Source organism: Gemmatimonadaceae bacterium (genome assembly GCA_016720905.1).
GTDB lineage: Bacteria > Gemmatimonadota > Gemmatimonadetes > Gemmatimonadales > Gemmatimonadaceae > Gemmatimonas.
The window spans coordinates 57,672-115,342 of record JADKJT010000017.1 but is presented as its reverse complement, the minus strand read 5'-3'; the positions used below and the strand labels follow the sequence as shown (position 1 = coordinate 115,342).

General features: G+C 64.8%; 41 protein-coding genes and 3 pseudogenes (2 of these 44 cut by a window edge). 16 read left to right on the top strand and 28 right to left on the bottom strand.

Going from position 1 to position 57,671, the window contains the following annotated elements:
* The 6 genes from IPP90_14395 to tilS all read right to left on the bottom strand — a co-directional run.
* Window positions 1–280 carry the 5' portion of a YggS family pyridoxal phosphate-dependent enzyme gene (locus tag IPP90_14395; GenBank protein ID MBL0171881.1) on the bottom strand. The gene continues 437 nt to the left of window position 1, outside the view, so only the first 280 of its 717 coding nucleotides appear in the window; it begins with the start codon at window positions 278–280; the stop codon falls past the left edge of the window.
* 11 nt (window positions 281–291) lie between these two features.
* Window positions 292–1,407, bottom strand: coding sequence for a hypothetical protein (locus IPP90_14390; GenBank protein ID MBL0171880.1), 1,116 nt, complete (start codon window positions 1,405–1,407; stop codon window positions 292–294).
* Entirely contained in the window at window positions 1,319–2,086 is a 768-nt protein-coding gene (locus tag IPP90_14385; protein ID MBL0171879.1) for a DUF2723 domain-containing protein, read from the bottom strand. The genes IPP90_14390 and IPP90_14385 overlap by 89 nt, the downstream gene beginning before the upstream one ends.
* A 77-nt stretch (window positions 2,087–2,163) precedes the next feature.
* Entirely contained in the window at window positions 2,164–4,140 is a 1,977-nt protein-coding gene (ftsH, locus tag IPP90_14380; GenBank protein ID MBL0171878.1) for an ATP-dependent zinc metalloprotease FtsH, read from the bottom strand.
* Window positions 4,141–4,188: 48 nt separating this feature from the next.
* A complete protein-coding gene (gene hpt / locus IPP90_14375) occupies window positions 4,189–4,668 on the bottom strand; it encodes a hypoxanthine phosphoribosyltransferase (GenBank protein MBL0171877.1) in 480 nt (159 codons plus the stop codon).
* An 82-nt stretch (window positions 4,669–4,750) separates the two neighbouring features.
* Window positions 4,751–5,980, bottom strand: coding sequence for a tRNA lysidine(34) synthetase TilS (tilS, locus tag IPP90_14370; protein MBL0171876.1), 1,230 nt, complete (start codon window positions 5,978–5,980; stop codon window positions 4,751–4,753).
* 370 nt (window positions 5,981–6,350) lie between these two features.
* On the opposite strand from tilS, the gene IPP90_14365 reads away from it, so the two are divergent.
* The 3 genes from IPP90_14365 (at window position 6,351) to IPP90_14355 (ending at window position 8,050) form a co-directional block, all read left to right on the top strand.
* The gene (locus IPP90_14365) at window positions 6,351–6,509 is read left to right on the top strand and encodes a hypothetical protein (protein ID MBL0171875.1); all 159 of its coding nucleotides are present in this window, start codon (window positions 6,351–6,353) and stop codon (window positions 6,507–6,509) included.
* Window positions 6,510–6,896: 387 nt separating this feature from the next.
* Window positions 6,897–7,412 carry a type 1 glutamine amidotransferase gene (locus IPP90_14360; protein ID MBL0171874.1) on the top strand — a complete coding sequence of 172 codons (516 nt, stop codon included), beginning with the start codon at window positions 6,897–6,899 and terminating at the stop codon, window positions 7,410–7,412.
* A complete protein-coding gene (locus IPP90_14355) occupies window positions 7,409–8,050 on the top strand; it encodes a thioredoxin family protein (protein ID MBL0171873.1) in 642 nt (213 codons plus the stop codon). The genes IPP90_14360 and IPP90_14355 overlap by 4 nt, the downstream gene beginning before the upstream one ends.
* Here IPP90_14355 and IPP90_14350 read toward each other — a convergent pair.
* Window positions 8,047–8,493 carry an Rrf2 family transcriptional regulator gene (locus IPP90_14350; protein ID MBL0171872.1) on the bottom strand — a complete coding sequence of 149 codons (447 nt, stop codon included), beginning with the start codon at window positions 8,491–8,493 and terminating at the stop codon, window positions 8,047–8,049. The two genes, IPP90_14355 and IPP90_14350, sit on opposite strands and share 4 nt — an antisense overlap.
* 179 nt (window positions 8,494–8,672) lie before the next feature.
* On the opposite strand from IPP90_14350, the gene nosZ reads away from it, so the two are divergent.
* The 6 genes and pseudogenes from nosZ to IPP90_14320 all read left to right on the top strand — a co-directional run bounded on the left by nosZ (window position 8,673) and on the right by IPP90_14320 (window position 14,777).
* A complete protein-coding gene (gene nosZ / locus IPP90_14345; GenBank protein ID MBL0171871.1) occupies window positions 8,673–10,739 on the top strand; it encodes a Sec-dependent nitrous-oxide reductase in 2,067 nt (688 codons plus the stop codon).
* A pseudogene (locus IPP90_14340) lies at window positions 10,739–11,382 on the top strand (hypothetical protein). Before nosZ ends, IPP90_14340 begins: the two are co-directional and overlap by 1 nt.
* Window positions 11,379–11,906 (top strand): nitrous oxide reductase accessory protein NosL, encoded by a 528-nt coding sequence (locus IPP90_14335; GenBank protein ID MBL0171870.1) that lies wholly within the window; start codon window positions 11,379–11,381, stop codon window positions 11,904–11,906. Before IPP90_14340 ends, IPP90_14335 begins: the two are co-directional and overlap by 4 nt.
* Window positions 11,907–11,947: 41 nt before the next feature.
* Window positions 11,948–13,237: a nitrous oxide reductase family maturation protein NosD gene (locus IPP90_14330; GenBank protein MBL0171869.1), complete on the top strand. Its 1,290-nt coding sequence runs from the start codon at window positions 11,948–11,950 to the stop codon at window positions 13,235–13,237.
* Window positions 13,234–13,986 (top strand): ABC transporter ATP-binding protein, encoded by a 753-nt coding sequence (locus tag IPP90_14325; protein MBL0171868.1) that lies wholly within the window; start codon window positions 13,234–13,236, stop codon window positions 13,984–13,986. The genes IPP90_14330 and IPP90_14325 overlap by 4 nt, the downstream gene beginning before the upstream one ends.
* Window positions 13,983–14,777 carry an ABC transporter permease subunit gene (locus IPP90_14320; protein ID MBL0171867.1) on the top strand — a complete coding sequence of 265 codons (795 nt, stop codon included), beginning with the start codon at window positions 13,983–13,985 and terminating at the stop codon, window positions 14,775–14,777. Before IPP90_14325 ends, IPP90_14320 begins: the two co-directional genes overlap by 4 nt.
* Here IPP90_14320 and IPP90_14315 read toward each other — a convergent pair.
* Window positions 14,712–15,978 (bottom strand): annotated as a pseudogene (locus tag IPP90_14315) (glycosyltransferase). The gene IPP90_14320 and the pseudogene IPP90_14315 overlap by 66 nt on opposite strands.
* 230 nt (window positions 15,979–16,208) lie before the next feature.
* Between IPP90_14315 and IPP90_14310 the strand changes: the two are divergent.
* From IPP90_14310 to IPP90_14300, 3 genes are read left to right on the top strand one after another with little or no spacing between them, the layout of a single operon-like run.
* Window positions 16,209–17,177 carry a nitronate monooxygenase gene (locus IPP90_14310; GenBank protein ID MBL0171866.1) on the top strand — a complete coding sequence of 323 codons (969 nt, stop codon included), beginning with the start codon at window positions 16,209–16,211 and terminating at the stop codon, window positions 17,175–17,177.
* A complete protein-coding gene (locus IPP90_14305; GenBank protein MBL0171865.1) occupies window positions 17,174–20,353 on the top strand; it encodes a penicillin acylase family protein in 3,180 nt (1,059 codons plus the stop codon). Before IPP90_14310 ends, IPP90_14305 begins: the two co-directional genes overlap by 4 nt.
* 3 nt (window positions 20,354–20,356) lie before the next feature.
* Window positions 20,357–21,832, top strand: coding sequence for a HAMP domain-containing protein (locus IPP90_14300; protein MBL0171864.1), 1,476 nt, complete (start codon window positions 20,357–20,359; stop codon window positions 21,830–21,832).
* Here the strand turns inward: IPP90_14300 and IPP90_14295 are convergent.
* Both IPP90_14295 and IPP90_14290 read right to left on the bottom strand, forming a co-directional pair.
* Window positions 21,810–23,996 carry a TonB-dependent receptor gene (locus IPP90_14295; GenBank protein MBL0171863.1) on the bottom strand — a complete coding sequence of 729 codons (2,187 nt, stop codon included), beginning with the start codon at window positions 23,994–23,996 and terminating at the stop codon, window positions 21,810–21,812. The two genes, IPP90_14300 and IPP90_14295, sit on opposite strands and share 23 nt — an antisense overlap.
* Window positions 23,997–24,138: 142 nt before the next feature.
* The gene (locus IPP90_14290) at window positions 24,139–26,394 is read right to left on the bottom strand and encodes a S9 family peptidase (protein MBL0171862.1); all 2,256 of its coding nucleotides are present in this window, start codon (window positions 26,392–26,394) and stop codon (window positions 24,139–24,141) included.
* A gap of 418 nt (window positions 26,395–26,812) precedes the next feature.
* On the opposite strand from IPP90_14290, the gene IPP90_14285 reads away from it, so the two are divergent.
* Complete coding sequence (locus tag IPP90_14285; GenBank protein ID MBL0171861.1) at window positions 26,813–27,127, top strand: helix-hairpin-helix domain-containing protein; 315 nt, start codon at window positions 26,813–26,815, stop codon at window positions 27,125–27,127.
* Here IPP90_14285 and IPP90_14280 read toward each other — a convergent pair.
* The 5 genes from IPP90_14280 to IPP90_14260 are packed head-to-tail and all read right to left on the bottom strand — an operon-like array spanning window position 27,124 to window position 31,596.
* Window positions 27,124–27,546 (bottom strand): M28 family peptidase, encoded by a 423-nt coding sequence (locus tag IPP90_14280; GenBank protein ID MBL0171860.1) that lies wholly within the window; start codon window positions 27,544–27,546, stop codon window positions 27,124–27,126. The genes IPP90_14285 and IPP90_14280 overlap by 4 nt on opposite strands.
* Window positions 27,543–28,082 (bottom strand): M28 family peptidase, encoded by a 540-nt coding sequence (locus tag IPP90_14275; protein MBL0171859.1) that lies wholly within the window; start codon window positions 28,080–28,082, stop codon window positions 27,543–27,545. The genes IPP90_14280 and IPP90_14275 overlap by 4 nt, the downstream gene beginning before the upstream one ends.
* Before the next feature lie 39 nt (window positions 28,083–28,121).
* On the bottom strand, window positions 28,122–29,522 hold the full coding sequence (locus IPP90_14270; GenBank protein MBL0171858.1) for a DUF4403 family protein: 1,401 nt from the start codon (window positions 29,520–29,522) through the stop codon (window positions 28,122–28,124).
* On the bottom strand, window positions 29,519–30,253 hold the full coding sequence (locus IPP90_14265; GenBank protein ID MBL0171857.1) for an SDR family NAD(P)-dependent oxidoreductase: 735 nt from the start codon (window positions 30,251–30,253) through the stop codon (window positions 29,519–29,521). Before IPP90_14265 ends, IPP90_14270 begins: the two co-directional genes overlap by 4 nt.
* Window positions 30,253–31,596 (bottom strand): threonine synthase, encoded by a 1,344-nt coding sequence (locus IPP90_14260; protein ID MBL0171856.1) that lies wholly within the window; start codon window positions 31,594–31,596, stop codon window positions 30,253–30,255. Before IPP90_14260 ends, IPP90_14265 begins: the two co-directional genes overlap by 1 nt.
* Window positions 31,597–31,798: 202 nt before the next feature.
* On the opposite strand from IPP90_14260, the gene glgP reads away from it, so the two are divergent.
* Genes glgP through IPP90_14245 form a run of 3 tightly spaced genes read left to right on the top strand, consistent with a single transcriptional unit; the run spans window position 31,799 to window position 37,332 of the window.
* On the top strand, window positions 31,799–33,991 hold the full coding sequence (gene glgP / locus IPP90_14255; GenBank protein ID MBL0171855.1) for an alpha-glucan family phosphorylase: 2,193 nt from the start codon (window positions 31,799–31,801) through the stop codon (window positions 33,989–33,991).
* A 30-nt stretch (window positions 33,992–34,021) separates the two neighbouring features.
* The gene (locus IPP90_14250; protein MBL0171854.1) at window positions 34,022–35,539 is read left to right on the top strand and encodes a glycogen synthase; all 1,518 of its coding nucleotides are present in this window, start codon (window positions 34,022–34,024) and stop codon (window positions 35,537–35,539) included.
* 2 nt (window positions 35,540–35,541) lie between these two features.
* Entirely contained in the window at window positions 35,542–37,332 is a 1,791-nt protein-coding gene (locus IPP90_14245; protein ID MBL0171853.1) for a DUF3536 domain-containing protein, read from the top strand.
* Between the two features lie 55 nt (window positions 37,333–37,387).
* On the opposite strand, the gene IPP90_14240 is transcribed toward IPP90_14245, so the two are convergent.
* The 13 genes and pseudogenes from IPP90_14240 to IPP90_14180 all read right to left on the bottom strand — a co-directional run.
* The gene (locus IPP90_14240) at window positions 37,388–42,121 is read right to left on the bottom strand and encodes a 2-oxoacid:acceptor oxidoreductase family protein (protein MBL0171852.1); all 4,734 of its coding nucleotides are present in this window, start codon (window positions 42,119–42,121) and stop codon (window positions 37,388–37,390) included.
* 100 nt (window positions 42,122–42,221) lie between these two features.
* Entirely contained in the window at window positions 42,222–44,207 is a 1,986-nt protein-coding gene (locus tag IPP90_14235) for a carboxypeptidase regulatory-like domain-containing protein (GenBank protein ID MBL0171851.1), read from the bottom strand.
* The gene (locus IPP90_14230) at window positions 44,147–44,629 is read right to left on the bottom strand and encodes a carboxypeptidase regulatory-like domain-containing protein (GenBank protein ID MBL0171850.1); all 483 of its coding nucleotides are present in this window, start codon (window positions 44,627–44,629) and stop codon (window positions 44,147–44,149) included. Before IPP90_14230 ends, IPP90_14235 begins: the two co-directional genes overlap by 61 nt.
* A gap of 46 nt (window positions 44,630–44,675) precedes the next feature.
* Entirely contained in the window at window positions 44,676–46,871 is a 2,196-nt protein-coding gene (locus IPP90_14225) for a TonB-dependent receptor (GenBank protein ID MBL0171849.1), read from the bottom strand.
* Window positions 46,872–46,884: 13 nt separating this feature from the next.
* A complete protein-coding gene (locus IPP90_14220) occupies window positions 46,885–47,964 on the bottom strand; it encodes an HmuY family protein (GenBank protein MBL0171848.1) in 1,080 nt (359 codons plus the stop codon).
* Window positions 47,965–48,081: 117 nt separating this feature from the next.
* Window positions 48,082–48,855, bottom strand: coding sequence for an SDR family oxidoreductase (locus tag IPP90_14215; GenBank protein MBL0171847.1), 774 nt, complete (start codon window positions 48,853–48,855; stop codon window positions 48,082–48,084).
* Between the two features lie 88 nt (window positions 48,856–48,943).
* On the bottom strand, window positions 48,944–49,720 hold the full coding sequence (locus tag IPP90_14210; protein MBL0171846.1) for a DUF4397 domain-containing protein: 777 nt from the start codon (window positions 49,718–49,720) through the stop codon (window positions 48,944–48,946).
* Window positions 49,721–49,767: 47 nt separating this feature from the next.
* Window positions 49,768–51,141: a RagB/SusD family nutrient uptake outer membrane protein gene (locus IPP90_14205; GenBank protein MBL0171845.1), complete on the bottom strand. Its 1,374-nt coding sequence runs from the start codon at window positions 51,139–51,141 to the stop codon at window positions 49,768–49,770.
* A 16-nt stretch (window positions 51,142–51,157) separates the two neighbouring features.
* Window positions 51,158–54,187 (bottom strand): SusC/RagA family TonB-linked outer membrane protein, encoded by a 3,030-nt coding sequence (locus tag IPP90_14200; GenBank protein MBL0171844.1) that lies wholly within the window; start codon window positions 54,185–54,187, stop codon window positions 51,158–51,160.
* A gap of 138 nt (window positions 54,188–54,325) precedes the next feature.
* Window positions 54,326–55,009 carry a methyltransferase domain-containing protein gene (locus tag IPP90_14195; protein MBL0171843.1) on the bottom strand — a complete coding sequence of 228 codons (684 nt, stop codon included), beginning with the start codon at window positions 55,007–55,009 and terminating at the stop codon, window positions 54,326–54,328.
* A 138-nt stretch (window positions 55,010–55,147) separates the two neighbouring features.
* Window positions 55,148–56,257 (bottom strand): annotated as a pseudogene (locus tag IPP90_14190) (carboxylate-amine ligase).
* Window positions 56,258–56,272: 15 nt separating this feature from the next.
* Window positions 56,273–57,097: a gamma-glutamyl-gamma-aminobutyrate hydrolase family protein gene (locus IPP90_14185; GenBank protein MBL0171842.1), complete on the bottom strand. Its 825-nt coding sequence runs from the start codon at window positions 57,095–57,097 to the stop codon at window positions 56,273–56,275.
* Window positions 57,097–57,671, bottom strand: partial view of a circularly permuted type 2 ATP-grasp protein gene (locus IPP90_14180; GenBank protein MBL0171841.1) — the final stretch only. It continues 778 nt past the right edge of the window; 575 of the gene's 1,353 nt are visible here — the last part of the coding sequence; its start codon lies off the right edge, out of view; its stop codon occupies window positions 57,097–57,099. The genes IPP90_14185 and IPP90_14180 overlap by 1 nt, the downstream gene beginning before the upstream one ends.

Here is a 57,671-nt window from a genome sequence, read left to right as displayed (position 1 = left end):
TGCGTTGCAGATGACCGATCAAGTGCCAGCGCACCGGCACGTCGACCCGAGCCATTTTGTCTTCCGCTTCCTGCACGCGGTTCTCACCGACGTCATGCACACCGGCACGCCATGCCGCCAGGACCGCTTCGGGACCGTGCGTCTTCGTCACCGCCACCAAGGTCACCGCCTGTCCATGCCCGCCTCGCGCGGTCGCCGCCGCGATACGCTCGCGGACCTCGACCACCCGCGACGAAACCTCCGCGTCGAACCGAGAGACCGTGGAGTCCGAAATTGGCATAGCATAAGAACTTAGCTACCGTTACAGGTGGCCACAAGTAACGGGTCCGTCAGTGTCCGCACCTGTGTGCAACGCAGCATCCCCTGCACTTGCTCGGCCGCCGGGTCGGCGTCGGTCGGCAGCGCTCCCAGCGCCGACGGTGGCACCTGTTCACCCGCGCGAATGAGCGTTGGTAACGTGAGCCCCACGGTCCCCGATACCAACTGATAGCTGGGGGCATAGACAAGACCCTCCAGTGCCCAACCCGCGCTGGGTTCGATCAGGCGCCGATCACCGGCGGAGAGCAGCACACTGACCCGGATCGGTCGACCGGCCAGACCGGCGCGCAAAGACGTCGCATGCAGGACCGCACCCAGACCAGACCACTGATCAATGGCCTTGTCGGGCAGCAAAGCATCTCGTCGCACCAGTTGATCGCGATACCAACGGGCACCCAAGAGCGGAACCGTGATGACCGTAACATCGGGCCGCACATGCTCCACCTGCTGCAGATACCACAGCGGAAACGAATCGTTGTCGCCGGCTGTGTAGAGCACGCCACCTGATGGCACGGCGTCCAGGAGCAGACGCGCCAACGTACGCGGAAGGGTCGCGACCGGCTCGCGCGTGCGATCCATGACTGGTCGATTGGCCAGCAACGGCACCGCGGCCAGCGCAAAGGGCAGTACGGCCAGTGGTCGAGACCAGCGTCGTTCAAACTGCCTGGCGATGGCCGTCATCCCGGCACCGGCGCACAATCCCCAGCACCAGAATCCCAGCACGAAGAAGTAGTCGCGCTCGCGTGCTTCATGCACCGCGCCGGCTGGTAGTACCCCCACGCCATAGGAGGGCCCGGCGTGCATGTTGAGCCATACCGCCACACCAAAGGTGCCGCTGAGCAGCAGGAGCAGCATCGCGCGCCCGACGCGGAGTTCGTGCCGCCAGAATGTCCGGAGTCCAAGCATGCCCAGCCACGCCCACGCGACGGACAGCAGCGAGCGAGCCAGCGCCGGCGGTGGTTCGGGATGCAGTCCGTACGCCACTTGCCAGTCCGCCCACTCAAACACGTTGCCCAGTTGCAGCCAGAGCGGCGCCACGCGCGGCCACAATCCCGCGACGGCATACTGCGTGCGCTGCAACACGTCCATCAATGCACGGAGCGTGACGGGATGGCCGGAATCGAGTTGGGGCGCGCGCCGACAACATCGGCAGGATTGCGGTGGCCGACAGCCCCAACATCAGCAGCGCGACCCAGGCAACCAGATCACGCCACGTTGGTGCCTCGCCGCGCCAGGCCAACGCCACCGCTGCCGGGAGTGCCACCAGCACGCTCAGATGGAGCGGCACGGCCAGGGCCACCAGCAGCACCATGATGGCGCGCCAACGTGTACGAGATTCCGCCGGTGCGTCATGGCGGCCGGCGCATTCGCCGGCGGCCAACAGCATCAGCGAGAAGAGCAAGGCCACCGCATACACTTCCGTCTCGGTGGCGTTGGCCCACACACTCATCATGGTGCCGGCAGACACGGCGGCCGCAACGGCGCCGCGAGTGCCGAGCCATCGCGTGGCCAGTGCCGCCCCGACACCACCGGCCAGTGCACTGGCCAACACCGACAGCAATGTCACCGATCGCACCGGCCCGGCACTGCTGAACACCAGCGCCGCCACGCGGCCGATCATCACCCACAGGGGTGTGCCGGGTGGGTGCGGAATGCCAAGGGTATTTGCCGCCGTCGCAAACTCCGCCGCGTCCCAGAATGTGAGGTCGGGAGCGGCCGTGGAGAGATAGGTGGCGAACAACACGACACCGGCAACTCCGCCCGCCACGAGCGCGGACGGTAGTCGGACGCCGCGGCGCACGGGGGACCGCGCGCCGTCAGCTCCGTTCCGCCTGACCAGAGGCGTCAGGCGGGTGCGACCTCAGGACCACCCAGCAGCGGCGGAGCCGCCGGACGCGGCGTTGGCGTCATGGTCGGCAGCGCGCCATACGCCGAGGCAGGCGGGGCATCGGGTGGCAACCGGGGCGGCAGTTCCTTGCCCGCCTTGAGCACCAGGATGTCTTCACGCGTGAGCGTCTCGCGTTCAAGCAGCTGCGTGGCCACGATATCCAGCAGCGCCCGATTCTCCGTCAATACCGAGACCGCTCGCGCGTGGGCTTCGGTGACCACCCGCTTCACTTCCGCATCAACCAGCTGCGCCGTCTGCTCGGACACTTCGCGACGGGACTGCAGCTCACGACCGAGAAAGAGCTCCTGCTCGTTGTCGCCAACCAGGATCGGTCCGATGGCATCGGACAGTCCCCACTGCGTGACGTAGCGACGGGCAATGCCGGTGGCCTGCTGGATATCGCTGGCCGCGCCTGTGGTGACCCGATCGCGTCCGAATACGATTTCTTCCGCCGCGCGACCACCGTACGCCATCACCAACCGCGCTTCCAGCTGTTCGCGCGTGACGGACACGCGATCGTCCTCGGGCAAGGTGAACGCCAGACCCAGGGCACGCCCGCGTGGCACAATGGTGACCTTGTGCAACGGGTCATTGCCTTTCACCACCATGGCACAGACGGCGTGGCCCGCTTCATGGAAAGCGGTGAGCCGACGTTCGTCATCCTTCATGACCAGCGACTTGCGTTCGGCACCCAGCATGACGCGATCCTTCGCCTCTTCAAGATCACTCATGTAGATCTTGTCATGCCCCTTCCGGGCCGCCAGCAGCGCGCCTTCGTTGACGAGGTTGGCCAGATCAGCGCCTGCCATTCCCGGCGTGCCGCGCGCGAGCGCGGTCACACTCACGTCGTCCGCCTGCGGCTTGTTGCGCAGATGCACTTTCAAGATGCCGTCGCGGCCGCGCAAATCGGGCAGGTCGACTACGATCTGCCGGTCGAATCGACCGGGTCGCAGCAGCGCGGGATCGAGCACATCGGGACGATTGGTGGCGGCAATCAGGATCACGCCGTCGTTGGACTCGAAGCCATCCATCTCCACCAGCAACTGGTTGAGCGTTTGCTCGCGCTCGTCGTGGCCACCGCCGATACCGCCGCCACGGTGGCGACCGACGGCGTCGATTTCATCGATGAAGATGATGCACGGCGCCTGCGCCTTGCCCTGTTCGAACAGGTCGCGCACGCGAGACGCGCCGACGCCGACAAACATTTCGACGAAATCGGAACCCGACATGGAGAAGAACGGGCGTCCGGCTTCGCCGGCCACCGCGCGTGCCAGCAGCGTCTTGCCGGTACCCGGCGGGCCGACGAGCAGCGCGCCCTTGGGCAATCGTCCACCCAGCTTGGTGAACTTCTGCGGGTCCTTCAGGAACTCGATGATTTCCTGCAACTCGACTTTGGCCTCGTCGGCGCCGGCCACATCCGCAAACGTGATCTTGGGCGTATCGCCCGTGAGCAGCTTGGCTTTGCTCTTGCCGAACGAGAACGCCTTGTTGCCACCTGACTGCATCTGCCGGAACAGGAAGATCCAGAAACCGATCAGCAGGACATACGGCAGGATGGTGATGAGCAGGCTGCCGAAGTTGGCCCGCGCTTCCTGCGCCGACACCTGGGCCCCGCGCGCGTACAGGCGATCGGACTCGGCCGCCGCCAGCCCCTGCGGGATCCGCACGGTGAAGTTCCGCGAATCGCGCGGTCCAACCTTGACCGATTGATTGAACACGCCAAGCATGACGTTGTCCGGCTGGAACGTGACCGCTTTCACGTTGCCCAGCTCGAGTTGCTGGCGATACTGCGTGTAGGTGATCTCGGGCGACTGGACTTGCCGTCCTCCCGACCACGTCAGGAACGCCACCGGGATGAGGATCACGAGGATCCAGAAAGACAGCGTCTTGGAGTGTCGCGCCCAGTTGATGGGCTTCTTGGGATTCGGCGTCATGGGTGCTGGCATGTAGAGTAGCGCGTTCCTGCTATTGATGGATCGGGATTACTGCAGGCTGGCGACATACGGCAGATGCCGGAAGTTCTCGGCATGGTCCAATCCGTAGCCCACCAGAAACTCGTGCGGCGCGTCAAACCCGACGAACCGCGTGGGGTGCCTCAATTCGGTCGCGATGTGCTTGTGCAACAGGGCGCAGATTTCGAGCGAGCGCGGCTGCCGCTCTGTCAACAGGTCGACGAGTCGGTTCAGGGTCCGACCGGAATCGACGATGTCTTCCACCAACAGAATGTGTTTACCCTCCAATTGGGTTTCCGGATCGTAGAGCAGGCGCACGACCCCGCTGGACTCCATGGCTTCCCCGTAGGACGATGCGACCAGAAAATCGACTTGCAGCGGCCGGGCGACGTGCCGCACCAGATCGCTCAGAAAGATGAAACTGCCCTTGAGCAGGCCCAATACGAGCAGGTCGCCATCCGGGTAGGCGGCGGTGATGTCGGCGCCGAGCTCGCTGACCCGTCGCTCGATGGTGGCCGCGTCGAAGACGACGCGATTGACCGCGCGCCCATCGAGGCGAGGATCAGCCGGAAGGCTGCTGGCTGCATTTACGTCAGTCGGGCTCGCGCTCACACCGATACCAGATCGAGTCCGGCCATCCCGGCCGGTGCGGGGCCGCAAGGGAGCGGCAAAGTCCAGGAACGCACAAGAGCGCATCTCCCACGAGGACGACCGGCCAGCCCGACCGGTCAAGTGCGGGAACGTGTGCATCTGAAAAGTATCGTGTCACGCGCCGCCCCGCCGGAGCACCGGCGGTTTGGATACGATCGCCCGAACGCCAGTTGCGCAGTGTGACGTCCGCACCGACCGGGAGACCGAACACGCGCGGATCGGTTGACGCGGCCCGGGCATCCGTCGGGGAGAGCCGGTGAAACCGCCAGCCACCGAGTCGTGACGGGACGTGGCCCGCAACACCGGCCCAGCTCCACTCCCCCGTTGGCGTGGGAGGCGGGCGGCGCAATTCGAATTGCTCATGCGCGCCGACACCGACGCGCATCGCAACCGCGCCTCCGGCCACCACCACATAAGCACCACGACGACGCGACGTGCTAAACCGGACGAGTTCACGAGTTCCCCGCGCATCGAGCACCACGTCGATGCGCGCAAAGCAAGCGGGCCACAGAACGGCCCGCCCAGCGTCCGTCGTGGCATCGAACGCATCGACATCAACCCGCACGATGCCGGCGCGTACGGGACTGACATCCAGCGACTCGACATACGCCTCCACGTCCCGTCGCCAGGCCGCGGCGCGCTCACCAAGGGCAATCATCGTTGACGCAAAGCCTGACCGCGTTCGCTCGAACGCCGGCAATAGATCGTGACGCACTCGCCCGCGTTGAAAGCCGAGGGACGCATTCATGGGATCTTCCAGAAAATCGATCGACTCGGCCGCCGCCCAACCAGCAACCTCGGCGCGGGAGACGGAAAGCCATGGACGAACGATGTCCGATGGCGCAGCGAGCGACGCCAAGCCTCGCGGACCGGACCCGCGCAACAGGCGCATCACGATCGTTTCCACCTGATCGTCCCGCGTGTGCGCCGTGGCGACCCGGGCGCCGAACGCGCGCGCCACGCGCCGCAGGAAACGCCAGCGTGCCTCACGCCAGGCCGCCTCCGAGTGCGCCGGCTGACGCGCCCGCTCCCGCACCACGGTCAACCCCAGTCGACGTGCGGCGGCTGCCACGTGGGCGGCGGCGTCCGTGGCATACCCACCCGTGCCGTGATCAAACGTCGCCACGGCGGCCAACCGATCGGGCGCCCACCGCGCGAACGCGTGCATCATGGTCATGGAATCCCGGCCGCCGGACACCGCCAACACCAGCGGGCCCGAGGACCGGCTGAGCGCGACGTCGAGTGACGCGCGGAGCAGCGCTGCCGTGGGTACCGTATCCCCGACCCTGCGTGCGACGAATCGTCAGTCACCGATGCCCGCCCACCGCCCATGGGCCGATCTTCAGACGTCATCACTGACTGATTGCCCACTGAACTCCCGCCGTCAACTGGGTACCGGCCACTGGACACAAACCATCGGGGTGCTCGGTATCGATCACCCCCCTACCTTCGCGGCGGCAACTCGGCTATCCTACCCGCGCACTTCCTGCGGTCGCGCCACGGGTTCGCGCGATTGCCCGCACTTCGTCGGAGAGAACGTCGTGGAACATCACGGAGTATTCGGCACCATCTGGGCAGCGCTCGGCATGACCGCCTATTATATGGCGATCACGTGGATCAACATCTTGCTCGGACTGCTGCTGACGCCGCTGTTCATGATCCCGCTTACCTGGGTCCAGGACGCGTTCGCCAAGAAGTGACGCCACACGACGGCGCGTCACCGGGCGAGACACCGGTAGGCGCCGTCAGACTCTGCGCTCCCCCGCGAGGCACCAACACCTCGTGTGTCGGCAGGACGACCGAGTCACCAAAGGCCAACGGCGAGTAGCAAGTTCACTCGGATCAATGCTTGGATGGATGGTTTTGTGTGTGCCTGTTCGAATGCGACCTTTGGGGTCGAGGGGCCTGGCAATGATCTATCGGCCTCGACACCGCGCGCCCGCATCACGTCGGCTGGCTTTTCCGGACGGATGATCGCGATGACTAGCTTCAAAGATCCGTAAGGGTGGGTATGGTGCGACGGCCCTCGCGGTCACGTCGCCGAGTGACCTCGCCCCAGAATAGATCATCCCCTCCATTCGCCCAGCATGCCAAGCGGCACGATCGCCATCCTCGTCGGACCCGAATACGAAGACCTGGAAGTCTGGTATCCCAAGCTTCGACTCGAAGAAGCCGGTTATCACACGCCGCTCGTCGGCATGGGGGAGACGAAGTATCTGGGCAAGTGGGGCTATCCGGCCACCATGGACGCGTCGGCCGACGAGATCGACCCGGCCACACTCTGCGGCATTCTCGCGCCCGGCGGATGGGCGCCGGACAAGCTTCGCCGCGATCCGCACGTGCTGCGGTTGGTGCAGTCAGTCAATGAGGCCAATGGATTGGTCGCCACGATTTGTCACGGGCCGTGGATTCTCATTTCAGCAGGCATCGTGCGCGGTCGGACGCTCACGTCGACGGTCGGCATTCGCGACGACGTGATCAACGCCGGTGCCACCTGGGTCGACGCGCCGTCCGTGATCGACGGCAATCTGGTGAGCGCGCGAGTGCCCAAGGATCTGCCGGCCTTCACGCGGGCCATGCTGACGGTCCTGGAACGGCCGTGACCGAGTCCACCGAGTCGTTTACCAGCGAGTATCCCCGACCCGTCGGCAGCTGCGTGCATCTGGTATCGACAGCTGGGGTGCGAATGCACGAGGCCACATGGGACTCCGCGCGGTCGCTGGACGACTTCATCGCGCAGGCCACCGTGCATCAGGAGTTGTGGATGACCACGCGCCGCCTCGCCCGCATCAGTGATGCACATCGCCTCGCCGCCGGGTCGCTGGCGCATCCGCTGCGCCTGCTCGTGCTGCTGGAAGACTGGTGCGGCGACGCCATTCACACGATCCCCGTGGTGATGCGGCTTGTAGAGGCGACGCCGGCGGTGGTGCTGCGCGTGGTCCGTCGTGACGAACATGACCAGTTGATGGACGCCCACTTGACCGGCACGGCGCGCGCGATCCCGGTGGTCATCGCCTACGGCGCCAACGGCAACGAGTACGGTTGGTGGGGGCCGCGCCCGTCGGCGCTGGAAGCGTGGGTGTTACGCGACGGACTGGAGATGGAGAAGTCCGACCGTTATCGCGCGATTCGCACCTGGTATGCGCGTGACCGCGGCGCGACTACGGCCGCTGAGGTCCTCACCCTGCTGCAGCACGCGGACTCGGCAACCTCCGTCAGCCTTTCCGGCAGCGACGCCTAGACGCTGACCGAGGCGGTCTGCATCAGGCGCAGTAACTCCCGCCGCGGTTTCAGCACGTCTTCCAGGGTCTTGGCGTCGAGCACCGCGAAGAACGCGGACAGCGCATCATCGAGGACCGTGGCCAGACGACAGGCACTGGCAATGGGACAGGAGCGGTGCGTCGGATCGAAACAGTCGACCAACGCCAGATTCTCCTCGGTTTGACGAATCAGCGTGCCCAGCGACAGAGTGGACGGCTCGATGCTCAGCCGCGCCCCACCATGTCGTCCGCGCACGGTCTCCACGTAGCCCAGTGCCGACAGGCGTTGCACGATCTTCACCAGATGCTCGTACGACATGTTCATGCGCTCGGCGATTTCCGGGACGGGCACGGCCCGTTCCGGTTCGAGTCCAAGTACCATGAGGCAGCGCAAGGCATTGTCGCTGAAGCGTGTCAGGTGCATGGCAGGTGAACGTATTGGCCACCGCCGTCGGTTCCGTCGGGGTATCCCTGAGGATGATTCGGCGTTTCGCTGACTTCATTCTAGTATCTCATATCCGAGATTCGGTCTCGAACCTCACGGGCGCCGTCGGCGTCCCGCTGAACGTTCCTCGATCACCTATCGCTCTCGGGGCTTGTTCCATGTCCATCACGCGTCGCACCGGCTGGTTTGCGGCGGCCGCATCGGTTGCTGCATTGGTGCTGTACAGTTACGCCTGCGCACCGGCGAATCGGCCCGCCGGCGCCATTGGCGGTTCGGATGCCGCGACGAAGTCCTACGTGGCACCCGGGCAGTACGACGAGTTCTATGCGTTCCTGTCTGGGGGATTCAACGGGCAGATCGGCGTCTACGGGCTCCCGTCGGGCCGTCTGCTGAAGATCGTTCCCGTGTTCTCGCAATTTGCCGAGAATGGCTGGGGGTATTCCGAAGAGACCAAGCCCATGCTGGAGACGACCTTCGGCAACATCCCGTGGGACGACCTGCACCACACGGCGCTGTCGCAAACCAATGGCGAAGACGACGGTCGCTGGCTGTTCGTCAATGCCAACAACACACCGCGCGTGGCGCGCGTGGACCTGACCAACTTCGAAGCCTCCGAAATCCTGCAGATTCCGAACTCCGGTGGCAACCACGGATCGCCGTATATCACGTCGAACACCGAGTATGTGATTGCCTCGACCCGGTTCTCGATCCCGATCCCGCAGGCCGACGTGCCTATCACCGATTTCAAGAAGTCGTTCAAGGGCACCATCAGCTTTATCAAAGCCGGCGACGATGGCAAGATGGATGTCGCCTTCCAGTTTCTGGTGCCCGGCTTCGACTACGACCTGGCGCGGGCCGGCAAGGGACCGTCAAAGGATTGGGTCTTCTTCACCTCGTACAATACCGAGCAGGCCTACGAGAAACTCGAGATCAACGCGTCCAAGAATGACAAGGACTTCGTCGCCGCGATCAACTGGAAGTCGTTGGAGGCCTGTGCGCAGAGCGGCAAGGGCGAGAAGTGGCCGTCGGAATACGTGCACAACGTGATGGACAAGTTCAGTCGCGTGGCGCGCTCCGAGGTCAAGAAGGGCGTTACCATGCTGACTCCGGCCGCTTGCCCGGGGTCGATCTACTTCCTGCCGACACCCAAATCGCCGCATGGTGTCGATGTGGACCCGACGGGCGAATACATCGTGGCCGGCGGCAAGCTCGCGACCGTGATCCCCGTCCACTCGTTCAGCAAGATGATGAAGGCGATCGCCGACAAGGCGTTCGAAACGGAGGTTCAGGGGATACCCGTGTTCAAGTACGAGTCCGTCCTCGCCGGCGAAGTCAAGGACCCGGGACTGGGCCCGCTGCACACGGAATTCGACGGCAAGGGCTACGCCTACACCTCCATCTTCATCTCGTCTGAGATCGTGAAATGGAAGCTGGGCACCTGGGAGGTGGTGGATCGCACGCCGACGTTCTATTCAGTCGGACATCTCATGATTCCCGGCGGCGGCACCACGAAGCCAGCCGGCAAGTACGCGGTGGCGATGAACAAGATCACCAAGGACCGGTATCTGCCCACGGGTCCGGAGTTGGCGCAGTCGGCCCAGTTGTATGACATCTCCGGCGACAAGATGAAGCTCATCCTCGACTTCCCCACCACCGGCGAACCGCATTATGCGAACGTCATCGAGGCGTCGAAGATCACGAAGCAGCAGGTGAAGTACTTCAAGCTCGCCGAGAACACCCACCCGCAGGTGTCGAAATCCGAGCGTGAAACGGGCGTCGAACGCAAAGGCAAGGTGGTGCATGTTCGCATGACCGCCATTCGATCGCACTTCGCGCCAGACAACAGCGAAGGCGTGCAAGTGGGCGACACGGTGCTGTTCCACGTCACCAATCTCGAGCAGGATTGGGACATTCCGCACGGCTTCGCGATTCAGGGCGCTCAGAACTCCGAGTTGCTCATCATGCCAGGCGAGACGCGTACGCTGCGGTGGATTCCCCGATCCATCGGCGTGTTCCCGATGTACTGCACCGACTTCTGTTCGGCGCTGCATCAGGAGATGCAGGGATACGTTCGCGTGTCACCGGTTGGGTCCAGCGTGCCGCTGTCGGCGAATACGATCAAGAGCAAGGGACAGGTGGCACGGGCCGCCGCCATAGGGATCTCGCTCCCGACACCCACCGACGCGCCCCATTCCGCAGCCATGACGACGCCGAAGCCGAGGTAATGCCTGTGTCTAGCCGTGCGGTTCCTGGTGCAGGAAGCGCATCCGTTCGGGCCACTGTTCGAGGGCGCCTGCTGCTGGCGCTCTCGGCGGTGCTCCTCGGGTTCTCCGTTCTCTTCCCGCTGTGGCGGGTCTCACTGACGGCGCCGCAGTATCCTGAAGGACTGGGGATGTACATCTGGGCGCACACGGTGGCCGGCGTGGAACCGACAGACCTCCAGAATATCAACGGACTGAATCACTACATCGGGATGGCCACCATCGAGCCTGACGAGATTCCGGAATTGAAGCTGATGCGGCCCGGCATGATTGCCATGGCAGTCCTCGGACTCATTCTGGCCGCGGCCGGGCGACGTCGACTGATGCTGGCGTGGAGCGGCGTGCTGATCCTCGCCGCCATCGCCGGTATGGCCGACTTTTATAAATGGGAGTACGACTACGGGCATAACCTCGACCTGGAGCACGCCCCCATCAAGATTCGGGCATGGCCTATCAGCCACCGCTGATTGGCAGCAAGAAGTTGCTCAATTTCACCGCGACATCGCTTCCTGCGACGGGCGGCGCGCTGGCCATCGCCAGTGTCATCCTCTCGGCGGCGGCGGCGGTATCCGTGGCCGGTGCCGGACGCCAGCGGAGCCGCGGGTGAGGACGTGGACGTCGGTGCCGGGCGCGATCCTGTTGGCGCTCAGCATCGGCGCGTGTGACTCCGGTCCGCGCGCCCTGATTGCGGGCGAAGATGCCTGTCGCTATTGTCGCATGACCATCGACGACCCACGGTTTGGCGCGATCGTGATGACCTCACATGGCAAGATCGAGACATTCGATTCCATCGAATGTCTGGCGTCATTCGTGGCCGGTCTCCCCGCGACCGCGCCGGCCAAGGGCATCTGGGTGGCCGATTTCGAGCACCCGTCGCACTGGATCGACGTACATACGGCGAAATTCCTGCATCGGAGCCGATTGCGCTCGCCCATGGGCCGCGAGCTCGCAGCGTTTGATGTCGCCGCCTCGCCCGACTCGCTTCGGCAGGCGTACGGCGGAACAGTGCTCGACTGGCCCGCGGCGCAGAACGTCGTTCGCCAGAGCGCGTTTGCGCCAACGGGGGCGCCGGTCGACTTGACGATATCCGGTGCCGGCGCCGCCGCCGCCACGCCGGCACATACACATTGACCGACCTTGTGATTTCGCCGCACCACGCGTCGATTGCACCCATGTTTCGATCGCGCGCGGTGGGCGTCCTGATGCTCGTGATGGGCCCCGCCCTGCTCCCCGCGCAGTCGGTCGCGCGCGCACGCGATACCGTTTTCGTCACGCCGCGCTCGGTGACCTCGGCCTCCGCGCGAGGGGTGCACACGATTGCGGAAGCCGTACGTCTGGTATCCCGCGCCGGCGTGGTTCGCGTGCGTCCCGGCGTCTACGCCGAAACGACGATTGTCGTTCGACAACCGCTGACCCTGCTCGGTGACAGCGGCGCCGTGTTGGACGGCGAGGGCGTGCGCGAACTGCTGGTGGTTGGCGCCGACTCCGTCACCATACGGGGAATGACCTTTCGCAATACCGGCACCAGCCAGGCCACGGACCGCGCGGCCTTGCGCGTCATCGAATCGGCCGGGTGCCTCATCGAGTTCAATCGGTTCGAGAACACCCTCTTCGGCATCTATCTGCAACACGTCAGTGCCTGCCTCGTGCGACACAACGTCCTGCACGGCATGGCGGGCTCCCAGACCGTCACAGGCAACGGACTGCATTTGTGGTCCAGCCGCGACATCGTCCTCGAGGACAACATCATCGATGGACATCGCGATGGCATCTACTTCGAGTTCGTCACCCATGGCGTGGTGCGACGCAACATCAGCGAGAACAGTCACCGGTACGGGTTGCATTTCATGTTTTCCGATTCGTGTCGCTACGAGGGCAATACGTTCCGGGAGAATGAGTCCGGTGTCGCGGTCATGTACTCCAAGCAGGTGCGCATCGTCGGCAATCGGTTTGAGCGCAATGAGGGCAGTGCCGCATATGGACTGCTGCTCAAGGAGATCACGGACAGCGATGTACGCGACAATCTCTTTGCCGACAACTCGGTTGCGCTGCATATGGAAGGCGCGAGCCGCAATTCCATCGTGGACAACGATTTCATGCGAAATGGATGGGCCGTCCGGGTGCTGGCCGACGCGCAGGACAATGTGCTGCGCGGCAACGCCTTTTCCGGCAACGTGTTCGACGTCGGAACGAACAGCCGGAGCAACTACAGTACGTTCGACGGCGACTGGTGGGACCGGTATCGCGGCTACGATCTTGACCGGAACGGCCGAGGCGACGTGCCGCACGCCCCCGTGCGGCTGTTCTCGCTCCTGGTGGAGCGGGCGCCGGCCGCGCTCATCCTCACCCGCAGCGTCCTGGTGGACCTGCTGGACATCGCGGAACGCGTGCTCCCAGCGCTCAGTCCGGAGACCTTGCGCGATCGCGCCCCGCTGATGCACCCGCCGCGGAAGCTGCCGTGAGCACGTCATTCGTCTCCGTACGCGCACTCACCAAGTCGTACGGTCGTCAGCGCGTGCTGCAGGGCATCGATCTCGACGTGGCCTGCGGAGCCGTTACCGCGGTTATCGGCCCGAATGGCGCGGGCAAGACGACACTCAACAAGGCGCTGCTTGGCCTCGTGCACCCGGACAGTGGCACCATCACACTCGACGGACGCGATACGGCGGGTCACACGGCGCATCGTGCACGCATCGGCTACATGCCGCAGGCGCCGCGCTTCCCCGAGAACTTCTCGGCGCGAGACGTGCTGACCCTGCTCACCGATCTGCGCGGCGCCACGCGCCCCCGGGATGAGTCACTTGTCGCGGCCTTTGCCGTGGAGCCGTTTCTCGACCAGTCGATCCGCGAGCTGTCGGGGGGCCAACGGCAGCGACTGAACGCGGCGGCCGCCTTTCTCTTCACCCCCGATCTGCTGTTGCTGGATGAGCCCACGGCCGGACTCGATCCGGTGGCCAGCGGGATCCTCAAGGACAAGATCCGCGAGGTGCGCGACGATGGCCGAGCCGTCATCATCACGTCGCACATCCTCAGCGAGTTGGAAGAGTTTGCCGATACCGTCGTGTTCCTGCACGAAGGACGGGTGCGCTGGTCCGGTCCACTCGACGCCCTCCTGAGCAGCACCGGCGCGCCGACGCTGGAGCGCGCGATTGCACAGCTCATGCAGGCGCAGTCGGGGGCGGCCTCCGCCGTGCCGGGAGTACCGGCATGAGCGGCGTGATTGGCACGGTACTGCGACATGAGATGCGCAATCTGCTGCGGAATCGCGGCGTGCTGCTGTTTGGCGTCAGTATCCTGTTGATCAGCGAAACGGTGTTGCGCCTGACGGGCACGGCGCCGCGCGCGCTCATCACCATGCTCAATCTGGTGCTGCTCGTGGTGCCCCTCGTGACGATCATGTTCGGCGTGATTTCCTGGCACGCGTCACGCGAATTCAATGAGCTGCTGCTGGCACAACCGGTGCGACGCGGCAAGCTGTTCGCGGGACTGTACCTTGGGTTGGTGGCCCCGCTGGCCGCCGTGTTCGCGGTCGGCCTGCTGATTCCATTTCTGATTCATCGGGCCATCACGCCGGACGCATGGCGGTTGTTGTTGACGACGCTCGCCAGCGGCATCGCGCTCACCTTCGTGTTTGGCGGCCTGGCCCTGCTGATTGGCGTCCTGGTGGACGATCGGTTGCGCGGGGTGGCGCTGGCCCTCGCGATTTGGCTGCTGTTGACGGTGGCGTATGACGGACTGGTGCTGCTGGTGGCGACGACCTTCGCTGACTACCCGCTCGAGCGTCCGATGCTGGTACTCACGTTGCTCAATCCGGTCGATCTGGCCCGCACCATGATTGTCATGCAAAGCGACACCGCCGCGTTAATGGGCTATACGGGCGCGGTCATGCATCGTTTTCTCGGAAGCTCCCGCGGCACGGTCCTGGCGCTGACCGGGCTAGTGCTGTGGATCGTCGTTCCGGCCTGGGCGGGACGCCGCGCGTTCCAGCGTCGCGATTTCTGAACGACCGCCAAGCGGACCATAGGCGCGCCCGCGCCAGCGTTTCGGACTGCGTGCCGTACTGATCGTCAAACGTACGGCCGCCGGAATATCCGCCAGCCACGACAACCAGAACGCCGACCCCCGCTCGGCATAGCTGCCCCGAAGCGCCACGAGCAGCATCAGCCGTACGCCGAGCGCGCACGCGTTGACCACCAGCAACGCCACCAGCAACAGGTGGCGTGTGTGGCTGGCCAGCGGCGCCGGCGTGTCCACCAACAGCGCGAGTCCCAGCACCACCAGCATCGGCAGCGGCAGGGCCTGGGTCGACCACACCAGCAGCAGGTCGAGCCAGCGGCGCCAGACGGGCGTTGCGTCCTTCAAGTCGAAACTCCGGCCCCATTCGCGCCACATCTCACCCACCGACGAATACGAACGCACGCCGATGATCTCCGACCCGTCGAGAAATCCAACGCGAGCACCGCGCGCGCCAGGTGACGCGCCAGCGTGACGTCATCGCTGAACGAGGCACGCGCCGGGGCGTATCCACCATGCTGCACCAGAAGCGCACGACGCGCCAGAAAGCATTGGCCATTGGCCAGCACGCGGTCGGGGGGGGGCTGGGTGGTTCCCGCAGCGCCGCAACGGTACACCAACGACACCAGCATGGCGGACTGCACAAAGCGTTCGGCAGCCGACTGCCCTTCGAATCGCGGCGAGAACGACACCACGTCGAACCGATCTCGCTGCGCGGCGGCGACCACTGCACCCACCAGTCCCGGCGCGGGAATCGTATCGGCATCGATGCCCAACACCCATTCGCCGCGCGCCTGTCGCAATCCTGTCTCCAACGCCCACACCTTGCCAACCCATCCATCGGGCAATGGGTCGTCGGTGATCAATCGAATTCGCCCGTCACGTGACGCCGCCGCCTCAACCAACTCGCGTGTGCCGTCGGTGGACCGGCTGTCCACCACCAGCACTTCGAGCATGGGGGCGTCTGCGCCATCAGCCCCTCCAGGCAGGGCGACAGCCGCTTCGCTTCGTTGAGCGTGGCCACCACTACCGTCACGGTGGTATCCGAGCTCGCGCCAACCATGGGCCGTACCGCCGGCCGGCGCGTGCGCCCTGGCATGAGGCGCACCAGCAATACCAGCAGCATGGCGACCTGCGTCGCGAGCAACACACCGCCCACCCAGTACTCGTTCGGCGCTACCAACCGCATCATCTGAGACTTGTCCTCGAGCGTTGCGGTTGTGGGCGAGAGGTCGCCGGGCCTGTGCGGCACCACAAGTTGCGTGATGCTGCCGGGAAACGCTACGCACCCAAGGACCGCCCGCGGTCATCTGGCCCTGTCTCGCTTCGTCACGGTTAGGTATGCTATGCGGCGAGCGGTGCGAACGGTTCCCACCGGCTGCCAGGCGCCCAACCCAGGACATCTTCGTGACGCTGCTGATGGAGCACGCCCACATCGCCGTACCACTCATCTGCGGCCCGATGTACCCGTGCAGCAATCCGGAGCTGGTGGCCGCCGTCAGTCGGGCGGGCGCGCTGGGCGTCGTACAACCGATCGCCCTGACGTACGTGCACGGTCATGATTTTCGGGAAGGCCTGCGTTTGATCCGCCGACTCGCGGAGGACAGGCCGATCGGCTTCAATGCGCTCATCGAAGCGTCCAGCTCAACCTATCACAACCGGATGGTTCGCTGGGTGGACATCGCGTTGGAGGAGGGGGTGCGATTCTTTCTCACGTCGCTGGGGAATCCCCGGTGGGTTGCCGACCGTGTGCACGCCGCAGGTGGCGTGGTGTACCACGATATCACGGAGCGCAAATGGGCCCTCAAGGGGCGTGATGGCGGCGTCGATGGCCTGATCGCTGTGAACCGCGAAGCCGGAGGGCACACGGGTTCGCGCGACCCGCGGGCACTGCTCGACGAAATCGGAGACCTCGGGCTCCCCGTGGTGGCCGCCGGAGGCGTGGGCAATCCCGCGCAATTTCGTGCCCTGCTGGACATGGGGTATGCCGGGGTGCAGCTGGGGACGCGGTTCATCGCCACCACGGAGTGCAATTCCGACCCCGCCTACAAGCAAGCGATTGTCACCGCCACCTCCCGTGATGTTGTGCTGACCGAACGCCTGACGGGTGTACCGGTCTCGGTGTTGCGAACGCCGTATGTGGAGCGACTCGGCACGACCGTGAGTCCCATGGCCCGATGGATGTTTCGCGGCCGACGCACCAAGCGCTGGATTCGGACGTGGTACGCGTTGCGCTCGTTGCGGCAGCTCAAGCGCTCCAGCGTGGATGGCGCCAATCAGGAGTACTGGCAGGCGGGCCGCAGCGTCGATGTCATTCATGACATCCGGCCGGCTGGCGACATCGTCGCGGAATTCGCGGCGACACTTACGGAGGCCGTGGCGCGATGACCGGACCGGTTCGTGGGTTCGTCGGAAACGCGGTGCTGTGCGCCCTCGTGGTGTTCACATGGCCGGGCCGAGTTGAGGCCCAGCGCAGCGCATCGTCCGATACGTCGTCGACGTCGTTGCGGGTGCCGGGGCTTCGCGCGCCGGTGACATTGCTGCGCGATTCGGCCGGCATCGTGCACATCCGGGCCAGCAATGAACACGACATGTTTTTCGCGCAAGGCTACAGTGCGGCGCGGGATCGATTGTTCCAGCTCGAACTGTGGCGACGTCAGGCAACCGGCACGATGGCCGAGGTGCTCGGCCCGCGCTGGGTAGCGCGCGATCGCGCCTCACGCCTGCTCCGCTATCGCGGGTCGATGGTCGCCGAGTTGGCACACTATCATCCCCGCGGTGCCACCATCATCACGGCCTTCAGCGACGGCGTGAACGCCTACATCGCCCGCGTGCAACGCGACCCGGCGTTGATGCCACCGGAACTGACGTGGCTGGGCATCACGCCCGGTCGCTGGACGCCCGAGATTGTGGTTTCTCGTCACAATGCGCTCGCCGCGAATTCCAAGGACGAAATGCCGACGGCACGCGCCGTGCGCGCCATTGGCGAAGACGCCGTGCGCCGTCGGCGACTGTTCGAGCCGGCGCCGGCGCGGCTTGCCCTCGATTCCGCGGTGGCCCGACTGTTGGATGCGGTCACCGACAATGCCGTGATGGCACCATACGATGGGGCCAAGAACGTGCCGGTGTTCCGCGCCGAGGAGGTGGCGGCATCCGTGCGTCGGCCCGCGTCGAGTCCGACATCTGGCGACACCGGCAACGTCAACGGACCGACACCAGAGCGCTGGGAAAGCAACAACTGGGTGGTGGCGGGATCGCGAACGGCCAGCGGCAAGCCGATCGTGGCCAACGATCCGCATCGCACGATCGCGACGCCGTCGCTGCGCTATCTGGTGCATTTGACTGCACCGGGGTGGGACGTGATCGGCGGTGGCGAGCCGGCGATTCCGGGCGTGGCCATCGGGCACAATCGCGCGGGCGCTTGGGGGCTGACAATTTTCGGCATCGATGCCGAAGACCTCTACGTCTACGATACCGGTGAGCGCGATGCGCGGGCCTATCGTTACGACGGTCGCTTCGAGCGCATGCGGGAAGTGGTTGATACCATTCGCGTGAAGGGCGTTGCGCCGCACGTCATCACCATGCGCTTCACACGCCACGGTCCGGTGCTGTATGAAGACACGGTGACGCACGTGGCGGTCGCCTTGCGCGCCGCCTGGCTGGAGGTGGGCGGCGCACCCTATCTGGCAAGCCTGCGCATCGATCAGGCGAGCAACTGGTCCGCATTTCGGCAGGCGCTTGGCTATGCACACATGCCTTCGCTCAATTGGGTGTGGGGCGACACCAGTGGGGTCATCGGCTGGCAGAGCGCCGGCATCGCACCAGTCCGAAAGAACTGGGATGGACTGGTGCCGGTGCCGGGTGACGGGCGCTATGAATGGGCTGGGTTCCTGCCCATTGCGCAATTGCCGCATCTCGTGTCGCCGCCGAAAGGCGCCTTCGGCACCGCCAATGCCTTCAACGTGCCTGCGGACTATCCGCACTTCAACGCGTTGGCACGCACATGGGCCGAACCCTGGCGGCTCAAGCGTCTGACGGAAGTGCTGGACACCGTGCATGGTGCCACGGTGAGCAGCATGGCAACCCTGCAACATGACGAATCCCCAATGGCCGCCCGGCAACTCGTGCCGTTGCTCCGGAACATCGAACTGACTGGCGACCTGGCCAAGGCCGCGCGGGATTCACTGTTTGCGTGGAATGGGGTGCTGTCAGCCAACTCGGTTGGCGCGGCGATCTACGCCGTCTGGGAGCGCCGAATTTCCGCGCACACTGCCGACATGGTGCTGCCGTTGGTGGTGCGTCCAATCATGCGCACCGTGCCATTGTCCCGTACGATTGACTGGTTGGCATCGGCCGATACCATCCTCGGCGCGCATCCGACGGTCGCCCGCGACTCCATTCTGGTTCGGGCGTTCAACGAGGCGATCCGGGATTTGACCGGACGCTTTGGTCGAGACATCGGGATGTGGCGCTACGGTAGTGACAAGCTGCACTACGTTCGCATCGCACACGCGCTCGATGGTGTCGTTGCCGATTCGATCAAGGGGCGGTTGTCGCCGGGTCCGCTGCCGCGGGGCGGCTATGCCAACACGCTGAACGCGACGGGTAATTCGGACAACCAGACAGCCGGTGCCAGCCTGCGGGTGGTGATCGACCTGGCCAACTGGGAGACGGCGATTGCGACGAACACGCCGGGGCAGAGCGGTGATCCTCGCAGTCCGCACTATCGCGATCTCTTCGCGCTCTGGGCCCGCGGTGAGTATGTGCCCCTGCCCTTTGGACGGCAGGCGGTGGATCGTCGGACTGAGCGTCGCGGACGTGATCCGGCCATGAATCGCCCTGCGGCGCCCATGCATCTCCTGCTGGCCGAGGATGACCGGCAACTTCGCGCGTCCATCGTGCGCGGCTTGCGAGAGGCATCCTACACCGTGGAACCGACCGGCTCCGGAACGCAGGCCCTCGCATTGGCGGAATCGCACGCGTTCGACGCGATCATCCTGGACGTGCTGTTGCCGGGCATGAGCGGGCTACTCGTCTGCCGGGCCATTCGCGCGCGCGATGATCGGGTGCCGATTCTCATGCTGACGGCGCTCGACAGCGTGGAGCAGCGAATCGCCGGCCTCGACGAAGGGGCCGACGACTACGTCACCAAACCGTTTGACTTTGGCGAACTGCTGGCCCGACTGCGCGCCCTGACCCGGCGACATCACGACGCAGCCACTGCGCCACTGGTGGTGGGTGATCTGGTCATCGACACCAGGCGGCATACGGTGCATCGCGGCGACCGTGAAATTACCCTCACAGCCAAGGAATTCGCGTTGCTGCACTATCTCGCCCGCCACGCCGGGACGGTAGTGAGTCGTGCCGACCTGATGACCCACGTGTGGGATGATCAGCGTACCAACTACACCAATATCATCGACGTGTACGCCAGTCGGTTGCGCCGAAAGATCGATGAGGGCGAGGTGCAGCCGCTGTTCACGACGTTGCGCGGGACGGGATTCCTGCTGGAAGCACCCGCACCGGTCGCGCCGGCGCGACCTCGTCCCGTGCGGCGAAGCTGATCGATGTTCGCGTGGCCGTCGTCTCTCCGTTCGCGACTCACGCTGTGGTACACCATACTGCTGGCTGTCCCGCTGATCGCGTTTGCGCTGGTCTGCTATGTCGCCGTGTCACGTACGCTGGAGCGACGCACCGACGTGTTCATTGGCGACGCACTGACCGCTTTTGCCCGCGAACTCGCGGCCGAACGGCGCGCCGCCTGGCCGGTGCGCGAGTCGATGCAGCGTACGGTGGACGAAGTGCGCTTCCGGGAATTGCACATCGCGATTCTCGACAAGGACGCGGCGGTCATCGCCATGAGCACGCTGGCCGAGAATGATGACGCCGCCGCGGAAAGCGCCAGTCGGCCCTCGGCCGACATGGAGCGCGATGTGCTGGCCGCGCTGCGGATGCGTGACCGCTCCCTGCCCGTTACACTGAGCGTGGCCAGCCATGGCAGCCGGTTTCGCGTGCTGGCACGTCCGTTCGAGGCCGAGCGACAGCCGTTCACCCTGACGGGCACGTATGCGCTGCGTGACATCGATGCGGTGTTGCGGCAACTGCGCGAGATCTTTCAGTTGGCGATTCCCGTGATGCTGCTGGGTGCCGCCGCTGGCGGCAGTGCACTGGCCCGCCGCAGCCTTGCGCCGGTGGCCGCCATGGCCGCGCAGGCGGCGGCGATCAGCGAGCGCAATCTGCACCAACGCCTGCCGGCTTCCGGCGGCGATGAACTCGTGGGGCTCGCCCGCGTGGTGAACGGACTGCTGGATCGACTGGAAACCAGTTTTGACCGTCAGCGGCGCTTCATCAGCGATGCGTCGCATGAATTACGGACGCCCACGGCGGTCGTCCGCACCGAGGCGGATGTCACCCTTTCGCGCGAGCATCGCAGCGAAGAGGAGTATCGCGGATCGGTGGCGGTCATTCGCGACGCAGCGCGGCGCCTGACCCGCATTGTCGACGATCTGTTCCTGCTCTCGCGTGCCGACTCGGGTCACCTGGTGCCACGACGGGATGCCCTCTATCTCGATGAGGTCGTCCACCACGCCACCCGGGCCGTGCGATCGGTCGCTCAGCAGCGCGGCGTGGAGGTCGAGCTGCACGCCCTCATCGAGGCGCCGTGTGTCGGCGACGAGGATCTCCTCGGCCGACTGGTACTCAATCTCCTCGACAACGCCATCAAATATTCGCCCACGGGCGCCACGGTGGACGTGGTGATGTCACAGCAATCCACAGAATACGTCGTCACGGTGACCGACGCCGGTCCGGGAATCCCCCCCGCTGAACGGGAACGCGTGTTCGAACGATTCGTGCGACTCGACACCGCGCGCTCCCGCACCGACGACAGTACGACGAGCGGCGCCGGCCTGGGCCTGGCCATCGCTCGCCGCATTGCCGAGATGCATGGCGGTCGGTTGGTGATCGCCGAGTCGCGTCCGGGTCGAACCGTTTTTCAGCTGGTGTTGCCCAGTGCGCCCCTTACCGCCCCCGTGACACACTGAAGCTGACCAGCACACTGCGCGGGCTGCCGGGCTCGTACGCCAGAGGCACGTTGCTCACCACGTCGGGGTTGAGATAGGCGCTGCCGATCCACTTCCGGTCGGTCAGATTCTCCACGCTCACAAAGCCCCGCACATACGTGTCGCCCACGTGCATGAGCCGATCGGCGCGAATCCCCACGCCGATGATGTGTGACGCGTCAACCGTCACCTTGTTGGCATCGTCCGCGAAGTAGCTGCCAGTACCCTGTATGCCGGCCTGCAGCGCGAGACCCAACGGGGCCGTGCTGGGCGCGAACACCAGATTGGACGAGTAGAACCAGTCGGGAATACCGACAATCCTGTTGCCCGAGTAGTCCGCGAACACGCCCGCCTTGGCCGCGCTGTAGTGCACGGAGTCAACCAGATACTTCTGGTAGGTGTTCCTGGATAGCGTGAGGGCGTTCTGCAGGCTGAATCCATGTTTGGCGTGCGCTGTCAGGCCGATTTCGAGACCCATGCGACGCGCTTCACCGGCGGTGAAATAGAATCGCCCCCCGCGATACGGCACGATTTCGTTGGCAACATTGGTGAGATAGCCAGCGACATCGTAGCTGACCGTCTGGACAAAATGCTCACCCGTACCAACTGCAAAGGCGTGCTTGGAGCCCAGCTCAAAGGTGGTCGAGCGAATGGGCTCCAGCAGCGGATTGATCGCGGTCACCGTGTCCTGGCCAAAGGTGCTGGCCGGATCGGTCTCGTTGCCCGCGGGCGCTTCGATGCCGCCTCCGACATTCGCGTAGAACGTATGTGTGGGCGAGACGCGCCAGGTCGCACCGAGCTTGGGTGTCACGCGCGCAAAGCGCTTGCTGGCGTTGGTCTTGGCGTCGATGAAGCTCTGATAGTAGTAGCTGATGGCATCCGCCCGCGCGCCAACGGTGAGCGCCAACTTGTCGGAGACGGACAACTCATCCTCGGCATAAATGCCTGAGTTATAGGCACCCTCTTTCTTGTTGTCGCGCAAATCCGCCGCACGCTTTCCGGCCGCCGTCAATCCGTAGAACAGGATCGCACCGTCCTGATAGGCCTGGTCAATGCCACTCGTGAACCGATTGGACTTCCCGCCCAGGACTTCCACGCGATTGTACTGGACGTTGCCTCCCACATGGTAACGCGTGAAATCCCGGAAGGTGCCGCGCTCGGAGCGCTGCAGGAACTTGGGGTTCACATACGCGGTCGTCGACACCGACTGCTTGGCGTCGATTTTGTGCTCGACCGCCATGCCCAGTCGACCCAGACGATTGTAGCGCCGTTCGTCGCGGGTGTTGTAGGTGGCGTTGGCCTGCTTGGGATCGGCGGCAACCTGGGCGGCGGACAACGGGCCCGGGATGTGCATCAGATTGTTGGCGCCGAGCAGATGCATTCGCACGAGCGTCTTCTCGCCAACCGGCGTGGCCAGGCCGGCGTTGAACAGCACGCGGCGCGCATCGGAGTTCACGCGCCACCCGTCCAACGTGGTGTTGGTGAGCGTGGCATAGGCGACGCCGCCATTGCCCACTGGCGCACCTATTTGCGCGACATACCGCTGCATGCCGAAGCTGCCGCTCATCATCTGCACCGACGAGAACGGACGATCGACACCATTGGGCACCGTGGACACGCTCACCACGCCGCCGGCCGCATTGCCCCACAGCGAGCTGGCGTTGGAGCGAATCACGTCGATGCCTTCCGACGCCGCGAGGTCGATGTTGTCAAACGAAGTGCGTCCGTCGGGTTCAGTTTCCGGAATGCCATCCAACAGCACGCGAATGCCTCGCGACGTGCCGGCATTTGAGCGATCACCGGCCCCTCGCGCACCGAAGCCACGGATGGTGATCCGCACATCGGACGTCCCATAGCGTGATTGCACCAGGGCGCCGGGCACGCCCGCCATGGCGTCATTCAGGCCGAAACCGGACTTGGCGGCGTAGGCCGAGCGATCGACGTGCGTAATGGCCAGCGGTGATCCGAAGCCTGACTGACCGCTGCGGGTGGCTCGCACGTTCACCGGTACGAGGCGCTGCGCAGCGCTGTCGCGCGCGGCGGCCGAGTCCGGCTTGGTGACCTGCGCGAACACGGCCGCGGGGACGGTGAGGATGACAGCCAGGCTGCCGGCAAACAGCGTGCGGGAGAAGCCATTCAGGCGCATGAGAGATCCGAGGCGGGAACATGAATTTTTCATGAACGCCAGAATGTACGACGTCTGCCCCCCCTTCGGCAAGCCAAGGGTGAAACGACAGCGGGAGAGAACCGATGTCCGGCTCTCTCCCGTCTCCCGTCTGCCGTCTCCCCTACTGCACCACCCCCGGCTTGGCGCCCTGCAACCAGTACCCGAACCATTGCCGGATACGCCCCAGCCGATCAACCAGCAACCACGGCTCGCCCGTGCGACTCAGGTCATGATTCGAGCGAGGGTAGCGCACCATCTCCACCGGCACCCCCTGCTTCTTCAGTGACATGAACCACATCTCGGCGTTCCCCATCGGCGTGCGGAAGTCTTCTTCACTTTGCACCATGAGCATCGGCGTTTTCACCTTCTGCACATAGCGGATCGGCGACAGCGTGTCGTACAACTTCTGGTTGTCCCACGGCTTGCCGTAGAATTCAAACTCGGTCAGCCCCTGCGCATCACTGGAACCGTACCAGTACGTCCAATCGGTAATCGTGCGATCGGTCTCGATGGCCTTGAACCGATTGGTGCGCGTGGCAATCCAGGTGGTCATGAAGCCACCGTACGAGCCGCCGGTGGCACCCATCTTCGTGCTGTCCACGTCCGGACGCGCGGCGACGATATCGACGGCCTTCATCAAGTCCTGATAATCCTCCAGCCCCCAGCGCCCGCGCGTGCTGTACGTGAACGGCGCGCCGTAGCCACTGGACCCACGGGGATTGGTGAACAGCACGAACAGGCCTTGCGCGGCAAGATTCTGGAATTCATCAAACCAGCCTTCGCCGTACGCCGAGTGCGGACCGCCGTGAATGTAGATCACCATCGGATACTTCTTGCCCGGCTCATAGCCGTATGGCTTCATCAACCAGCTTTCGATTTCGAGGTTCCCGACGCTCTTGTAGGTGAACCGTTCCGCATCGCTCCAGACGACATCCGCGTTCACTTCGTCGTTGAAGTGAGTGAGTTGACGTTCCTCCGACCCATCGTGCCTGGCGACAAACAACTCGGTCGGCTTGTTCATCGACGTTGCCACGAACGCCACGGTCCTGCCTTCCGCGTCGAAGGACATGCCGCGAAGCTGGCGGCGTCCCTTGACGACTTCAGTGGGCGTCGCCTTGCCGCCGCCGTCCGCTTCGAGAATCGCCGTTCGTCCACCGATCTCGGCGCTGAGCATCAGACGGCCATTCGACAGCCAGTCGATGTTGGACGGCTCGTACGGCCAGTCACCAATGATGTTGCGCGGCACGCCGCCCGTGGCGTCCACCATGTAGATGCGCGCCGACTTGGTGCGACCGGGACGCCCGATGAACGCCAGTCGCTTGCTGTCAGCCGACCACGCCAAATCGGATTCCGCACCCATCCACTCCGCCACCTTGCGCGGTGTGCCGCCGGTTGCCGGCATGACATAGATGTCCGCCTCGTTGCGCTCCGTCTCGTCGCGGACCTTGTTGTACGGCAACTTCGCCAGCGAATCGCGCTCCAGATCAACCACCGAGTCGGCACGCAGTTTGGCGTCCGCAATGAAGGCAACCCACTGTCCATCCGGCGAAACCGTTGGCGAGCGATGGGAGTACGTGGCGTTCGTCAGCATCGTGCGCGCGGTGTCGCCCATGGACTGACGCCAGACCTGCTGGGGACGCCATGTGCGCGCCGTGGCCCGTCCAGGCACAAAGCCCGCCCCGTTCACCTTGTACGACATGTCGACCACGTGACGACCATCGAAACGCGTGGGGTCGGCCGGACGCGTGATTCCATCGAACGGCGGCTTGGCCATCGGTTGCATGCGGGCAAACGGATCCGCTGCGTTTCGCGCCGGAGGATCCTGGCGCGCGGGACCAGCCGAAATGGCGAACGTCTGGTGGCTCGGCATCGAACCCTCGGCATACCCATCCACCTGGATCGCTTCGCCGCCAGGCTCGTCCAGACGAATGGCCCAGGTGTTTCCGCGGCCACCGGGACGCTGCGACGTGAAGAACAGATACTTGCCATCATGCGACCAACGGGGGTTCGAACTCTCGGTGCTCGGCGACGTCCAGCGCTGCGGGTCACCTCCGGCGCTGTTGACCACCCAGACCTCGCTATGACGACGATTCTCCGACTCGACCGCGCGCGTCACGGTCATCGCGATACGCTTTCCGTCGGGCGACACCATGGGCGTGCTCACATTCGCCACCCGATACCAGTCAGCGAGCATCATCGCGCGCGGCCCCTTGGGGAGCCGCGTGGGGCTCATCGGCGCGTCCGCCGGCACCACGGCGCCGCCGCGTCCCCCGCCGCGCTGCGCAAGCGCGGTGGCAGGGACGGCGCCCCACGGTGCGGCAGCCAGAGCGACAATCAGTGCAAGGTGCAACGGGCGACGAATGACCTGAACAGTCATGAAAGATTCTCTCGGCAGTGAGGAGAATGGACGATAATGCCGCTCTTGCGTTGAGCGCCAGCGGCCCCTACCATCACGGTGTTCGCGGAGGAGCGACGCGGACGAGAAGAAGACAGAGTACCTAGTACTTGGTACTCAGTACTCAGTACTTGGTACTTTTCCCCGCAGGACCTCTCGGTATCCCGCCCGATGTCCCACCATTTTTCTCAGGAGGTGATCATTTGTTCGATTCCCGTACCTACGCCGGCTCGGCCTGGGCAAACGATCTCCTGATCGCCACCCGGTAACCCGGGTTCCGGATCGAGCGTCGTCTCGAGCCGGCTAGGACTGTCCTTCATTGGACACGCAGCAGGAAGGGCCGTCGCGCAGGATGCGGCGGCCCTTCGTGTCTCACCACCAGTCAACGCGGGAAACACCGATGTCTGTACGACGCTCGGCCAAGGCCACCACCGCGCAAGACGCACGCGTGTTTACGGATATTCCCAACATCGGGCCGTCCATTGCCGGTGACTTGGCACTGCTCGGCTTCGGATCACCCGCACAACTCGCCGGTCAGGATCCGTACGCGCTCTACGATCGCTTGTGCGCGCTGACACAATGTCGGCAGGATCCCTGCGTCGCCGACGTCTTCATCGCCGCAGTACGGTTCATGGAAGGGGCGCCTCCGCATCCGTGGTGGCACTATACCGCCGAACGGAAGCGCACGTTCAAGGCGCGCGAAGGCGTGTCTTAGCGCCCCGGCACTGATTTGAGGGGCAGGCCATCAATGCGCGCATCCGCTTCGCGTACCAATCGATGGGCAAAGTCCACCGCGCCACGGTAGAACACCGGATCGACCTTGTCTGCGTCGTCGCCGCTCTTGTGATAGTCGACGTGATCTTCAACGCCGAGATACAGGAACGGAATGCCCTTGCCGTGAAACGCCGCATGATCCGACGAGTTGGTCCAGTCGTCGCCGGGTTTCAGGTCCTTGGTATCATGTCCGAACCGAATGGGAATCGCCGCTGCGTTCGCGGCCGCCTCGGCCATCGGCTTGAACGCCGGATTGTGCGACGTGCCCGATACCCACAGCGCCTTGCCGTCCTGACGCGCCACCATGTCGAGACTGATGTCGAGTGCCATCTTTTCCAGTGGAATCATTCCCGACGTCACGAAGGTGCGGGAGCCGTGCATCCCCCTTCCTCGTTGTCAAAGAACGCCAGGATCACGTCATGTTGCGGCGGGTCCTTGAGCAGGCGTTCCGCGATGGTCAGGAGCGCCACACACCCCGACGCATCGTCGTCAGCTCCGTTGAACACCTGTCCGTTGCGCACCCCCAGATGATCGTAGTGCGCACTCAACACGATCACCGGTCCGTCGCGACGTGTGCCCGGAATGCGGGCAATCACATTGGCGCCACTGGTGTCGCTTCCGGCGCGTGCCGGCAGCGTGACCGCCTGTTCGAATGATGTTCCTACGGGATTCGCCCCCATCGCCGTCAGTTCGCCGATAATCCACTGGCGCGCGCGCTTCGATCCGGGGGTGCCTGCACGACGCCCCTCCATGGAATCGGCCGACAACGCGGACAGCCGCGCCATCAAGCGCGTCGTCTGCGCATCCGCCGCCTGTGCCCCCGCCGGTGGAGCGATCAGCACGCCAATCGCGCTGAGCCCCACCGTCGCGAGCCACATCATGTTTCGAGCGAACATAGGACACTTCCAGTTAGCGGGTGAACCCGACGCGTGACATCACTGAATCCATACACCCGACGTGCCCGTGAGTCGCGCTCGCACCACGAATGCCGTCGCGTTCGACGTGACCCCGACAATCTGCACGTTGCTGACGCTGCTGCCCATGACCACGCCCGGCCCGACCGGACCATTGAGCTTGAACATCAGTTCCGCGCGAACCGAATCGAGTTGCGCGCCAAGCGGGATGCGTCCGCCCAGCGTGGCTCTCCGTACCGCGCGCGCGACCAGCGGCGCACCAAGCGTCGCCTTGACGCGCGAAAGAATGCCCTGACTCTCCAATGACCACTCCAGATTGTCGAGTCGCAACTCGCGTGATGCCGCATCCCACCGAAGACGCGAGCCGAGATTCAGTCGACCGCGCAGACTGCCCGACACATCGAGGTCGATCGAGACGCTGTCGCCGGTGCCGCGCACCTGCACACTATCGACATGGACCCCGCCCCCAACCGTTTCTGCCGACAACAACACGCTCGCTCGGCGCGCTACATCCTCGAACGGCAATTCGACACTCACGGGCACCGAGAACTGCGCAGGGGCTTCCCCAAGCGCCAATGCCGGCAGGGCGCGAAAACGTGTGGCCGGACGTCGGCCGCTGACGACGCGCGGTCGCGCATACAGCACCAACGACGTCGTGATGCTGGGCCCGGTGCCCACCAATGGTGTCACACGGACGGCCTCGGGTTCCATCAACAGCCAGAGTGTCCCCATGGAATCCAGTGCCGTTGGCTCCAGGAAACTTCGCCACAATGAATCGGCCAACGGTTTGAAATCCGCGACTCGCGGAATCGTGGTGTCCGCTTCCGCCGCAAAGTCGTGTAGTTGTCGATCCAACAGGTCATGCAGCGCGCGCGTGGCGTTCATGCCCACCAACGTCACGAGACACTGATCGAGCAGGGTGGCTGTCAGCTTGGTATCACGGGCGCCCACCCGCCAGTCACGCCGCCAGTACAGCGACGTCGACATTGTCAGCAATGCCCGTCGCGCCTGCTCGGGTGGATACCCACAACTGGCGAACCGGGCGCCGCCCAACATGCCCATCTGCGCGCGATAGGACAGGCGCGTATCGATCTGCAGGCGATCGGCCGTGGTCCGAAGGGTCAGCGAATCCCGTCGATACACATACTGATGACAGAAGAGTCCCCCGACGGCCGTGCACTGGGGCGCATTCAGCGAATCCCTGATGGGGAAGAGCGAATCGAGGGCCGGACGCAGACTGCGCAACACGTACGTGACCTGCACGGGGATGACCGCCAACGTGCCGGCGGCATCCGGCGGCATCGCAACGGGTGGGGGATCTTCGCCGACCGGCGTGTTCTTTGCGCAGGCCAGCGCCCACACACCAACGGCAGCGCCCCACCATGTACGGCTGGCGAACCGCCGCGGCGCCACAACCGTCACCAAGGACGTTCGGCCCCGGTGTAATCGAGATAGGCACCACTCCGCTCACGGGCCAGACGATCGGTGATGGAAAGCAACCCCAGCGCCGCTTCATCCATCGGAATCCGAAAGGCCGGTTCATCCGGAATCGCCGCATAATCGCCCGGATTACCCAGGCACACCGTGATGCCGTGTTCGGAAAGGTCATTGGCCAACGCGCGCGTCAGCATGTGCAGTGCGGCCGCACTGGCGCTGCTCGCGTACTCGCCACCGGCCGTCTTGTTGGCGAGCGATCCCAGACCGGTGGTGACCATCAGGACCCGCGCGCCATCGCCGGTGGACAGCCACGGCAACAGGGTCCGCACCAGCAGCACGGGCGCCACCGCGTGGCGGCGATAGTGCTCGACCAAACCAGTTCCCGACATCGTGGACAGCGACTCATCGCGCGCAGCGTCGCTCACGCGTTCGTGGGCGCCCGCTTCCGCCGGCGCAATCACCAGCAGATCCAGCGACGACGTAAGCGCTTCGAGCACCGGAATGGCCTCCGCCACCGACGCCGCGTCGGCCGGGTCGAGTGCCAGCAACTCGAGTCCGGGAAACTCGGCACGCAGATCGGCCAGCACCGGTATGCGAGCCGGATTTCTCGACGCCGCATACACCTTGTCGCCGCGCAACAAGCTTTGTCGAACAAGCTCGATGCCCAGTGGTCGTCCGGCGCCCGTCACCAGCGTTCGTCGGGGAGACGGCGACATCATGCGGAGGGTCCCGCGGGTGTCAGGTGCGCCAGCACGCGCGCCACGGCGCGCACATCGGCGTCGATCTCGATGGGTCGGTTGGCCAGCGCGAAATCGTCGCGTTGATGCAAGTCTACCAGCATACCGGGATCCTTGAGAATATGCCCCGTCAACACGGCCACCACCCGATGGGCTGACGTGATCACTCCATCCTGCACCAGGCGTCGCACACCCGCAATGCTGGCGGCGCTCGCTGGTTCGCACCCGACGCCGGAGGCATCAATGGTGATCTTCGCCGCCACGATCTCCTCATCAGTGCACGACAGGACCATGCCGTTGGTTTCGCGGATCGCCCGCACCGCGCGATCCCACGACGCCGGATCGCCGATGCGGATGGCGGTGGCGATCGTATCGGCCACGACTGTGTGCCGGGTGGCAAACCCTTCGCGAAAGCTCCGGGCGAATGGGGCGGCCCCGGCGGCCTGAACGGCGACCAGTCGTGGCAGACGATCGATGAGGCCCAGCGCGAGTGCCTCTCGCAGTGCTTTCCCGAACGCCGCGGTGTTACCCAGATTGCCGGCCGGCAGCACAATGAAATCCGGTGCCTGCCAGTCGAGCTGCTGCAACAGTTCGAGCACGATGGTCTTCTGCCCTTCCACGCGCCACGGATTGATTGAGTTGAGCAGGTAGATCCCCAAGTCGCGCGCGGCCTCCTGCACGAGGCGGAGACAGGCATCGAAATCGCCACGAACCATCAGGGTCCGTGCGCCGTATCCCAGGGTTTGCGCCAACTTGCCGAGGGCGATCTTGCCGGCGGGGACAAACACCAGTCCGGGAATGCCGGCCTGTGCCGCGTACGAGGCCAGTGACGCGGAGGTGTTTCCCGTGGACGCACAGGCCACGGCCGTTGCGCCGAGTCGCACCGCTTGCGTCACGCCAACCGTCATCCCCCGATCCTTGAACGACCCGGTGGGGTTGTGTCCTTCGTGCTTGACACGCAGCCCCTCCACGCCAACGAAGCGATCGATCGTTCCGCGAGTGATCAGCGGGGTGTTGCCTTCCGGATGACTGACGATCGCCGAACCAGCGCCGGGCATGACCAGCGACTCGAAACGCCAGACGCCGGAGGGCGACCCGAGTGGTCGCGCGCAGCAGTGCTGCGAAAAGCCGGCACGCAGCGTCGCGGCGTCCAGCGTCTGGCCCTTGGCGTCGCAGGGCGGTGCGTGCACAATGTCCAGCAGCCCACCGCACGACGGGCATGCCGGCGATGCGTCGAGCGCGCCACACGTCGCTCCGCACCGTGCACAACGTTGTATACTGGCGTCGCCGGGGGCGAGGAACAGGTCGGAGGCAGTGGTCATACCGGACACAGTTTAACACGCGATCCGTTTCATCGACGACTCGCCTCGCAAACGATTGCGCGGCAGCCCGCCATGGGCCGGGGGAATCCGGCGTTTTGTGGTGTCCTTTTGGTGGACACGGCCGTCTGAAAGTACATACGTTTATCTTCGTCTCATCGGTGGTGGCCGATCCGTGGCGCCACGCTCCCTGCACTACCGCCCAATGACCGCAACAGCCACCGCCCACTCGCCAACCCCCACCTCAGTCAGCGCCTTCCAGTCGCTGCCGCCACGCATCGCCGGACTCACCCAGTTGGCGAGGAATCTCGCGTGGAGCTGGAATCGCGACGCCCGCGCACTGTTTCGCGAAGTCGACGAGGCGCTGTGGAATCGGCTGCGCCACAACCCGATTGTCCTGTTGCAGGAGGTCGCGCCCGAGCGTCTGGCCGCACTGGCCACGGATGCGGGATTCTGCGCGCGCTACGATCGCCTGATCGCGTGGCTCAAGGCCGAGGAATCCGACGAGCACACCTGGTACGCGCGGACGTTTCCCGAACTGCGGGGCAAGCCCGTCGCGTACTTCTGCGCGGAATTCGGGGTGCACAATTCGGTGCCGATCTACTCCGGTGGTCTTGGCGTCCTTGCCGGTGATCACCTCAAGACGGCGTCGGATCTGGGTGTACCCGTGGTGGCAGTGGGCATCCTGTACCGTCACGGTTACTTCGATCAGCGAATTCGCACCGACGGCTGGCAGGAGAACTCCGCCGACACGATTTCGTTCGATCAGGTGCCGATCGTGCCGATCCCGGGTCCCGACGGTGCGCGTCACCTGGTAACCGTGAACACCTTTGGACGCGACGTGCACATTCGTGTGTGGCGCATGCAGGTCGGGCGGGTGCCGGTCTACCTGTTGGACTCTGATCTCGACGAGAACCACGTCGACGATCGGCCGCTGCTGTCGAGCCTCTATTCGGGCGGACCCGCCCTGCGATTGCGCCAGGAGTGGCTGTTGGGTGTCGGCGGCGTGCGCGCGCTGCGCGCGCTGGGCGTCGCCCCGGCGGCGTGGCACGCCAACGAAGGGCATGCCGCCTTCATGATGGTCGAACGTGTCCGCGAACTCTGCGAGAGCGGCCTGTCGTACGCCGAGGCCGTCAAGCAGGTACGCTCGTGCAGTGTCTTCACCACGCATACCCCAGTCCCCGCCGGTCACGACCAATTCGCCGTCAGCGATGTGCGCGAATGCGCCGGCGGAACGAACAACGGCATGTGGCTGGCCATGGGTATCGACGTCGAGGCATTCCTGCGCATTGGCTATCACCCGGAGGCCGGCGCCGGGATGTTCCACATGACCGCCGCCTCCATTCGCCTGTCGCGTCGGGTGAACGCGGTGGCGCGTCGTCACGGCGTCGTCTCCCGTGAACTGTGCAAACCGCTGTGGCCGGGGCGAACCGCCGACAGCATCCCCGTGGGGCACGTCACGAATGGCGTGCATCTCGCGACGTGGATGGCCAACCCCATCATGCAGCTGCTCGACCGCCAACTGGGCCCGCAGTGGGGCCACGCCAACGATCCGGCACTCTGGGAACAGGTGCTGCTGCTTGATGACGACCAGCTCTGGGGCACGCACCTGCGGTTGAAGCACATCCTGATGCGACTGGTGCGTGATGAGGCCCGGCGGTCGTTCGCGCAGCGCACGATGGAAACCGTGCAGTTGGTCGGCGCCGGGACCCTGCTCGATCCACATGTGCTGACCATCGGATTCGCGCGTCGGTTTGCGACCTACAAACGGGCCGACCTGATTTTTCGCGACGTGGAGCGACTGCGCAAGCTGGTCACCAACACGTCGCGCCCCGTGCAAATCGTCTTTGCCGGCAAGGCGCACCCGGCGGACAATCCCGGCAAGCAGATTCTGCAGAACGTCTACCAATTCACGCGCGATCCGCAATTCGAGGGACGCATCGCGTTCGTCGAAGACTACGGCATGCATCTCGCCCATTTGTTGGTGCAGGGTGTCGATGTCTGGATGAACCTGCCGCGGGTGCCGATGGAGGCCTCCGGAACCAGCGGCATGAAGGCGGGTCTGAACGGTGTGCCGCACCTGTCTACGATCGACGGGTGGTGGGAGGAGGGCTATGAGGGCAACAATGGCTGGGCCATCCCGGCCGCCGTCGATTCGGACGATGCCAATGGGACCGTTGAGCGCCTGTATACGCTGCTGGAGCAGGAAGTGGTGCCGCGCTTCTATGAGCGCGACGCGCTCGACCTGCCCCGCCGCTGGATCCTCACCATGAAGCACGCGATGCGTGTCGCCGGGCAGCAGTTCACCGCGCGTCGCATGGTGGAGCAATATGCCCGCGCGTACTACGCGCCCAGCATTCTTGGCGACGTCCTGCCCGACGATCCGCCAACCGCCTGACCGTCGTTCATACTCTGCCGTCACGATTTCATGACTTCCCCGGCAATGCCCACGCCGAACTTCAGTCCGCCGGTGCCATCATCGACGAGCAGCGACGCGCCCACCATAGTGCACCTGACGTCCGAGTACAGTCCGTTTGCGCGGAGCGGCGGACTGGCCGAGGCCGTCATGGGATTGGCGAACTATCAGGTGCGCTCGGGCGCCACGGTCGTGGTCTTTGTGCCGCTGTATCGCACGGTCCGCGATTTTGCACCCGATCTCGCGCCCCTCGGTCGGCCCATCCGGATTGATCTCGGGTTCCAAGGGGAAGAAGTGCGGTTCTTCCGCGAGGTGCATCCGTCGCCGGGCCCCAAGGTGGTTTTTGTGGACATCCCCGAGTATTTCAACCGCCTCGGGTTGTATGGCGAGGGCGGTCGGGATTACGCCGACAATGCACGCCGGTTTGCCCTGTTTTCGCGAGCCGTGCTCGATGCCATTCCGCGCCTGATTGCCGGACCCCTGCTGATTCATGCGCACGATTGGCACACGTCGCTGGCGCTCATGTACATGCGCTCCTATGCCGGACTGCGCGAACGCTATCTCAGCACGCCGACGGTGCTGTCCGTGCACAATGCGGGCTATCAGGGGCATTTCCCGTCGTCGCAGTTGAACGAGTGCGGCATTCCGCCGGAACTCTTCACATTCCGGCACGTCGAGTGGTACGACAAGATCAATTTTCTCAAGGCCGGACTGACGTTCGCCGACATGGTCGTCACCGTCAGTCCCACCCACGCCTCGGAACTGCGCACGCCCGGCGGCGGATTTGGCCTGCAGGAGGTCTTTCAGTGGTTGGGAGACCGTTTCACCGGCATCATCAACGGCATCGACCAATCGGTGTGGGATCCCGCGCACGACGATCAGATCACGGCCAACTACACGCGCGACGACCCGACCACCAACAAAGCCAAGTGCAAGGCGGCGCTGCAGCGCTCCTTTGGGCTGCCACAGCGTCGTCGCACCCCGCTGTTCGGCATGACCGGACGCATGGTGACGCAGAAGGGTCTCGATCTCATTCTCAATTCGCACCTCGTGCGAAACCTCGATGCCCAGTTCGTCTTCCTGGGCGCCGGTGAAAGCCGTTACGAGCGCGCGCTGCTGCAACTGGCGGCCGCACGCCCGCGTCACGTCGGCGTGCAACTCGACTTCACCGACCGGCTGGAACACCGCCTGATGGCGGGCGCCGACATGTTCCTCATGCCGTCGCAGTATGAACCGTGCGGACTCACGCAGATGCGCGCCCAGCGGTACGGGGCGTTGCCAATCGGTCGACGCGTGGGGGGGATTGCGGATACCGTCGACGACGACGTGACCGGATTTCTCTTCGACGAATACACCGCCGGCGCCATGGACTGGGCGATATCGCGCGCGTTGGTGCGCTTCTCCGATCCGGCCAGCTGGGAGCCGCGCATGGCCACCGCGATGCATCGCGACTTCGGGTGGGAACGAACGGCGGAACGCTACGCGCACCTGTACCGCCGCGCGCGCGCGATCGCCAGGCACCGCGGCTGACCGTGCATCACGTCGTCGTTCACGCGCACTGCTACCAGCCACCGCGGGAAGATCCCTGGCTGGAAACCGTGGAAACCGAACCGTCGGCCGCGCCGGATCACGACTGGAACGCGCGCATCGATCGGGAGTGCTACGCACGACTGGCGCAGGCCGAGGTCCGTCAGCGTCATGCGGGCGCGACGGTCGGCGATCCCGATGCGCCGTCGGGCATTGCGCGTCTGGTCAACTTGTATGCCTGGTGCACCTTCGATGTCGGTGCCACGCTCTGCGAATGGCTGGAGCGCGAAGCGCCCGACACGCTGCGCGCGATGATCGACGGCGACGCGGCCAGCGTACGCCGATGGGGGCATGGCAATGCCATCGCGGCACCGTATCACCATGTGATTCTTCCGCTGGCCTCGCTGCGCGACCGTCGCACCGAAGTGCGATGGGGGATCGCGGATTTTCAGCGGCGCTTTGGTCGCACGCCCGAAGGCATGTGGCTCCCGGAATGCGCGGCGGATGACGAGACACTCGACGTGCTGGCGCAGGAAGGCATCCGGTTCACCATTCTGGCGCCATACCAGGTGCAGACGGCCGGTGAGACCCACGGGCTGCCAGTGCGCTGGCGCGGAGCCCACGGCCGAACCCTCACGATCCTGCCGTACGATGGCGGACTGGCTGGTGAGGTGGCGTTCGGCGGATTGCTGCGCAACCCGACAGCGCTCGCGCAACGACTGGCCCCCGCCATTGCCGATGGGCAGCCACGCTGTACCACGCTCGCCACCGACGGCGAAACGTTTGGTCATCACCACAAGAACGGCGACCGGACCCTGGCGTTGGCCATGGCCCTGATTGCCCAGCGCCCCGATGCGCGACTGATCAACGCGGCGGCGATGGTCGCGATGCACGCTCCGACACAGGACGCGCACCTGGTCTCGCCGTCCTCGTGGAGTTGCGCGCACGGGATCGAGCGCTGGCGCAGCAACTGCGGTTGTCGCATTGACCACGGCAAGCCGGCGGCCCAGCAATGGCGAGGCCCGCTGCGCGAGGCCCTTTCGGCCCTCGCGCAGCAGAGTGACGCGCTGTTTGAACAGGAAGGACGTTCCCTGTTTGCGGACGACCCGTGGCATGTGCGTGATGCCTACGGGACCGTCGTGGCGACGGACGGTGCGCCGTTGCGACGCTTCGTGCGCGGCCAGACCCGGGCAGACCTCGACGCGGTCGGCGTGCAGCGTGCGCAGCAACTGCTCGAGATGCAGCGGGCCACGCTGCGGCTGTTCACGTCCTGCGCGTGGTTCTTCGACGAGGTGGAGCGCATTGAGACGCGGCAGGTGCTGCGCTACGCAGCGCGCGTGTTGGAGTTGTCAGGGTTCGCAGCCCAGTTGGAACCGGAACTGATCCAGGGACTGGATCGGGCGCGGGCCGGCCCGGATTTGTTATCGGCGGGCGCGCTGTTCGTGCGCGACGCCGCGCCCTATCAGCACGCGGCCTGGCGAATCGCGGCCGGCGCCATGGCGATGGTCGCCGCCGGCTATCCCTGCCCGCAGGTGGCGGCGTATGACATCACGCACGCGCCGTCGCCGTCCGCCGCCTTCCCGCACGCCACGACGCTTGTCCATCGGCGCACCGGCCGCGTGAGCCGGGTGATCGGCCGTGTCACCGGCCTGGGTCCGTCACGGTGCGTCACCGTGAAAGATGCTGCGGCAGACATGCACGACGAGCGGGTTGTCGCCGTGCACGAAATGCCGGAATCCATTGCCACCGTCCTGCTGCGCGCCCACGTCCTGGATGATGCCGCGCTGACCGGCTGACGCGCTGACCGGCTGACGCGCTGACCGGCTGACGCGCGTGAGGCGCTGCGGGCGTTTAGTGCACGGCCGCCAATTCCGCCGACACGCGCTCCCGCACGTTGGCCTTCGCATCCGACACCGACAGCTCGCCCTTGTCGATCTTCGCGAGGAAGGACTTCTGGGCAAGGTAGTCCTTGTTGGTCACGCCGGCCTTGCTCTGCAGCATGCGCCACGCCTTGCGGCGCTCGACGGCAAACAACACCATCTGTCGCGACACCGCGTAGAACTTGAAGGCGCCACCGGTCTCAACCTTGATATAGCATCCGAAGTTCGGCACAAAGCTGCGGTGCGCCTTGTCGAACACCCGCCGGTGAATCACGTCATCCTGCGTGACGAAGTACAGCATGTCATCAAACGGCGTCAACGTCGCGGCGTCGGCCTCCGTGATGGCCTTGAGGTGCTTGCGGAAGCGGCCTTCCGTGAGGGCCCAGTGCCCGACGCCAAAGCTGTACTCCTCGCCGGTGCTGGCGTATTTCGTGCGCCACCAATCGCGGTCGATGCTCGGGTTGCCCTTGAGATCAAACGCCTCCTGCGACGTTTCCCCGCGACGCGGATTGAACACGAATTCCGGCATGCCACGCGCGTCGCGCACCATCTTCGCCTGATCGGCGCTCATGTTGTCGCCGACGCCATGTTCGGGCTGACACGTGGTGTAGCTCTGGAAGAACGCGGTGCCCCGGTACTCCAGCCCCTCGATGAGCGCCTTGTAGAGCTTCGCGGCGTTGGCCATGGACACCTGCGCCACATACGGCGACCCGTGTCCGCTGGTGAACGCCTCGGCCACATTCTTCTTCTCGATCAGCTTGCCCTGGGACGCCACGCCGAACTGGTTCATGTCATAGCCACCCAGCATCGTGGACGAATCGGAGTTCTGTCCGCCGGTGTTGGAATACACCTGCGTGTCGAGCATCATGATCTTCACGTTCGGCCGATTCTGCAGGATCACCTTGGACACATTCTGGAAGCCGATATCGCCCAGGGCGCCGTCGCCGCCAACCACCCAGATCTTCGGGAGCTCGCGGATTTCCTGCTCGGTCATCAGCGCGTCGTCCAGATGCGTCAGCGTGAAGTAGTCCTCCTCGGTCATCACGCGCTCGGTCCGGTCGAGCAGCGCATCCGCCAGCCGCTCCGGTGACACCGACCGGTTCGCATGCGCCACAATCACCGATTCCGCCATCAGCCAGGAAATGGTCGCACCGTCCTGAAACAGGGAGTTCATCCACGGATACGGATGCGGATTGCCCGGCGGCGTGGATCCGTACACCGTGTTGCAGCCGGTGCTGGCACCCATCATCATCACGGACATGCCGTTGGCGCGACGGCCGTCCACCGACTGCAACTCCTTGTGGTTGAAGGCGTCCTGATTGAGCACCGCCACCAGCCCGTGCACGAGCTGTTCGTCGGTGATCGCGCCGTGCGTCGCCTCATAGTCGGCAATGCGCTGCGCCGTGTCGGCATCGTTTTCACCGCCCAGTCCGACAATCACATGCGCGAACGTGGTGCGGAACAGGCGATACTCGGCGTCACTGCGCGCCTTGAGCGCCGCCAGCTTGTCTGCGCCTTCCGCGGCCAGGCGCACGGCCTTGGCTCGCAGGCGATCGGCCTTCTTGTGATAGAGCGGGCGCATGTACGCCTCGGTCACGCTGGCGACCGATCGCAGGATGCTCTTCTCACCGCACCCGGCGCACGCGCCGTCACCGGACACCAGCGCCTCGTAATTACGCCGCACCATGAGGTGATTGCGCAGCGTCGCGTCACGTGAGCCGGCAATGTCGTCGTCGTTGTACAGTCCGAGATACTTCTGCGGCGTGTCGGGCAGCAACCGGGAGAACACCTGCGCGGTGGTGAGGTCGGCGTTCAGTTCCTCGGTCTCGCGTGTCATGCGCAGCGCATCGTGGTCACCGCACACCTGCACGCACTCGCCGCACCCCTTGCAGAGATCCGACACAAAAATGGAGAACAGCCCGCCGGCGCCCGGCGACTTGGTCTCGACGGTGCGGAAGATGGCGGGAACATTGCTGTACGACATCGGCAGCTTGTCGATGATGCCCGTGAATTCGGCCTTGGCGTGGTCAGAGACCGACGTGAGCGCCGTGACTTCGTCGCGGATGATGTCCTTGAACGGCACGTTGCTCTTCGCCTTGACCGACTCGTTCATCTTCACGCGGGCGCGCTGCTCGATGCCCGACAGTTCGCTCACCAACGCGCGACGCTCGGCCGTATCCGTGACGTAGTTGTTGACCGCCGTGCGCAGGACGGTCGTGACCTCCTGCGCCGTGTTGGGCAGCGCCGTATCGGGACAGACCGAAATGCACTCCATGCACTGCGTGCAGTTCTCCGCGATGTACACCGGCGTTTCGCGGCGGGCCACGTACTTGGACTGGGTCGCACCGGTTCCCGCACCCATCACGCCAACCGACGCCAGGGCGCTGGCGGGTTGGTGATACTCGAGACCGGCGCGGAACTCCGAATCGAACTTCGCAATGGTCTGAAACGGGGCGCGCGCCAATTGCGTGACCGGCATCGGGACGCCGCCACCGCCACAGGAGCCGCACCCGGCCGTGGGCGGGAAATAATGGTCCCCGATGGGCGCCAGTAGCGGATTGCGCATCGAGGAACGATCGGGCTCGTCTTCCCGACCGATCGTGATTTCCGTGACCCCGGCAAATCCTTCGTTCATCACGGTCATGTTCGACGTGACCACGGCATCGCCGAACCGGGCGAACTTCTTGACATACTGCTTGTGCACCACGTCCTGGAACTGCGCCTCGGAAATCCCGAACGTCTTCAGGAACGGCGAGACACGGAAGAACGCGCCGAGAAAGGAATTGCCCTGCATCCGCAACTGCAGTTCGGTCTGATCGGTGGCTTTCCGCGCAATGTCAAATCCCGGCAGGATAAACACCCGGATGTTGTTGTCCCGCACGAACTGGCGGTGCTTCGCCGGAATGCGTTGCCAGGCGACATCAGGGGCTTCGCTGGATTCCCACACCAGCGAACCACCGCGCTTCAGCCCTTCCAGCGGATTCGTATGCGTGAAGGCCTTCGGATCGCAGCACAGCACCACGTCCACATGGTTCAGTTCGCAGTTCACCTTGATCTGCGACGGCGCCACGGTCAGATAATAGTTCGTGGGCGCGCCCTTCTTCTCCGATCCGTACTTCGGATTCGCCATCACGAACAGCTTCTCGGTGAGCGTCCCGTCCTCCTCGTAAGTGGGCGTCTGCTCGGAAATGAACTGACCGAAGTCGCCGATGATCGACCCGAGATTCTTTCCCGTGGTGATCATGCCCCACCCGCCAATCGAGTGGAACCGCACGGCGATGGCGCCGTCCGGCAGCAGCGAGGGCGTATCCTTGCTGATCACCGCATACGGATGATCGACGCCGAGCACAAAGAACGTCTCGCCGTCGTCGGCGCCGCGGCCGTCAGTACGGCGCGACACTCCCGTGGCAAACTCATACGCGCCAATGGTGTGCTCAGGCCGGAAGTCGCGCGAACCAATGCCATACGCGCCACGGAACAGCCGCGGCGTCTCGGCGGGGGTGAGCGCCGCGTGCGCGCCGCCGAATTTCGTGACCTCGTTGGCCTTGCCCAACGCGACGCGGATGTCGCGCGCGAGCGGGTTGTCGCCGGCCAGTCCTTCGTCGGTGCGTTCGAGAATGATGACGTTCTTCTTCCCGCGCAGCGCGTTGACGACGGCGTCTTCGGGAAAGGGGCGAATCACGTTGATGTGGATCGAGCCGACCTTGGCGTTGCGCTGGTCGCGCAGGTAATCGCACGCCGCCTCGATATTCTCGGCGGCACATCCCAGGGAGACGAACACCGTCTCCGCGTCGTCGGTCTTGTACTCGCTGACGAAGCCGTAGTGACGTCCCGTGAGTCTCCCGAATTCCTCATAGGCCTCCCCGAGCATCGGCAGGATATGCTCGTTGAAGTTGTTCCGGCGCGCCACCACACCGTTCATGTGGTGTTCCTGGTTCTGCACAGGACCCAGCAGCACCGGATTCTTGAGATCCATCATCTGCGGGACACGGCGGCGCATCGGCCCGAAGAGCTCGCGTTGCGCGGGGGTGGGACTCTCGATCTGATCGTCAGACCCCCCCAGATACTCGCGGAGGAATTCCGCCTCCGGCGCGAGATACATCCGCTCACTGTGGGTGGTGAGCATGCCGTCCTGAATGTTCATGCCGGGATTGAGCGCCAGTTCAGCGACCTTCCGCAGGATGATGCTCTGATCAGCGGCCTGCTGGGCGTCGCGCGCCATCAGCATGGTCCAGCCGGTGTCGAGCGCCGAGTAGATATCGTCGTGGCCGCAATGGACGTTCAGCGCATGCTTGGTGAGTGCACGGGCGCCCACCTGCAGCACCATCGTGGAGAGCTTGCCCGGCGCGTGATAGTACTGCTCCATCGCATACACGAGGCCCTGCCCCGAGGTGAAATTCACCGTGCGCCGACCGGTGACGGCGTAGGCCGTGGCCCCCCCCTGCGCGGCGTGCTCACCCTCGGTTTCGGCCGCCACCTTCTGCTGACCCCAGACATTCAACTCCCCCGATGCGAAGGAGGCCTGATAGATCTCGCCCCCCTCGGTCGACGGCGTGATCGGGTAGAAGACACCACCTTCGGTGACGCGTGTCTCGACGTATTGCGTAACGAGCTGATTTCCGCTGCAGGTGACCCGGATGCCGGGGTACTTGGGCTTCGTACGCGCGGCAGTGGAGGCACTAGGGCGCAGATCGGCTGGAGGCATATCAGGGCTGGACGCGAAAGGTTTTCGTGGGACCGCGAATGACCGTCCGGAACGATGTGCGCGGGGCGCGCAGGGCGCTACCGGTCAGGCCTCCGGCAGGCTATTTCGTCCAGATCGCGATCAACCCGCAGTAGCGCTCCTCGCCCTCCCCCCCGTACTCGAGAGGCACTCGCGCGCTTCCCGCGAAGACCTCAATCCCAAAAATCTCAGTGGGTGGAGGGAGCAGCGCCAGATTCGGGCGCCCGGTCTGGACGATGCCGTCGATCGCCACGCGGGGCCAGCAGAGGATGGTCGACATGCGCGATGACTTGGCATAGATGTAGCCGGCGCTGTCGAGGACTTGCAGCGATGGAACGCGGGTCAGCAACTGCCATGTGCTGGCCGGTCGCCGCCGTTCGATGTCCGCTGCAGAAAGTGATGTCGTGGCGTCGCCGCGCGCTTGACGGCGCTCGAAATCACTGTGCCGTGCGTTGACCGGCCGGTCACCCACCACGCGTACCGCCGAGAGTCGAGGCACGGACGACCCCTCGAGGACGATGGGAATCGTGTTCTCGCCGCGGTCCACGTCGGCGGTGACAGTGCCCGAGGCGAATCCCACCTTGCGCACATCCACCGTGAGCATACCCGGTGACCCGAGCCTCGCAACGGCGCGCCCCAGTGAATCGGAGCGCAAGCGCTGTGGTACACCGTTCGCCGCCGTGACAACCACCAGGACCTCAGGCACGGGACGCGACAGGCTGTCCATCACGCTGACGGTGACAATGGCTTCCCCGCCGTCGCGCGCCATCGCCGGCCCATCCACCGCGCGTGCCACCACGCGCAACGATCCGAAGCGTGCGCCCGTGGCCAGACGTGTCGACGCTCGCCCTTCCCCGACACTTGACTGCACGCGTACCAGCACACCCACCTCCCGCGGCACGTCGCACAGCTGCCACAGACCCAGACTATCCGTTTGCGTCGAGACCGATTGATCGCTCCACATGACCCGATCGCTGACCACCGCAATCTGTCGTTGCCAGGACACCCGGACTGATGCCCCGGCCGCGGGCATAGCGGCGGAGTCCACGACAACGCCGCGGACATGCGTGCCGAGCGCGGTGCCGGACTCCGTACCACACACACGGCGCAACAAGGTGATCGCATCGGGCAACAGCACCGTCACTTCGCGCACGTCGTCAACGCGCACCGTGACGTCGACCGGATCGGACAACACGCCCAGCGAATCCATGAGCGGCGTCTGTGCACGGAGACGATACTGCCCTGGCAGGATCGGCGTGAGCCGTCCGCGACCGTCGGTGTCGGTCAGGAGTTCATAGTCCGAACCATCCAGTGTGATACGCGTGTCGGCGCGCGACAGCGTTGAATCGGACGACGACACACGAACCACCAGCGATGCGCCGCGCCCGACGTACAGGGTGCTGTCGGCACGCTCCACCCGCGACACCTCGCCACCCACCATGCGCACAGCCTGCAGGGTCGTCGCTGACGCCGTGACGGTCACACCGCGTCGCCGCATGGTGGTTGGAGCTGTCAGCATGAGTTGCGGCATGCGAATGCTCCATCGTTGCACCAGCCACGAGCCCGACGCCAATCGCAGGAATTCCACCAGACCGCCCGGCCGTGCCCGTTCGGCGATGGCGGGCAGGTTGGTGTATCGATACTCCAGTCTCCGCAGCTCGCTGCTCGCGCGGTCAATCCAGAAGGTGCCTTCAATGTCGCTCACCCGGCGGCGCTCGCGGGACGGGCGGAATGCCACACCAATCTCATTCGGTTGGTCCGGACCCGCCGGCTCCACATGGAAACAGTGCAGCGACGCGAACGAATCGGACAGCAGCACGTCGGCATCCGGTGCGTGAAAAACGGTGCCGTCATCCTGATCCACGACGTATCCCTGGTCCGCCAATTCGCTCCACGACGCACTGCGAAAGGCGTGCGTGGTGGCCGAGCGGGTCGAGCGAATGCGCTGGGCGCGCACAAAGCGCGCGGTGGTGTCCAGCGTCCGCTCGTATTCAATCCACTCGGCGATCAGGGGCGCCGACGCGTCGGACAGTTCCGACGCCAACAGGCCTTGCGCGCTTCTTCCCACACCGCGGCCACCAACGCCCCGTCGCTGCGATCGCCGCGACAGATGTCTTCACTGCGAACGGAGACCGTAGGCAAGGTGACGGGCGCGCTGGTCAGTACCACATGCAGTGCCGTCGTGCCGGTGTCCCGAACAGCAATGCCGGTAATGATGGTTGGCTGAAAGCCGACGCGCAGCATACGCGCGCGATACGTGCCCGTTGACGTCAGGGGGAGCCGAAAATCACCACGGCCATCGGACAATGTCCGACCAACGACGGCTCCCGCCGCATTCTCGAGTACCACAATGACACCGCTTGCCGGCGTGGTGCCATGGCGTTGGACGACCACGCCACGCACGCCCTGCGCCGACAGCATCGTCACGGCCAGACCGCTCAACAGCAGCGTCGCGCCAAGGCCACCGAGGACCGATCCGAGTATGCGCACACCTCGACAATCCCACCCGGTGTGTGCGACGTCAAGGGCCGCCGCGCTACGGCTGGTCCACCCAGTGGACCCGTACTCCCACATAGACTTGACGCGCAAACGCCGGCGTCCACAGCGCCGGTTGCTGATTGAACGCGTTATTGACGCCAACCGACAATTCCGCCCGGGTGGTCATCATCAGCCGAAGCTGTCCGTCAACCGACAAGAGCGCGCCTTGTCGCCCGATGATCCCCGATTCCGTGGAGAACGGTCCGGTGATCGGTGCGCCGATCGGGATGCCGATGAGCGGCGCGTTGCCCGTGTATCGCACGGACAGATCGGACGACAGGCCTCGACGCACGCGCCATTCGCGCGCGGCGGTGAAGCGCGCCGTATGCGAGGCGCGGCGACTGAGGGGAAGTCCGGTGCCCAGATCCCGCGCGCGCAGGAAGTCGTACCCCAGTGTGAAGGCGGTGGCCTGCCATGACCATCGCGCCGCCGTCTCCACGCCTTGTGTTCGCGCTCGCGCCACGTTGACGTTGGCATACACCTGATAGCCGGCGGCGTTGTTGCCTTGGAAACGCCAGTCAATCAGCCCGTCGACGTCATTGCGATACCCTTCCACGTCGATGGACACGGTGGCGGACGGCGCCCAGGTGCCGCCGAGCGTGCTGCTCCAGGACGTTTCCGGTTGCAGGTTCGGATTGCCAACCAGCGTATAGCCGCCGGCGGGATTGAAGAACGTGTAGCGAATCTCCTTGAAGCCTGGGGCGCGAAATCCACGCGCCACGTTGCCGCGCATCCGCACGACGCTGGCCACTTGCCAGGCGAGTCCAACCGACGGATTGGTGGAGCTGCCCCAGAGCGAACTGGCCGTATGACGCGCGCCGGCCGTCAGCAGCACGGGGCCCACGGTCCACTGATCGCGGGCGAACACTTCATTCACGTTGTCGCGCGCGCTATCGCCGTCCACCTTGGCGGGCGCCACCAACGTGCGCGCCGAATGCTGCACGCCGATGTCCACGGTGTGGGCCGCGAGCGACCGCGTATAGGACAGCAGGTATCGTCCCTGTCGCTCCTGCTGTCGCAGCGAATCGGCCGAGCCGCGAATCGGCAAGGCGCCGCGCGACTGGCGATACTCGTAGGCAAATCGCTGCTCGAAGGCCCTCGCTCTCACACTGCCACCGCCGACGGAGCCTGACAATTCGAGAAATCCCTGTCCCCCGTGATTGTCGATGAATCCGTTGAACTGTGCGTCTACGGGAAAACGCTGCCGTTCCTGCGCACCCTGCAGATCGAGCCGCATCGTCCACCGATCGCTCACCGCATATCGCAGGTCGCTCCGCACGTCGTACAGCCGATTGAAGGTGGACCCGATCGCATTGTAGCCCGTCAGTCGATCCGACTGGCGCCATCCACCAGTGAACCGATAGCCCAGCCGGCCCAACTGCTGACTCGCGCCAACGGTTGCTTCCTGTCGTCCCAGTTCACCGGTACGGAGCTGACCATCCAGCGACAGACGTGCTGATGGTGCCGCCTGCACCACATTGATCACGCCGCCCAGTGCATCGCTTCCGAACTCCACGCTTGATGGGCCTTTGGTGACTTCGATGCGCTCGGTGGCCAGGGTGGACAATCGACCGATGTCGCGGCTGTCCACCAGCGAACCGGCCACCGGCTCGCCATCCACCAGCACCAGCACCCGCGAATTATCAAAGCCGCGAATGGAGATCGATGTCTTTGACGGCGGCGCCGGCAACTCCTGCAGGCCGGGTATCTGCCGCAGCAGCTGACTTGCCGACACGGCGGCCGTTGCGGCAATCGCCCGCTGATCGAGCACCGTCACGCTGCGCGGTGATTCGCTGGCCCGAATCACTCGTTGGCCGACGGTGGTGGTGAAGACCGGCAGAACGGTAGGCAGCGGTTCCAGTGTCACCGACAGCGAATCGTCCGAAACCACCAGGCGCCGCTGACGAAAGCCCAGGGCGCGCACGGACACCGTGTCGCCGATGCTGGCGACGAGCCGAAAGCGACCTCCTTCGTCAGTGCGCGTGCGGGCGTTGGTGCGCAACACCTGCAACTCGGCGGCAAGAATTCCCACCCGATCGCCTCGGCCAAGCACCACGCCGCGGATCGTGCTGACGCGCTCGGTGGCGGCTGGTGTCGTCTGGGCACCCGCCGACGATATCGGGATCACGATGAGCGCGATCGCGATGCGGGTGCCAATCACCGTCGCCATCTGGACGCCCCTTCGCCTCGTCATCTGGCGCACCGTATTACCGAATGCGCGCGTAGCGAATCGTGGGGAATCCGGCCACGCCGGTGTTGCTGTAGTAGTCGGTGACCTGGACCTTGTACGTCTTCACGCCGGAACGCACCAGGTAGGTGTTGAAAGAGGCGTGCAGGCGATCGTTGCCGGTCAGGTTATATCGGAATGGTGCACTCTTGTCGGTCACCGAATTCGGGATGGGTCCGACCAGCTGGGCCAGATACGCGGCGTACTGTGGCGCGTCGCTGGCCGCCGTGGCGTTGGCAAATGTCGGGGAGGAGGCACCGGGATAGCTGCCCACACCGCACACCGTGTTGACGGTAATGGCCAGTTGGTTTGCCGCCGGGTTGAACTGGAAATCCCAATTGCAGCCACTGGGAGATGCCACAACCCCGTTCGTCACGAGGCTGACGGCGGTGGTCTGACCTGCGGGCGTCAGTGTCAAGGTCTGTGGCGCGCCAAGCGTCGAGCCACTCTGCACGCGGGATTCCAGAGTAAGCGACTGCACCTGGAACTGCGGGGTGAAGGCGATGGCCGTGGCCCGCAGCAAGGCAAATGAGCCGTTCGCCAGTCGCACCTTCCAGTACGCCGCCGCATTGGCGGACGGCACGCCGCTGAGATTCAGGAATCCCTGCCGGTTCTCCGTCAGGCGATCAGTCTGGAACTGATCGTCGGGCGGGATCTGCGCATCACGCACCAGGTTGAACGCGTCGAGTGTCGCCGCCGGAGTGAAGGCCAGCACCTGCGCGTCGCTGGCCGCCTTGTTGTTGTCCAACGGAAAACCAAGCACGTTCTTGCTGCCGGACCCGGCGATCGCGGGGCTGTTCAGTCGAAGCTCATAGCGCCGAAACGCCAGATCCCAGTCGGCCGATCTGGCCACCAGCCCGCCGGTCGCGAAGCTGAAGTACACCAGTGTATCGGAGCTGCTGGCATTGAGCGGACCGTACGTCACGATCTGGTTGATCGCCGGCTCGGGGATTTGGCCGTTGGGCCCGGTCGGATTGGCTTCAGATTCTGAACAGGCCGCCGAAGCGACTACCAGCAGAGGGAGCGCTGCCCGAAAGTACTGACGCATGATCGAAGACATGGACACTCGTCCGGAGATGGTGGCAAGGCGCGTGGCGTCAAACCATGCCACGCAGATGCTGTTCTCCGGAGGCTAGCGGCTGTACCGGTGTCGCACGATCCGTACTTGTGCCCAGCACTACGTAGGGGAATTTCCGGGGGGCAACGTCGGGTCCACCCCGATCACGGCGAAGTGCGCGGCCACGTGGTCACGTGCCCCAGCTCGCGTATAGACGTCCGGGGCGCGCGACTCGATGACCTGTGCAATCACCGCCGCCACTTCCTCGGCGCTCTGCGAATACGGCAAGGCGCGCGAGTCGATCCCGCCATGCACGGCATTCAAGCCGAAATCGGTCCGCACCACGCCCGGCGACACCAGCGAGAACTGAATGTCCGGATGCGTCTGCTGAATCTCCGCGCGGAAATTCGCCGTGAGCGCATTCAGGAAGTGCTTCGCACCGCTGTAGGCCGACCGCTGCAGCGCCAGTGGCATGCGCCCCAGCATCGACGACACGTTGATCACGTGACCCGTCCCACGTTCGCGAAAGTGGTCCAGTGTCTCCTGCATGCCGTACAGCGCGGACTTCACATTGATGCGCATCATCTCGTCGACATCGTCGCCGGTGAGTTCACTGGGCATCCGCGAAATGCCCTGCCCCACGTTGTTCACCCAGACGTCGATGCGGCCGAATCGGGCCAGGGTGTCGGCCACGATCGCGCGCACAGTGGCACGGGATGTCACATCGGCGGTGATTGTCATCACATTGGCACCGCACCGCGCGGCGACCGCCGCAAGAGTGTCAGCGCGTCGAGCCACCAGCACGAGCGCACAGCCAGTCGGGGCCAGCTGCTCCGCCAACGCGGCACCAATGCCGCCGCTGGCGCCCGTGATCACGATGGTGCGATTGGACATGATGCGAGAGGACGGATGGTGGCAGAAGACGCCGGCCCGCCAACGCGAGAGCGAAGGCGGGCCGACGGGAAATCACGCGCACGCGCGACTAGCGGTCCGTGAGCACAAACGCACGCAGTGGTGCACCACCAACGTTGTTGTCGGCCGCCACGATCGTGCGAACCGTCCCGCCATTCAGGGCGACACTGGCGGTAATGATGACACTCGCCGCACGAGAGCCCGCGGCGGTTCCAGCGGGAACAGCCCGCACCTGATAGGTCCCGGCGTTGAGGTTCAGATACGCCGACGCCGATTGATTGGCGATGTTCGTCAGCACCGGCGTGGCGGCCGCCAGGTCGGCGCCGGTCGCTGTCACGAAGAGATCGACCGCACCCGGGGTAGGGCTCAGGTGCACCACCCGGACCTTCGCCTGCGTGCCCACCGTCGGCAACGTGTTGTCATCGGTGGTGACGAACGACGCAATCGCCGATCCCCCCGTCCCGCCCACGGCATACACCGTGCGATCCTGTCCCTCGGTAATGGTGACCGCGAACGTGCTCACGACCGTGTTCGTGTCGATCGTGCGCTTGAGGACCAGTGTGCGACTGCCGGTGAGAATCGGGGAGTAGGTGGCCGTCGCCGGCGACGGCAGCGCCGCCGGAGTGCTCACCGTGTACGTGAGATTCACCCCGAACGGCACCGATTCGAGAATCGCGTTGACGCGTCCGCGCGTGGTGTCAGTGATCAGATTGACGAAACGAATCCGGCCTTGTGCACCGGACGGCGACAGGGGATCCGGCGCCTCGGTGGTCCCGCAGGCGACGGCAAACACCGACACGCCGCCGAGCGCAGCCATGGTCAGACGACGCGAGAGGCGAGGCAACATGCGGGACGTCTCCGACGGAGAGAAAGTATGGGTCATCAGTCGCGTCCTCACGGCGTCGCACAGGTGGCGGGAAACGCGGTCGGCTCTGCCGGATCGGGCAGCACCGCAAAAGTCGCGTTCGGGTTGGCGTTGCGATCACCAATCGAGTACGGCAGCCAGCAGCGCTGACCGTCCAGCGGAATGTTGGGTGACGACGCGGGGCCACGAATCGCCCCACGACGCCGGGCGTCTTCCCACCGCAGTCCGCTGCTGAACAACTCGTAGCGACGCTGCAGATAGATTTCATCCAGCAGCTGCGATTGCGTCAGCGCGCCAGTCAGGGGCGTCAGACAGGCCTTCGGATCGTCCAGTCCGCGCCCGCCGGTGCAATCGGTGCGCACCGAGTCGATCACTGCCTGCGCCGCAGACAACTGGTTCGTACGCGCCAACGCCTCGGCCTTGATGAGCAACGCCTCGTCGGGCAAATACAGCGGCAGCGGCGCCTGCGTGCTGGCGTACCGGTTCCAGTTGTCCAACGGCGCGCCGATGCGACCCGTCAGGGCCGTCGATGGCGTCACGAAGTACGCAAACCGTTGATCACCGCCGGTCATGCTCAGCCGCCAGTTGCGGCGCGGGGCAATGCCGTTGGTGCCGCCCGTGACATTGGCAAACGGGTTGACCGTTGGCGCGGGAAACGTCAGTACCGACAGCGCCGCCGTTCCCGTACGCGCCACCAGATTCGCCGCCGCCAGCGCCGCCGCATCGTCATTCGCCATGCGGGCATACCGCGCCCGATAGAGCTGAATGACATTGGACAGACTGACACCCGGCGTCAGGATGCTGGTGGTGAAGAACGAGCTCGGCGGGGCCGCCGCAATGATCGTGGCCGCCGAGTCGAGCAGCCCGCGCACGTACGGCAGGGCCACCGACCGCGACACGTACGTCGGCGCCGTGACGCCAAACGTGGCGATCGGAATCGTCTGGTACGATTGCAGGGCCTCGCCCAGCGCCTCGGCCTTCAGTGTGAGGGCCAGCGCGCGCAATCCGGCTCGCGTGCCGGCGTCAAACTGCGCCGACAGCGCATCGGCGCCGTTGAGCAGATCGTCAGCCGTGCGCACGGTGCGATACACCGAATTGAACACGTTGTCGGCAATGCCCGTCCCCGACGGCACCGAGCCCTGCTCCGCATCGGAAATGGAGATGAGCGCCGCGCTGGTGGCCGAAAACTCATCGGTGACCAGCCCGGCCGCGTAGGCGTAGTTGAAATACGACGTGGCAAACCGCGACTGCAGGCCGGTGGCCAGCGCGATCACCCCGTCCGCGCTGGTGGTGACCTGCGCTTCCGTGGGGGCGTTGGGATTCTGCAGGTCGAGGCTGCACGCCCCGACCATAGTGAATGACGCGGCGGTGATGACCACCGCGCACTGCTTGATCATGCGCATGAGTTGGTCTCCGCGATCAGTAGGTGAACCGGGCGCTGACCGACCACACCCGTGGGATCGGATAGCCACCGAAATCGAATCCGCGATCGGCGGATGTCGTTTGCGCCGACCCGAGTCCGCCGGCATTCGTGCCGAACAGGTTGATCTCGGGATCGTAGCCGGAGTATTTGGTCCACACGGCGAGGTTGCGACCGGACACCGTCAGGTCGATGCCATCCCGGAACACGCGACGTACCGCGGGCGTGTTGAGTGAATAGCTGGCCGACAGTTCGCGCAGTTTCACGAAGCTGCCATCCTCGATCCAGTACTCGAAGATCCCTTGCGTTCGGGAGTTGAATGTTGGCGGCAGCTTGCGCGGATCGCCGTAGGGCAGCAACTCGCGCTCGTACTCCTTGGAGTTGCTGGCCACACCGGCGTTCTGGGCGCGCGTGGAAAGATTCATGATGTCGTTGCCGAAGACACCGTCCAGCAGCACGCGGAAGCGCAGTTTGCCGCCCAGCGTGAACTCGTTCAGCAAGGATCCGAGGAATTTCGGATTCGGATCACCGATCACCTTGTTGAGCGAGTCGTTGCAGGTGCCGCCACTGAGCACGCGCGCTTGCGCCTGGGAGCCCATGTCCGCCGTCTGGTTGCTGCGGCGATAGCGCCCCAGCGAGTCCAGCAGCAAGGCCCCTGTCACGCAGTTGCGCGCCGCATACGAGCCGTAGAACACGCCTACCGGCTCGCCCGTCCGAATGCGATTGGGATACCCGCCGGCCGACTGGAAGTCCTGAATCGCCAACGATTCCACCAGGTTCTTGTTGGTCGAATAGGTGACGGTCGACTCCCACTTGAAACGCTTCGAGTCGGCATTCACCGTATGGATAAGCAACTCCAGTCCCTTGTTGGACATCGAGCCGATCGGGTAGAATTGGCGCGAGAATCCCGTGCTCGTGGCCAGTGGGCGGAAGAACAGCAGATCCGACACCAGGCGGTTGTAGTAGGTCGCTTCCGCGCTGACCTTGCCCGACAGGAAACTGGCGTCGGCACCCACCTCCACTTCGCGCGCGCGCTCGTTGCGCAGCGTCGGGTTGCCGTACGTCACGTCGTTCACAAATCCCGGTCGTCCGGCAAACGGCAGTTGCGTGAAGCCCACGAACTGCGAATACGCATTCACGATGCCCGGCTGGCTGCCCGCCCAACCCACGGCGCTGCGCACCCGCAGGCTGTTGAAGGCACCCTGCCGATTCTCCACGGCAACGTACGAGAGCGAGAACTTGGGAAACACCTGCCAGCGTTCCGACGGAGCGAACGTGCTGGACGCGTCGTACCGCACCGCGCCGGTCAGGAACAACCGGTTGTTCCAGGCCACTTCCTGCTGGCCGTAGAATCCCAGCGTGCGCAATTCCACCGAGGTCTGGCCGGCGGAGAACACCGAGCCCGCTCCCACCAGTTCGCCCACCGGCGCCAGGCCGTTGGCCACGGCACTGGTGGTGTTCACCGTCTGTTGCGTGTAGTTGAAGCCGCCCGTGGTGCGCAGGTCGAAGCGGTCGCCAACCTTCCAGGAGTACGTGCCCACGCCATCCTGATTCACCACGCGGTTGTTCGACATCACCGACTGCGAGCGACCGGTGGACAGCAGCGCCGTGCCCAGCACGGCGTTGCGCGGAATGAACTGGCTCTGGGCAAAGTTGTAGGCGTCTATGCCCAGCGTGTAGTCCAGCAACAACGCGGGACGCGGCGTCCAGGTGAGCTTGGTCGATCCGATGAAGCGATTGATGGTCTGCGGATTCTTGATGCGATCGATGGCCAGCAGCGGATTCGTGCCCAGCGCCGGCGGCAGCGGGTAGATGCCGTTGACCGGGCGGAAGTTCACGCTGGTGGGCGCGAAGAACAGCGAACCCATGATGCCGTAGTCGTTCTGCTCGCCAAACGCCTGCACATCGTTGCGCGTGGTGATATAATTGGCGGTGACATTGGCGATGACCTTCGACGCCAGTTGCTGCTGCAGATTGATGCGCGCCCCCTGTCGATTCGACCGGGTGGACTTGAGAATGCCGTCGTCGGCCGCCGAGTTGGCGCTCATGAAATAGCGCGTCTGGTCGTTGCCGCCCTCGACGGTCAGGTTCTGCTCGAGTGTGTTGGACCGCCGGAAAATGTCGTCCTGATAGTTGTAGCGCGCGATGGGCAGCCCGCTCACGTCGTACGGATAGAAGTTGAACGGCTGCTGCTCGCGCAACTCGTTGGACGCATACCGCGACGACAGCGAGAATCGCGGGCGGCCGATGCTGCCGCGCTTGGTGAAGATCTGCACCACGCCGTTGTTGGCGCGGGACCCGTACAGCGCGGCCGCGGCGGCGCCCCGGATGATCTCGATGCGCTCGATATCCGACGGGTTGAGATCGGCCAGTCGGTTCTGCGGATTTGACCGGCCACCCAGATCGGCCAGCTGCGCCGAGCTGTTGTCGATGATGACGCCGTCCACGATGTACAGCGGATCGGAGCCGGAGATGAAGGAATTGGTGCCCCGCAGTCGCACCGAGATGCCACCGCCACCCGGGCCGCCGGAATTCTGCGTGATCTGCGCGCCGGGTACCTTGCCCTGCAGCGCCTGATCCACTGTGACGGCCACCGCCCGTGCGATCATCGTGGAGTCGACCGATGCCACACTCGTGCCGATCTTGCGTTTCTCCGTCGGCGCCGCCGAACCGGTAACCACCACCTCGCTGAGGTTCACGGCACTCTCGCGTAACGCGAAATTCGCCGTGACCGATCCGTCCGCGACAATCGTCACGGCCTGCGTGGCAGGCTGAAAGCCCAATCGACGCACGCTGATGATTCGCGATCCGATCGGCACCTGGGTCAAGAGATAGTCGCCGGTGGTGCCGGTCACCGCCCCGATACGCGTGCCCGTCACCTGCACTTGCGCATCCACGATGGCGCGGCCGGTGACGGCGTCGGTGACGCGCCCGCGCACGGTTCCCGTGGCGACTTGCGCCGTCGCGACCACCGGCAGCGCTGCAAGAACCGCGAGGGCGATTCCGCGTCGAATGTGTTGCCAGGGCATGCCTGACCTCCGGAAGGTGGAACGATCAACCGACGCGATCGACGGTCGTCTTATCCGACTCAGTTGGGCAACACATTCGTCAAATGTGCGCGATCCGGCAAGCGTGGCGGACCGCTGCGGTGCGCGTTTCGCGGCCGCTCAGCCGGATGCCGCCTGACACTCGAACAACAACGACAGCACCGCCCCCTCGGCATTGCGCGGTTCCCGTAACCGGTACACCGTCAGCCCGCTCTCCCACAGCGTGCGCTGCCAGCTCTCGAAGGTGCGAAAGTACCAGGGCATCGGCGCCGAGAACCCGTCACCAAACGCCGAGAATCGCTCCTCGCGCCATCCATCCACATAGCCATCCGGGCCCGCAGCAATAAATGGATGCACCGTCTGGATGAGCAAACGCCCCGATAAGGCCAATCGCTTGGATAAGGCGCGCAAGAGCGGAACCAAATCCCGGTCGAGCAACGCGAAATTGCAGACGATCACATCGAAAGGACCCGGGACCACCGTCCGTTGCGCACTCAGCAACGCATAGTCCGCCACTTCGTACGTAGCGCCGCCGGCCGTGCGCGCCGCCGCTATCAGCGGTTCGCTGGCATCGACCCCGGTCACCTGCGCGCCTTGCGCCGAAAGCGCCCGCGCCAGCCAGCCCTCGCCACATCCGACATCAAGGATGCGCATGCCGGCTTCCGACTGGCACGCATCGACGATGGCCGCGTCGGTGCCGCTCCGACGACTGGCAATCTGTCCGCCCCGTACGGCCGTGGTCCACGCGGCGGCATTGGCAATCCAGCTGGCCTGCTGCCGCGACGCGTTGGTGCGGTCGTTCACGGTGCGCGCATCGGCCGACGACACCTAGGGCATCGACTGGCCGCGGGCGGATCCCGACGGGATTGCGTTGACGCCGGTTGGCGTCGCCGACGACGACGCGTCCACCCGATCCGACCGCTCCAGCGGAGGACCCAGTGTCGGCTCGCACACCCCTTCGGCCGTCTCGCGGATCAGTTGATCCACCACCGCGCGCAGGTCGCCCGTACGGGCATACGTGGCCAACTGCCGTTGGGCACTTGAGCCCTCCTCAAGAATCTTGAACGCATACTCGACTTCCTTGCGCGTCCCCAATTCATCCAGCACATCGTCCAGGAACCACTCGATGAGTTCGCGGATGAGCACCGGCGCGGGCATTTCGGTCTTCTTGCCGAAGTCGATGAGCTTGCCGCTCAATCCCCACCGGACCGCGCGCCACTTGTTCTCTTCGATGAGATCCTGCGCGTACACGCGGAACGTGAGGTTGTCCCGGCGCAACTTCCACATCTTGGCCACCACGGCCTGCAGAATGGCGGCGACACAAATGGCTTCGTCAATGCGCGTGTTCACATCGCAGATGCGGAACTCGAGCGTCGGATACACGTGATGCGGCCGCACGTCCCACCAGATTTTCGATCCGTCGGGGATGCTGCGCGTCTTCACCAGCGTGTCGACCAGATCGGAGTAGTCGCTCCACCCCTGCAAAATGCGCGGCACACCGGTGCGCGGAAAGTTCTTGAACACGATGCTGCGATACGAATGCAGTCCGGTGTTGCGGCCAAACCAGAACGGTGAACTGGTGGACAGACACAGAATATGCGGCAGCACGTAGCGCGCCGCATTCAGACAGTCTATGCGGAACTCATTGTCTTCGATGCCGACATGTACGTGCGTCCCGAAGATCAGCAGCCGATGCGCCAGATCCTGCAGCTCCGCCTTGACGCCCAGGTAGCGCTCCTTGGGCGTCATTTCCTGGTTCATCCAGTTCGAGAACGGATGCGTCCCGGCCGACGCGATGGTGAGTCCGTGTTGCGCCGCCGCCTTGATCACCAGGCCGCGCAGCGACGTCAACTCCTGCCGCAACTCGGCGATCGAATGACAGACCTTGGTCCCGATCTCCACCTGGCACTGGTGCAATTCCGCTTTGACATCGGCCAGCTCGGCGTGCTCGCTGGTGACCAGCGCGTCGAATCCGGGCGTAAGATCACGCGTCACCGGATCGATGATCTGGTACTCCTCTTCGATGCCGACTGTCAGACTGGGCGCCCGCATTGCTTCCTCGTCGGCTTAGGTCGTGCTGACTGTGAATCCCGCTCTGCCACCCTCAGGAACGCGTGTCGGAGTATGCGCCTGCGCCCAGCCGATGGATGCCCGGATGAACCCGCCAAACAGGTGTCGAATGTGCGGATCCGCCATCTCGAACACCTCCGGGTGCCACTGCACGCCCACCACAAACGCGTCGGTTCCCCCTTCCACCGCCTCGATCAACCCGTCCGGCGCGATGGCCGACGCCACCAGCCCCCCTCCGAGTTGCTTGATGCCCTGATGATGCATGCTGTTGACCGACACCCGCGACGACTCGAGATACCGCCGCAGTTTCGTACCGGCAACGACGTCCACCTCGTGTGCCAGATGATCGCGCTCGTACCCGGCGGTTGGGAAGTAGTCGTGCTTCTGAAATGTGCCGTTTTGCATGGCCAGGTCCTGCCACAGGGTGCCCCCTGAGGCGACGTTGATGATCTGGAGGCCACGGCACAGACCCAGCAGCGGCTTCCCATCCTCCATCGCCCACCGCGTAAGCTGCAATTCCACCCGGTCGCGCGCCGGATCGAGATTCCCGCATTCGGGGCGTACCGCTTCCCCGTATTCCAGCGGGCTCACGTCGACCCCGCCCGGAATGAGAATGCCATCCAGACGCTCGTAGATCTCACGCAACGTGTTCAGGTCGTCGTCCAGCAACGGAATCATCCACGGCACGGCGCCGACCATCGTGGCCGCCAGGAAATACCGCTGGTTCATGACCCACGATGCGGGTAACGCCGGCGGAATGCCGTCGATCGAATGCAGGGTTTGTGTGGTCAACCCGATCACCGGGCGTAACAACGCTGACATCAGCGCTCCTCGACAAGAAAAGTTGGCACGTTCGAGCCGCCACCGGCTGTCACGTTCAGCAACGGATCAGTAGCGATCCGTGTCAGACATCCCGTCATCACCGTCCCGTCCACCAGAAACGGCGCGGTATCCAGCATCCGATCGCTGATATGCAGGCCACCGTCCACCCAGGCCGGCCACGGTTCGCTGGGCACTTCCACGCGCTCCTGCACGATGAACGGTTCGCCCAACGCCGTTCGAATGGCCGCCTGCCAGGTCGCATCGTCCACGGTCCACCCCAGCACGATCCCCTTGCCACCGTACTCATCGTTGGGCTTGAGCACCATCGTCTCGCGACGATCGGCGATGAACGGCAGCATGTCCACCTGATTGCCCTGATACGAGGTGCTCCGTTCCTCCACGACCCGTGTCCACGGCACGTGCCGGGCCACCGCGGCGCGCTGCGCCGGGCTCAACAGGGCCGCCTGACGCTCGTCACTGACCACCGCCAACGACGCCTTCTTGTGCAGCAGCTTGCAGCGGAACGGATTGACCATGCACACCGCTCCATCGCGGACCGCGCGCACCACCGGCG

What these genes read in the sequence shown, in the direction of transcription:
- IPP90_14390 (MBL0171880.1), bottom strand. Translation starts at nt 1,407, where the DNA reads ATGGACGTGTTGCAGCGCACGCAGTATGCCGTCGCGGGATTGTGGCCG.
- ftsH (MBL0171878.1), bottom strand. Translation starts at nt 4,140, where the DNA reads ATGACGCCGAATCCCAAGAAGCCCATCAACTGGGCGCGACACTCCAAG.
- IPP90_14220 (MBL0171848.1), bottom strand. Translation starts at nt 47,964, where the DNA reads ATGTCTTCGATCATGCGTCAGTACTTTCGGGCAGCGCTCCCTCTGCTG.
- IPP90_14240 (MBL0171852.1), bottom strand. Translation starts at nt 42,121, where the DNA reads ATGCCTCCAGCCGATCTGCGCCCTAGTGCCTCCACTGCCGCGCGTACG.
- IPP90_14265 (MBL0171857.1), bottom strand. Translation starts at nt 30,253, where the DNA reads ATGTCGCCGTCTCCCCGACGAACGCTGGTGACGGGCGCCGGACGACCA.
- IPP90_14185 (MBL0171842.1), bottom strand. Translation starts at nt 57,097, where the DNA reads ATGTCAGCGTTGTTACGCCCGGTGATCGGGTTGACCACACAAACCCTG.
- tilS (MBL0171876.1), bottom strand. Translation starts at nt 5,980, where the DNA reads ATGATGCACGCGTTCGCGCGGTGGGCGCCCGATCGGTTGGCCGCCGTG.
- glgP (MBL0171855.1), top strand. Translation starts at nt 31,799, where the DNA reads ATGACCGCAACAGCCACCGCCCACTCGCCAACCCCCACCTCAGTCAGC.
- nosZ (MBL0171871.1), top strand. Translation starts at nt 8,673, where the DNA reads ATGTCCATCACGCGTCGCACCGGCTGGTTTGCGGCGGCCGCATCGGTT.
- IPP90_14305 (MBL0171865.1), top strand. Translation starts at nt 17,174, where the DNA reads ATGACCGGACCGGTTCGTGGGTTCGTCGGAAACGCGGTGCTGTGCGCC.
- IPP90_14215 (MBL0171847.1), bottom strand. Translation starts at nt 48,855, where the DNA reads ATGTCCAATCGCACCATCGTGATCACGGGCGCCAGCGGCGGCATTGGT.
- IPP90_14330 (MBL0171869.1), top strand. Translation starts at nt 11,948, where the DNA reads ATGTTTCGATCGCGCGCGGTGGGCGTCCTGATGCTCGTGATGGGCCCC.
- IPP90_14210 (MBL0171846.1), bottom strand. Translation starts at nt 49,720, where the DNA reads ATGTTGCCTCGCCTCTCGCGTCGTCTGACCATGGCTGCGCTCGGCGGC.
- IPP90_14225 (MBL0171849.1), bottom strand. Translation starts at nt 46,871, where the DNA reads ATGACGAGGCGAAGGGGCGTCCAGATGGCGACGGTGATTGGCACCCGC.
- IPP90_14200 (MBL0171844.1), bottom strand. Translation starts at nt 54,187, where the DNA reads ATGCCCTGGCAACACATTCGACGCGGAATCGCCCTCGCGGTTCTTGCA.
- IPP90_14250 (MBL0171854.1), top strand. Translation starts at nt 34,022, where the DNA reads ATGACTTCCCCGGCAATGCCCACGCCGAACTTCAGTCCGCCGGTGCCA.
- IPP90_14275 (MBL0171859.1), bottom strand. Translation starts at nt 28,082, where the DNA reads ATGTTCGCTCGAAACATGATGTGGCTCGCGACGGTGGGGCTCAGCGCG.
- IPP90_14360 (MBL0171874.1), top strand. Translation starts at nt 6,897, where the DNA reads ATGCCAAGCGGCACGATCGCCATCCTCGTCGGACCCGAATACGAAGAC.
- IPP90_14285 (MBL0171861.1), top strand. Translation starts at nt 26,813, where the DNA reads ATGTCTGTACGACGCTCGGCCAAGGCCACCACCGCGCAAGACGCACGC.
- IPP90_14290 (MBL0171862.1), bottom strand. Translation starts at nt 26,394, where the DNA reads ATGACTGTTCAGGTCATTCGTCGCCCGTTGCACCTTGCACTGATTGTC.
- IPP90_14320 (MBL0171867.1), top strand. Translation starts at nt 13,983, where the DNA reads ATGAGCGGCGTGATTGGCACGGTACTGCGACATGAGATGCGCAATCTG.
- IPP90_14350 (MBL0171872.1), bottom strand. Translation starts at nt 8,493, where the DNA reads ATGCACCTGACACGCTTCAGCGACAATGCCTTGCGCTGCCTCATGGTA.
- IPP90_14205 (MBL0171845.1), bottom strand. Translation starts at nt 51,141, where the DNA reads ATGCGCATGATCAAGCAGTGCGCGGTGGTCATCACCGCCGCGTCATTC.
- IPP90_14295 (MBL0171863.1), bottom strand. Translation starts at nt 23,996, where the DNA reads ATGCGCCTGAATGGCTTCTCCCGCACGCTGTTTGCCGGCAGCCTGGCT.
- IPP90_14300 (MBL0171864.1), top strand. Translation starts at nt 20,357, where the DNA reads ATGTTCGCGTGGCCGTCGTCTCTCCGTTCGCGACTCACGCTGTGGTAC.
- IPP90_14260 (MBL0171856.1), bottom strand. Translation starts at nt 31,596, where the DNA reads ATGACCACTGCCTCCGACCTGTTCCTCGCCCCCGGCGACGCCAGTATA.
- IPP90_14310 (MBL0171866.1), top strand. Translation starts at nt 16,209, where the DNA reads ATGGAGCACGCCCACATCGCCGTACCACTCATCTGCGGCCCGATGTAC.